The 55,555-nt window shown below is 62.7% G+C and carries 58 protein-coding genes, 1 tRNA gene and 1 pseudogene (1 of these 60 cut by a window edge); 21 read left to right on the forward strand and 39 right to left on the reverse strand.

The window, feature by feature from the left end:
* Positions 1–692: 692 nt before the first annotated feature.
* From phnN to rsgA, 9 genes are all read right to left on the reverse strand, one after another.
* Positions 693–1,307 (reverse strand): phosphonate metabolism protein/1,5-bisphosphokinase (PRPP-forming) PhnN, encoded by a 615-nt coding sequence (gene phnN, locus GGQ67_RS13495; RefSeq protein WP_183900676.1) that lies wholly within the window; start codon positions 1,305–1,307, stop codon positions 693–695.
* Positions 1,304–2,458: an alpha-D-ribose 1-methylphosphonate 5-triphosphate diphosphatase gene (locus GGQ67_RS13500; RefSeq protein ID WP_183900677.1), complete on the reverse strand. Its 1,155-nt coding sequence runs from the start codon at positions 2,456–2,458 to the stop codon at positions 1,304–1,306. The genes phnN and GGQ67_RS13500 overlap by 4 nt, the downstream gene beginning before the upstream one ends.
* A gap of 12 nt (positions 2,459–2,470) precedes the next feature.
* Positions 2,471–3,166 (reverse strand): DUF1045 domain-containing protein, encoded by a 696-nt coding sequence (locus tag GGQ67_RS13505; RefSeq protein WP_183900678.1) that lies wholly within the window; start codon positions 3,164–3,166, stop codon positions 2,471–2,473.
* A 120-nt stretch (positions 3,167–3,286) separates the two neighbouring features.
* Positions 3,287–4,633 (reverse strand): phosphonate ABC transporter, permease protein PhnE, encoded by a 1,347-nt coding sequence (gene phnE / locus GGQ67_RS13510; protein WP_183900679.1) that lies wholly within the window; start codon positions 4,631–4,633, stop codon positions 3,287–3,289.
* Positions 4,633–5,613 carry a phosphonate ABC transporter, permease protein PhnE gene (gene phnE / locus GGQ67_RS13515; protein ID WP_183900680.1) on the reverse strand — a complete coding sequence of 327 codons (981 nt, stop codon included), beginning with the start codon at positions 5,611–5,613 and terminating at the stop codon, positions 4,633–4,635. Before phnE (GGQ67_RS13515) ends, phnE (GGQ67_RS13510) begins: the two co-directional genes overlap by 1 nt.
* A gap of 70 nt (positions 5,614–5,683) precedes the next feature.
* On the reverse strand, positions 5,684–6,595 hold the full coding sequence (phnD, locus tag GGQ67_RS13520) for a phosphonate ABC transporter substrate-binding protein (protein WP_183900681.1): 912 nt from the start codon (positions 6,593–6,595) through the stop codon (positions 5,684–5,686).
* 101 nt (positions 6,596–6,696) lie between these two features.
* Positions 6,697–7,539: a phosphonate ABC transporter ATP-binding protein gene (phnC, locus tag GGQ67_RS13525; protein WP_183900682.1), complete on the reverse strand. Its 843-nt coding sequence runs from the start codon at positions 7,537–7,539 to the stop codon at positions 6,697–6,699.
* A 206-nt stretch (positions 7,540–7,745) separates the two neighbouring features.
* Positions 7,746–8,333 carry an NYN domain-containing protein gene (locus tag GGQ67_RS13530; protein WP_183900683.1) on the reverse strand — a complete coding sequence of 196 codons (588 nt, stop codon included), beginning with the start codon at positions 8,331–8,333 and terminating at the stop codon, positions 7,746–7,748.
* A 136-nt stretch (positions 8,334–8,469) separates the two neighbouring features.
* On the reverse strand, positions 8,470–9,489 hold the full coding sequence (rsgA, locus tag GGQ67_RS13535; RefSeq protein WP_183900684.1) for a ribosome small subunit-dependent GTPase A: 1,020 nt from the start codon (positions 9,487–9,489) through the stop codon (positions 8,470–8,472).
* Between the two features lie 255 nt (positions 9,490–9,744).
* Between rsgA and GGQ67_RS13540 the strand changes: the two genes are divergently transcribed.
* Positions 9,745–10,668: a DMT family transporter gene (locus tag GGQ67_RS13540; RefSeq protein WP_183900685.1), complete on the forward strand. Its 924-nt coding sequence runs from the start codon at positions 9,745–9,747 to the stop codon at positions 10,666–10,668.
* 62 nt (positions 10,669–10,730) lie between these two features.
* Here GGQ67_RS13540 and GGQ67_RS13545 read toward each other — a convergent pair whose 3' ends face one another.
* The 7 genes from GGQ67_RS13545 to phnG all read right to left on the reverse strand — a co-directional run bounded on the left by GGQ67_RS13545 (position 10,731) and on the right by phnG (position 16,191).
* Complete coding sequence (locus GGQ67_RS13545) at positions 10,731–11,348, reverse strand: DapH/DapD/GlmU-related protein (protein ID WP_183900686.1); 618 nt, start codon at positions 11,346–11,348, stop codon at positions 10,731–10,733.
* Entirely contained in the window at positions 11,345–12,055 is a 711-nt protein-coding gene (gene phnL / locus GGQ67_RS13550; protein WP_112981688.1) for a phosphonate C-P lyase system protein PhnL, read from the reverse strand. Before phnL ends, GGQ67_RS13545 begins: the two co-directional genes overlap by 4 nt.
* Before the next feature lie 69 nt (positions 12,056–12,124).
* Positions 12,125–12,901 carry a phosphonate C-P lyase system protein PhnK gene (phnK, locus tag GGQ67_RS13555; RefSeq protein ID WP_183900687.1) on the reverse strand — a complete coding sequence of 259 codons (777 nt, stop codon included), beginning with the start codon at positions 12,899–12,901 and terminating at the stop codon, positions 12,125–12,127.
* Between the two features lie 190 nt (positions 12,902–13,091).
* On the reverse strand, positions 13,092–13,973 hold the full coding sequence (locus tag GGQ67_RS13560; RefSeq protein WP_183900688.1) for an alpha-D-ribose 1-methylphosphonate 5-phosphate C-P-lyase PhnJ: 882 nt from the start codon (positions 13,971–13,973) through the stop codon (positions 13,092–13,094).
* A complete protein-coding gene (locus tag GGQ67_RS13565; protein ID WP_183900689.1) occupies positions 13,970–15,079 on the reverse strand; it encodes a carbon-phosphorus lyase complex subunit in 1,110 nt (369 codons plus the stop codon). The genes GGQ67_RS13560 and GGQ67_RS13565 overlap by 4 nt, the downstream gene beginning before the upstream one ends.
* Before the next feature lie 3 nt (positions 15,080–15,082).
* On the reverse strand, positions 15,083–15,706 hold the full coding sequence (phnH, locus tag GGQ67_RS13570; RefSeq protein WP_183900690.1) for a phosphonate C-P lyase system protein PhnH: 624 nt from the start codon (positions 15,704–15,706) through the stop codon (positions 15,083–15,085).
* Entirely contained in the window at positions 15,706–16,191 is a 486-nt protein-coding gene (phnG, locus tag GGQ67_RS13575) for a phosphonate C-P lyase system protein PhnG (protein ID WP_183900691.1), read from the reverse strand. The genes phnH and phnG overlap by 1 nt, the downstream gene beginning before the upstream one ends.
* Positions 16,192–16,307: 116 nt before the next feature.
* On the opposite strand from phnG, the gene phnF reads away from it, so the two are divergent.
* Positions 16,308–17,039, forward strand: a complete 732-nt coding sequence (gene phnF, locus GGQ67_RS13580; RefSeq protein ID WP_183900692.1) for a phosphonate metabolism transcriptional regulator PhnF — start codon at positions 16,308–16,310, stop codon at positions 17,037–17,039.
* Positions 17,040–17,042: 3 nt separating this feature from the next.
* Here the strand turns inward: phnF and GGQ67_RS13585 are convergent, their stop codons facing one another.
* From GGQ67_RS13585 to mepA, 8 genes and pseudogenes are all read right to left on the reverse strand, one after another.
* Positions 17,043–17,366: a helix-turn-helix domain-containing protein gene (locus GGQ67_RS13585; RefSeq protein WP_112428009.1), complete on the reverse strand. Its 324-nt coding sequence runs from the start codon at positions 17,364–17,366 to the stop codon at positions 17,043–17,045.
* A pseudogene (locus GGQ67_RS13590) lies at positions 17,350–17,715 on the reverse strand (type II toxin-antitoxin system RelE/ParE family toxin). Before GGQ67_RS13590 ends, GGQ67_RS13585 begins: the two are co-directional and overlap by 17 nt.
* Before the next feature lie 98 nt (positions 17,716–17,813).
* On the reverse strand, positions 17,814–18,449 hold the full coding sequence (locus GGQ67_RS13595) for a 2,3-bisphosphoglycerate-dependent phosphoglycerate mutase (RefSeq protein WP_183900693.1): 636 nt from the start codon (positions 18,447–18,449) through the stop codon (positions 17,814–17,816).
* Positions 18,450–18,470: 21 nt separating this feature from the next.
* Positions 18,471–19,295: a 4-hydroxy-tetrahydrodipicolinate reductase gene (gene dapB, locus GGQ67_RS13600; protein WP_183900694.1), complete on the reverse strand. Its 825-nt coding sequence runs from the start codon at positions 19,293–19,295 to the stop codon at positions 18,471–18,473.
* 23 nt (positions 19,296–19,318) lie between these two features.
* Entirely contained in the window at positions 19,319–21,106 is a 1,788-nt protein-coding gene (locus tag GGQ67_RS13605) for an ABC transporter ATP-binding protein (protein ID WP_183900695.1), read from the reverse strand.
* A gap of 93 nt (positions 21,107–21,199) precedes the next feature.
* On the reverse strand, positions 21,200–22,231 hold the full coding sequence (locus tag GGQ67_RS13610) for a glucokinase (protein WP_183900696.1): 1,032 nt from the start codon (positions 22,229–22,231) through the stop codon (positions 21,200–21,202).
* Positions 22,232–22,264: 33 nt separating this feature from the next.
* On the reverse strand, positions 22,265–22,648 hold the full coding sequence (locus GGQ67_RS13615; RefSeq protein WP_183900697.1) for a methylglyoxal synthase: 384 nt from the start codon (positions 22,646–22,648) through the stop codon (positions 22,265–22,267).
* Positions 22,649–22,759: 111 nt separating this feature from the next.
* Positions 22,760–23,833: a penicillin-insensitive murein endopeptidase gene (gene mepA / locus GGQ67_RS13620; RefSeq protein WP_183900698.1), complete on the reverse strand. Its 1,074-nt coding sequence runs from the start codon at positions 23,831–23,833 to the stop codon at positions 22,760–22,762.
* Positions 23,834–24,075: 242 nt separating this feature from the next.
* Between mepA and GGQ67_RS13625 the strand changes: the two genes are divergently transcribed.
* From GGQ67_RS13625 to GGQ67_RS13675, 11 genes are all read left to right on the forward strand, one after another.
* Positions 24,076–25,914, forward strand: a complete 1,839-nt coding sequence (locus GGQ67_RS13625; RefSeq protein WP_183900832.1) for an extracellular solute-binding protein — start codon at positions 24,076–24,078, stop codon at positions 25,912–25,914.
* Between the two features lie 158 nt (positions 25,915–26,072).
* The gene (locus tag GGQ67_RS13630; RefSeq protein ID WP_183900699.1) at positions 26,073–27,164 is read left to right on the forward strand and encodes a microcin C ABC transporter permease YejB; all 1,092 of its coding nucleotides are present in this window, start codon (positions 26,073–26,075) and stop codon (positions 27,162–27,164) included.
* Positions 27,164–28,312 carry an ABC transporter permease gene (locus GGQ67_RS13635; RefSeq protein ID WP_183900700.1) on the forward strand — a complete coding sequence of 383 codons (1,149 nt, stop codon included), beginning with the start codon at positions 27,164–27,166 and terminating at the stop codon, positions 28,310–28,312. The genes GGQ67_RS13630 and GGQ67_RS13635 overlap by 1 nt, the downstream gene beginning before the upstream one ends.
* A gap of 70 nt (positions 28,313–28,382) precedes the next feature.
* The gene (locus tag GGQ67_RS13640; RefSeq protein WP_183900701.1) at positions 28,383–28,679 is read left to right on the forward strand and encodes a hypothetical protein; all 297 of its coding nucleotides are present in this window, start codon (positions 28,383–28,385) and stop codon (positions 28,677–28,679) included.
* Positions 28,676–29,161 (forward strand): type II toxin-antitoxin system VapC family toxin, encoded by a 486-nt coding sequence (locus GGQ67_RS13645; RefSeq protein ID WP_183900702.1) that lies wholly within the window; start codon positions 28,676–28,678, stop codon positions 29,159–29,161. Before GGQ67_RS13640 ends, GGQ67_RS13645 begins: the two co-directional genes overlap by 4 nt.
* Complete coding sequence (locus tag GGQ67_RS13650) at positions 29,161–30,789, forward strand: ABC transporter ATP-binding protein (RefSeq protein ID WP_183900703.1); 1,629 nt, start codon at positions 29,161–29,163, stop codon at positions 30,787–30,789. Before GGQ67_RS13645 ends, GGQ67_RS13650 begins: the two co-directional genes overlap by 1 nt.
* A gap of 21 nt (positions 30,790–30,810) precedes the next feature.
* The gene (locus tag GGQ67_RS13655; protein WP_183900704.1) at positions 30,811–31,764 is read left to right on the forward strand and encodes a 2-hydroxyacid dehydrogenase; all 954 of its coding nucleotides are present in this window, start codon (positions 30,811–30,813) and stop codon (positions 31,762–31,764) included.
* A gap of 103 nt (positions 31,765–31,867) precedes the next feature.
* A complete protein-coding gene (locus tag GGQ67_RS13660; RefSeq protein WP_183900705.1) occupies positions 31,868–32,209 on the forward strand; it encodes a hypothetical protein in 342 nt (113 codons plus the stop codon).
* Positions 32,210–32,400: 191 nt separating this feature from the next.
* Positions 32,401–33,705, forward strand: coding sequence for a nicotinate phosphoribosyltransferase (pncB, locus tag GGQ67_RS13665; RefSeq protein ID WP_183900706.1), 1,305 nt, complete (start codon positions 32,401–32,403; stop codon positions 33,703–33,705).
* A gap of 343 nt (positions 33,706–34,048) precedes the next feature.
* Complete coding sequence (locus GGQ67_RS13670; protein ID WP_183900707.1) at positions 34,049–34,864, forward strand: competence protein CoiA; 816 nt, start codon at positions 34,049–34,051, stop codon at positions 34,862–34,864.
* 333 nt (positions 34,865–35,197) lie between these two features.
* On the forward strand, positions 35,198–36,412 hold the full coding sequence (locus GGQ67_RS13675) for a tyrosine-type recombinase/integrase (protein WP_183900708.1): 1,215 nt from the start codon (positions 35,198–35,200) through the stop codon (positions 36,410–36,412).
* Positions 36,413–36,453: 41 nt separating this feature from the next.
* Here the strand turns inward: GGQ67_RS13675 and GGQ67_RS13680 are convergent, their stop codons facing one another.
* Positions 36,454–36,912 carry a hypothetical protein gene (locus GGQ67_RS13680; protein ID WP_183900709.1) on the reverse strand — a complete coding sequence of 153 codons (459 nt, stop codon included), beginning with the start codon at positions 36,910–36,912 and terminating at the stop codon, positions 36,454–36,456.
* 100 nt (positions 36,913–37,012) lie between these two features.
* Between GGQ67_RS13680 and GGQ67_RS13685 the strand changes: the two genes are divergently transcribed.
* On the forward strand, positions 37,013–37,249 hold the full coding sequence (locus GGQ67_RS13685; protein WP_183900710.1) for a hypothetical protein: 237 nt from the start codon (positions 37,013–37,015) through the stop codon (positions 37,247–37,249).
* Between the two features lie 87 nt (positions 37,250–37,336).
* Complete coding sequence (locus tag GGQ67_RS13690; protein WP_183900711.1) at positions 37,337–38,170, forward strand: DUF3800 domain-containing protein; 834 nt, start codon at positions 37,337–37,339, stop codon at positions 38,168–38,170.
* 236 nt (positions 38,171–38,406) lie between these two features.
* Here GGQ67_RS13690 and GGQ67_RS13695 read toward each other — a convergent pair whose 3' ends face one another.
* The 6 genes from GGQ67_RS13695 to GGQ67_RS13720 form a co-directional block, all read right to left on the reverse strand.
* Positions 38,407–38,547, reverse strand: coding sequence for a hypothetical protein (locus GGQ67_RS13695; protein WP_183900712.1), 141 nt, complete (start codon positions 38,545–38,547; stop codon positions 38,407–38,409).
* A gap of 61 nt (positions 38,548–38,608) precedes the next feature.
* Positions 38,609–38,860 (reverse strand): hypothetical protein, encoded by a 252-nt coding sequence (locus GGQ67_RS13700; protein WP_183900713.1) that lies wholly within the window; start codon positions 38,858–38,860, stop codon positions 38,609–38,611.
* Positions 38,861–38,896: 36 nt separating this feature from the next.
* The gene (locus GGQ67_RS13705; RefSeq protein WP_183900714.1) at positions 38,897–40,432 is read right to left on the reverse strand and encodes a hypothetical protein; all 1,536 of its coding nucleotides are present in this window, start codon (positions 40,430–40,432) and stop codon (positions 38,897–38,899) included.
* Positions 40,429–41,772: a hypothetical protein gene (locus tag GGQ67_RS13710; protein ID WP_183900715.1), complete on the reverse strand. Its 1,344-nt coding sequence runs from the start codon at positions 41,770–41,772 to the stop codon at positions 40,429–40,431. The genes GGQ67_RS13705 and GGQ67_RS13710 overlap by 4 nt, the downstream gene beginning before the upstream one ends.
* Positions 41,773–41,782: 10 nt before the next feature.
* Positions 41,783–42,220, reverse strand: a complete 438-nt coding sequence (locus GGQ67_RS13715; RefSeq protein WP_183900716.1) for a hypothetical protein — start codon at positions 42,218–42,220, stop codon at positions 41,783–41,785.
* Entirely contained in the window at positions 42,217–42,717 is a 501-nt protein-coding gene (locus GGQ67_RS13720) for a hypothetical protein (protein WP_183900717.1), read from the reverse strand. The genes GGQ67_RS13715 and GGQ67_RS13720 overlap by 4 nt, the downstream gene beginning before the upstream one ends.
* Before the next feature lie 560 nt (positions 42,718–43,277).
* On the opposite strand from GGQ67_RS13720, the gene GGQ67_RS13725 reads away from it, so the two are divergent.
* Positions 43,278–43,952 (forward strand): recombinase family protein, encoded by a 675-nt coding sequence (locus GGQ67_RS13725; RefSeq protein WP_183900718.1) that lies wholly within the window; start codon positions 43,278–43,280, stop codon positions 43,950–43,952.
* An 81-nt stretch (positions 43,953–44,033) separates the two neighbouring features.
* Here GGQ67_RS13725 and GGQ67_RS13730 read toward each other — a convergent pair whose 3' ends face one another.
* From GGQ67_RS13730 to GGQ67_RS13765, 8 genes are all read right to left on the reverse strand, one after another.
* The gene (locus tag GGQ67_RS13730; protein WP_183900719.1) at positions 44,034–44,267 is read right to left on the reverse strand and encodes a hypothetical protein; all 234 of its coding nucleotides are present in this window, start codon (positions 44,265–44,267) and stop codon (positions 44,034–44,036) included.
* A gap of 133 nt (positions 44,268–44,400) precedes the next feature.
* Positions 44,401–44,736 carry a hypothetical protein gene (locus GGQ67_RS13735; protein ID WP_183900720.1) on the reverse strand — a complete coding sequence of 112 codons (336 nt, stop codon included), beginning with the start codon at positions 44,734–44,736 and terminating at the stop codon, positions 44,401–44,403.
* Positions 44,733–45,335, reverse strand: coding sequence for a hypothetical protein (locus tag GGQ67_RS13740; RefSeq protein ID WP_183900721.1), 603 nt, complete (start codon positions 45,333–45,335; stop codon positions 44,733–44,735). Before GGQ67_RS13740 ends, GGQ67_RS13735 begins: the two co-directional genes overlap by 4 nt.
* Before the next feature lie 375 nt (positions 45,336–45,710).
* Entirely contained in the window at positions 45,711–48,383 is a 2,673-nt protein-coding gene (locus GGQ67_RS13745; protein ID WP_183900722.1) for an AAA family ATPase, read from the reverse strand.
* A gap of 64 nt (positions 48,384–48,447) precedes the next feature.
* Positions 48,448–48,720, reverse strand: coding sequence for a hypothetical protein (locus GGQ67_RS13750; protein ID WP_183900723.1), 273 nt, complete (start codon positions 48,718–48,720; stop codon positions 48,448–48,450).
* Positions 48,721–48,731: 11 nt separating this feature from the next.
* Positions 48,732–49,358, reverse strand: coding sequence for a hypothetical protein (locus GGQ67_RS13755; protein ID WP_183900724.1), 627 nt, complete (start codon positions 49,356–49,358; stop codon positions 48,732–48,734).
* A complete protein-coding gene (locus tag GGQ67_RS13760; RefSeq protein WP_006725176.1) occupies positions 49,355–49,630 on the reverse strand; it encodes a helix-turn-helix transcriptional regulator in 276 nt (91 codons plus the stop codon). Before GGQ67_RS13760 ends, GGQ67_RS13755 begins: the two co-directional genes overlap by 4 nt.
* A 408-nt stretch (positions 49,631–50,038) precedes the next feature.
* Positions 50,039–50,128, reverse strand: a tRNA-Ser gene (locus GGQ67_RS13765).
* A gap of 225 nt (positions 50,129–50,353) precedes the next feature.
* On the opposite strand from GGQ67_RS13765, the gene GGQ67_RS13770 reads away from it, so the two are divergent.
* The 5 genes from GGQ67_RS13770 to GGQ67_RS13790 form a co-directional block, all read left to right on the forward strand.
* Positions 50,354–50,671, forward strand: a complete 318-nt coding sequence (locus tag GGQ67_RS13770) for a hypothetical protein (protein ID WP_183900725.1) — start codon at positions 50,354–50,356, stop codon at positions 50,669–50,671.
* A 370-nt stretch (positions 50,672–51,041) separates the two neighbouring features.
* Positions 51,042–52,034: a BMP family lipoprotein gene (locus GGQ67_RS13775; protein ID WP_183900726.1), complete on the forward strand. Its 993-nt coding sequence runs from the start codon at positions 51,042–51,044 to the stop codon at positions 52,032–52,034.
* 71 nt (positions 52,035–52,105) lie between these two features.
* Positions 52,106–53,617, forward strand: coding sequence for an ATP-binding cassette domain-containing protein (locus GGQ67_RS13780; protein WP_183900727.1), 1,512 nt, complete (start codon positions 52,106–52,108; stop codon positions 53,615–53,617).
* Between the two features lie 7 nt (positions 53,618–53,624).
* Positions 53,625–54,728: an ABC transporter permease gene (locus GGQ67_RS13785; protein ID WP_183900728.1), complete on the forward strand. Its 1,104-nt coding sequence runs from the start codon at positions 53,625–53,627 to the stop codon at positions 54,726–54,728.
* Between the two features lie 11 nt (positions 54,729–54,739).
* Positions 54,740–55,555 carry the 5' portion of an ABC transporter permease gene (locus GGQ67_RS13790; protein ID WP_183900729.1) on the forward strand. The gene runs 156 nt beyond the window's last position, so 816 of the gene's 972 nt are visible here — the first part of the coding sequence; the start codon lies at positions 54,740–54,742; its stop codon lies beyond the right edge, outside the window.

The raw sequence follows: 55,555 nt of genomic DNA on the forward strand, positions 1-55,555 counted from the left end.
CCCGCAAACTCGTCATTCTCGCCAACACAATCCTCACCCGACAGACCGAATGGACGCCGAAATATGTGAAAGGATGAGACATGGTTGCTCCCCGCAGGGGAGAAGAGACCTGTGGCCGGGCGCTCGCCTCGATCTCTCCCGTTGCGAAAATTCGAGGTTGGGCAAAGCGGGTGCGCCCAGCCTCTTCTCCCCAGCGGGGAGAAGTGCCGGAGCGACAGCGAGGCGATGAGGGGGCCACGGGCGCAAACTTTGCGACGCTAGCAATACGAACACCACAAAACCCCGCGCCGGAGAACTCTCCGCGACGGCATGAAAAGCTGGGAATGGGCAAGCGGTGGTCGGTGTAAAATAGAAGTGTCAGGCAATATCGCCTGCCCGATCGCATCGAGGCTTCCGGATATCCAGGCCGACAGGAGCGTCTCTCGACCTTTCGCTTCCGAATGGATGAGAGGTCCTGACGACCGCAACATCCACCTTTCAACAACCATCACCGGACGCCGGGCTTGCGCCCTGATGTGTCAGATCCGGTTCGCGACCCGGCTCCCTGTCCAATGACGCCATCAGTATCGGCTGGACAGTTTCAGCGGGGATGGATGGGAACGGTGAAATCCGCAAGCGGCTGATATCGCTGCGACATTTCTTGCCACAAACGATTATTATCCCCGCGACGTGGGCCTATCGCCCGCATCGTTTCAGCCGATCTCCTGGAGGAAGCCCTCGAGGACTTCAACCATGCGGCGTTCGCCCTGTTCCAGGGAGCCGCTATTGTCGAGATCGACGACGTCGTAATCGCCGCGCACGGTGAGCGGGCCGCGGGCCAGGCGGGCCATGATGTCCTCGTGGGTCTCGCGGCCGCGGGCCTCGAGGCGGCTCGCCAGCACGTCGGCGCGGGCGGTGACGTTGATCACCTTCAGGCGCGGGAAGACGGCGTGGAAATGGTGCAGGGCCGAGCGCGAGCCGTTGGCGATGACGAGGCTTCCAGCTGACAGCGACACCGAGACTTCCGAGGGAATGCCGTATTTCAGGCCGTGGGCTTCCCACCAGACGGAAAAGCTGCCGGCCTGCTCCATCGAGGCGAAGCCCTGGGGCGAGACGGCGAGATGATCTTCGCCGCCGGCATCGTGATCACGGGTGATGACGCGGCGGACGAAATGGACGTCCTGCCGGCCCCGGAAATGCCGGGCGGCTGCCGCCATCAGCGTGTCCTTGCCGGCGCCGGAGGGACCGACCACGACCACCATGATGCCGTGCTCGGTGCCGGGAACGACGTGGGGCTCGTGCGAGGGATGCGTTTCGTGCGCGGTCATGCGACCCGGCGCCCTTCGCGCCAGACGGAGCGGCTGACCGGAACGCCCTCGTCGCGGAAGACGCGGACGAGATCGGCGCGCAGGCCGGTTGCGATGCGGCCGCGATCGTTGAGGCTGACCGTGCGAGCCGGCGTCGACGTGACCATGGCGATCGCCTTCGGCAGCGAGATGCTCTCGACTTCGTCGGCGATCAGGAAGGGTGCGTAGAGCAGGCTGAGCGGCACGTAATCGGAGGAGAGAACGTCGAGCACGCCGCGCTCGGCGAGATCGCGGGCGGCGATGTTGCCGGAGTGCGACTTGCCGCGCACGATATTGGGCGCGCCCATCAGGACGCTCATGCCGTTTTCATGCGAGGCCTTGGCGGCGTCGAAGCTGGTCGGGAATTCGGCGAGACGCACGCCGTTTTCGATCGCCTCGTCGACATGGGCGAGCGTGGCGTCGTCATGGCTGGCGACGGTGATGCCGCGCTCGGCGCAGACTTTCGAAATCGCGACGCGGTGCGGCGTCGAGTTGCGCTCGGATTCGGACACGCGGCGATCGACGAACCGGGCGAACTCGGCATCGGTGAGGCCGCGCTTCTTCTGGTAGTAGAAGATGTACTGGTCCATGGTCTGGAACTGGCGCTGGCCCGGCGCATGGTCCATCAGCGAGACGAGGCGGACATAGGGGTCGTTTTCGAAATCGGCGAAGTGCTGCAGCACGTTGTCGGCGGAGACTTCGCAGCGCAGGTGGATGAGGTGCTCGGCGCGCAGGCGGCCCTCCTTCTCGGCCTTCTGGATGGCATCGGCCATGTCGCGCATTTCGCCATGCTCGAAGCCGCCATCCTCGTCGGCGCCCATGCGCAGGCAATCGAAGACGGTGGTGATGCCCGACGTGACGATCTGGGCGTCATGCGCCTGGATCGCCGCCGTCTTGTTCCAGCGCAGGCCGGGCCGCGGCGAATAGTGGCCCTCGAGATGGTCGGTGTGCAGCTCGACCAGGCCGGGGATCAGGTAATCGCCTTCGAAATCCTCGCCGAGGCGGGAGCTGCCGCTTGCGATATCCTCGATCTTGCCGTCGCGAACGAGGACCGATCCTTCGACGATTTCATCCTCGAGGACGATGCGGGCGTTGGAGAAGACGGTTTCTTTGGTATTGGCAACGGGGGTCATTGTGTCGGACTTTCAACGGTCTGCGGCGGCAAGCGGCCACCAGGAATGGGCGGTAAACGGCGCGCCGCGCGTCTCTTCGACGAAAACGGCAAGGCCGGAGATCAAAAGCGGCCGGCCGGTGAAGGCGGCGAAACGCTCGGCGAGAATGGTCTTCATCACCTCGGCACGCTCTTCCGGCACCTGGCCAGAGAGCGTCATGTGGAACCCGAAGTCATCCATCACGTAAGGGTAGCCCCAGCGCGACAGATTGGCCCTCTGGCTTTCGCCGAGCTTTTCCGGATTGCGCCGGGCGATATCGGCTTCCGACAGCGCCGCGCGGAAAGGCTCGAACGACTTTACCACGGAGGCCGCGAATTGCTGAAGCGGCGGATGCAGGGAGCCCGGGACGAGGGCGAAGAACCGGCCGAGCTGGCCGAGCACGAGCTCGGGTATCTCGAAGGCCGGCGTACGGTCCGCGAAATCCTCGACGGCCTGCAACAGGTCCTTTTCGGTGACCGAGGAGGCGAGATGAAACGGCGCCTTGATGGTGGCGTGGAAGGCATAGCGGCGCGGGTCGGCGGTGAGCTCGAACTGTTCGGCGGCCGGGAGCTCAGGATAATCGGGAGCCGGGTAAGTTTCGCCGGTGAAGGCATCGCGACCGAGCCAATGGGCTGCCGCCACGTTCAAGGGATCACCCTTCGGCGGCGTGAAATAGAGTGCGTATCGCAAGGCGCGTATCCCGGAAATGAATGTGAGTGCGGGAGGCAGTGTGCCGTGATTTGACCGCCCACCGCAAGCTTGCTTCCGGCTAAAAGATTTCCGTGACAGAATGATGATGATTGCGACCCGTCAATGGGTCTTTTTGCCCATCACGCGCGAGCGCACCGCATTCGAGATGTTGTCGAAGACGAAGACGACGATGAGGATGAGGAGCACCATGTAGGCCACCTTGTCCCAATCGGAATTGGTCTTCATCGATTCCAGCAGTTTCAGGCCGATGCCGCCGGCGCCGACGGCGCCGATGACGGTGGCCGAGCGGGTGTTGGATTCCCAGAAATACAGCGACTGCGAGATGAAGATCGGCAGCACCTGCGGCACCACGCCGAAGCGCTGGACGACCGCAGGGGAAGCGCCGACCGATTTCACGCCCTCGCGCTGCTTGTCGTCGACGTTTTCCAGCGCCTCGGCATAAACCTTGCCCAGCGCGCCGGTGTCGGTGAAGAAGATGGCGGCGATGCCGGGGATGGGCCCGGGGCCGAAGGCGCGGGTGAAGAACAGCGCCCAGATCAGCATGTCGATGGAGCGCAGGAAATCGAAGAGGCGCTTGGTCACCCAGTTCGCCGAGCGGTTGAGCGTGATGTTGCGCGCGGCGATGAAGGCCAGCGGAAAGGCGAAGAGCGTGCCGAGCAGCGTACCGACGAATGCCATGACCAGCGTCTGCATCAGCTTCGACAGGATATCGCCGTGCTGCCAGCTGGCATTGTTCAGGAAATTGTCGAGCGCGAGCGAGGCATTGGACATGTTGGGATCGATGCGATCGCCCGACAGCATGAGGCCGGCGACCTCGACGAAGCTCCTGCCCCAGAAGGGCGATTGCGTGTCGAAGAAGAAATTGGCCCAGCCGAGGAAGCGGCGCTGCACATAGACCTGCGTCGTGCGGATTTCCGCCTGGCCCTCGAAGCCGAAGGAGACGGTGACCTTGCTGTCGTCCTGCTTCATGGCTGCCGGCGCGCCCGGCGGCAGGATGGCGCGATCCTTCGATATCTCGACCGGATAAAGCTTGCCACCGAGATAGACGTCGACGCGCGTGGGCGTCACCTCCAGGCGGTCGGCATCGCTGCCGTAGGTGACGGTATAGCCGCCCGCGGCTGTCGGCAGCATCCAGTCGATGACCGCATCCCTCGGATACTGGCCGCGGCTGTTCCATTGCGGCGTGACCTTGCCATCGACGAAGCGCAGGCGCGGCTGGGCGCGCCAGGAATACCAATCCTGGATGTAGATCGAGGCGCGGTCCCAGTTGCCGTTGACGAAGGTCGGGATGACCTTGAAGAAATTGAACGAGAGCGCGAGGTAGACGATGACGAGGCCGGCGACGAGGGCGAGGCCAAAGCGCTGCATGAAGCTGCGATGGAAGACTTCGGGATAGGTCTCCAGCAGGCGCTGGCGATCGGCGGCATTGACTGTGAGCGACGACATCAGGCTGCTCCCCGGCCGAATTCGAAGGACTGCTTGCCGATCATGCGGCGGCGGAGCCAAGCGGAGAACTGGTCGACGCAGACGACGGTGACGAGAAGCATGATGATGATGGCATAGGTCTTGGCGGCGTGATCGCGGCCGATCGACAGGCTGAAGACCTCGCCGATGCCGCCGCCGCCGACGGCGCCGATGATGGTGGAGGCGCGCACGTTGATCTCGAGACGCAACAGCGCGTAGGAGACGAAATTCGGCATGACCTGCGGCAGGATGGCGAAGCGGACGCGCTCGAGCCAGCTGGCGCCGGATGCGCGCAGGCCCTCGTCCGGCTTCATGTCGGCATTCTCGACCACTTCGAAAAACAGCTTTCCAAGCGCGCCGGTGGTATGGATCGAGACCGCGATGATGGCCGAGATCGGACCGATCGACAGGATGGCGGCGAGCAGACCGGCGATGACGATCTCGGGAAAGGCGCGCAGGATTTCCATGATGCGGCGCACGACCCAGCGGGTCAAACCGGCGCCGACGAGATTGGTCGAGGCGAAGAAGCAGAGCAGGAAGGCGGCGGATGCGCCGATGATGGTCGAGACGATGGCGACGTTGATGGTGATCGCCAGCTGGTAGAAGAAATTCGGGATGTAGAAGCTGTCGGTGATGTAGATGCGGTCGCTGACGTAATCGTACTTGATCGAGCCATCGGCATAGGGCGACGGCAGGTCGAACATGGCGCGGAAGATTTCCAGCGGGCTGTCCGGCACGAACTGCTTCATGAAGTCGAGGAGATAGGGAAGGCGCTCGAAGAACTTGCCGGAATTGGCGCTGTTGGCGAAATCGAGCGAGGCGCCGAGGACGATCAGGAACACGACGATCGAGATCACGGTGTAGATACGCCGTGTCCGGACCTGGCTCTGGTAGTGATCGAGAATTGTGCGGGAGCCTTGCTGCAGTCCGCCCAGGTGGTCGGGTTCGGCCACGTGCGCCATTATGAGCATCCTTGTTGAGCGAACGGCGGCACCATGATGATGCCGCCGCGACTTTACTCAGTGGTTCGGATCAACCGCCGATAACCGACTTACGAGCGTCGATGATCGTCTGGTAGAAGGACTGGTCGACCGGCGACCAATCGACATAACCGCCGCCGGTGAAGCTGTCGAAGCAGCCCTTGTCGGTCTTCGGCAGGTCGGCGAAGTAGGCGGTGACCTTCTTCTGGATGTCGGCCGGCAGCTTGTTGGACACCATCAGCGGGCCGTTCGGGATCAGCGGCGACTTCCAGACCTGGACGATATCGTCCATGTCGAGCAGGCCCTTGCTGACCATGATGCGCAGGTTGCCGGAGGTGTAGCCCTGGGCCCAGTCGCCGGTGGCGGAGCCGAAGGTGGTGCCGACGTCGAACTTCTTGTCGAGGACGCCGAGAACGAGGTTCTCATGGCCGCCGCCGAAGCCGGTCTCGGAGAAATACTGCTTGACCGGCATGCCGATGTCCTTCGGCAGCGAGACGTTCGGGACGAGGTAGCCCGAGGTCGAATCCGGATCGGCGAAGCCGAGCTTCTTGCCCTTGGCGTCGGCGAGCGTCTTGATGCCGGAATCCTTGCGGGCGACCATGATCGAGTAGTAGCCGGTCGAGCCGTCTTCCTGCTTGGTGGTCAGAACCGGCGTAACGGCGTTCGGATCCTTGAGGTAGATCGAGGCGTAGGAGGAAGCGCCCATGACCGCGAGGTCGATGGTGCCGCCGAGCAGGCCCTGGATGACGCCGTTGTAGTTCGGCGACGGGAAGATCTGGACTTCCGACACGCCGGTGGCGGCAACGAGGCCCGGACGTACGCACTCGGTGCGGCGAACCTGGTCGGCTTCGTTTTCACCGCCGTCGAGGCCGATACGCAGGACCTTGACGTCCTGGGCGTAGGCCTGGCCTGCAACGGTGGCGATGGCGATCGTGGCCATCAGGATCTTGCGGAACGCAGACATGGTAGTCTCCTTTGGTGACATTTTCAGTGACGCTGAGATAAGTGACTGCTGAGATGGTGGGGATCGTCGCTTTCCGGCTTTTTCCCCCGGCCGGAAACTTGTCAGCGCATGACGGCGGAGGCGGCCATCACGCGCGATACGGCGTCCTGCTTGCCCTTGATGTTATCGAGGCTGGTGGACGTCATGGTTTCGTCGATGCCGGCGCCGTTCTTGTCGGTGCCGTAGATCTCGTTGACGGCATCGGCCGTCAGTTCGGACGGCTTGCCGTCGAAGACGACGCGGCCGCCGGCCATGCCGACGATGCGCTCGCAATAGCTGCGCGCGGTGTCGAGCGTGTGCAGGTTGGTGATGACGGTGATGCCCTCGCGCTCGTTGATATCGCGCAGCGCGTCCATGACGATCTTGGCGTTCAGCGGGTCGAGCGAGGCGATCGGCTCGTCGGCGAGCAGCATCTTCGGCGCCTGCATGAGGGCGCGGGCGATCGCCACGCGCTGCTGCTGGCCGCCCGACAGCGTGCCGGCCATCTGCAGCGCCGTCTGCTCGATGCCGAGGCGCTCGAGGGCGGCGATCGCCTGCACGCGTTCCTCGCGGGTGAAGATGCCGAGCAGGCTCAGCGCCGTGGAGCGGTGGTTGAGGCGGCCGAGGATGACGTTGGTCATCACATCGAGACGCGGCACGAGATTGAACTGCTGGAAGATCATGGCGCAATCGCGCTGCCAGTTGCGCAGCCCCTGGCCGCGCAGGCCCGACACCTCGGTGCCGTTGAAATGGATGGAGCCCGACGTCGGCTCCTGCAGGCGGTTGATCATGCGCAGAAGCGTGGACTTGCCGGCGCCGGAACGGCCGATGATACCGACCATCTGGCCCTGAGGGATGTCAAGCGTCACGCTGTCAACGGCGGTCTTCTTGCCGAATTGACGGGTGACATTCTTCAGCTCGAACATCATGCTCTTCCTCATAGTCCAGACGCGATATGAGGGAGTGCATTAGGCTTGATGGATGAACGGTGAATGTCAGTTTTATGTAACTGCTGTCACAATTGGGGCTGCTGTGGATTCATTTGTGACAGCGCCGTTCACCTTATTGTGACAGACATCAGCGGCAAAAAGGCCGGGTGAACTGAAGGAAATCGCCTGGATTGGCAACAGCCCTATTGAGCCGGCCAAGCTACTCGACGTTCGATATCAGCGTGACACAGCATTTCGTTGGATGCGGCCCGGTTGGGAAACCCAACCAGGACAATCTGCAAGCCTGCGATACGCGCGTATTTCATTGCTGGTATGCAATCGGTGTCGCCGGTCAGCAGTACCAGCCTATCGACAGCCTTCGATGCGCAGAAAGTAGCGATATCCAGGCCGATGCGCATATCGACGCCTTTCTGTTCGAAATCCGCCTTGAAGTCGTTATCCGTCACCGCCTGTCCGGCCGGCAGGATCTTTTTCGGTTTGAAGCCGCGAAACTTCAGTACGCCCAGCCTGACAGCAAAGAGATCTTTCGCAGCAAGCTCTCGCAGCCAGGCATCCGAGCCTGCGAAGGTCTTAGGTTCCGCTGACACCGGCAGTTTGATCGTTCCGCTGTACGGCGCACAATCGTAATAGAAAAACCGGAAAGCGTCTTCATCCGGCTCAACGCAAGCCTTGGCTATCTTCTCAATGTAATCGGGATTGTAGTTCATTCCGGCGTTTCGCGCCAAAACGCGAACATGGCCGCCATCGATCAACACCGCAACGTTCTTCAAATAAAAGACCCCCTCGGCTCGTCGCCTTGGGGGTCTCAAGATACGTGCCCGCCTACGGGCGTACGGATATAGAATGATAATGCTACAGCGACGCCATTAGTCAATTGAAATCGTCCGTAACAACGCCTCCCGCCCCTCAGCGGCGCTTCTGCAGCACCTTGTTGCCCTTCGGCCCGGTCATCTTCGGGGTGTTCTTGTCGTTCTCGTCGCGCAGCACCCGCCAGCGGGCGAGGCGCTCGGGCGCCAGCGTGCCGGATTTGACGGCGGCCTGGACGGCGCAGCCGGGTTCGTGATCGTGGGTGCAGTCGCGGAAGCGGCAGTGTTCGGCAAGCTCGGTGATCTCGGAGAAGACCTGCTCGATCCCCTCCTGCACATCGCTGACGTGGAGCGTGCGCATGCCCGGCGTGTCGATGACCCAGCCGCCGCCTTCCATGGCGTGCAGCGAGCGGGCGGTGGTGGTGTGGCGGCCCTTGGCGTCGCGTTCGCGAATGCCGCCGGTGGCCTGCGAGCCCTCACCGCTCAGCCCCGCCAGCGCATTGACCAGCGTCGACTTGCCGACGCCGGACGAGCCGATCAACGCCAGCGTCTGGCCGAAGCCGCTCCATGGACCGAGTGTTGAAGCGGCATCCTCGCTCTTGGCGTTGAGGACTACTACCGCGAGATCGCGCTGCAGGGCTTTCGCCTGCGCTTCGTATTCCGCGACATCGGGGGCGAGGTCGGCCTTGGTCAAGACGATGACGGGCGTGGTCTCCGCCTGATTGGCGAGCGCCATGTAGCGCTCGAGGCGGGCGACGTTGAAATCGGCGTTGCAGGAGGTGACGATCAGAAGCGTGTCGACATTGGCGGCGCCGAGCTGCTGGCCCTGTCGCCCTTCGACCCGGCGCTGCAAAAGCGTGCGGCGCTCCAGCCGGCGCACCAGCCTGTCGTCGTCGGGATCGACCAGGACCCAGTCGCCGACGGCGAATTCGGAGGTGTTGAGCTGATGCGAGATCGTGAGCCGGATCAGGCCATCCAGCGAGGTGACGCTCAGGCGGCTGCGATGCACTTCGGCGATGCGGCGGGGTATCAAGCCATGATCGTCATCCGTCAGCTGATCGGAAAAGAATTCAGACCAGCCGAGCGAGGCGAGGAATGTCGCTTCGTGATCGGTCGTCAAAGGCTCACCGGGGACTGCGGCTTATGGGTCAAGGTCGGCTCCGTGTGGGACGTCTGGTGCGGCGGACATTAACGGAAGCTTCGCCGGGAAGATACGGGGTTTGAGCGTGCAATACCTCGAAGCGGCTTGCGACGGATGATCCCGGGGCGGAAGGCCCCCGACGAAGATCGGTGCATCTCTCGCAATTCCCATCTGACGACCTTGATTTCCGCCGAGACTTTCCCGAAAGCTGCGAAAGCCCCCAAGGAAAATTTCATGTTCGTCTCGGAAGCCTTCGCCATCGGTTCGGCCACCTGCATCGCGCTCAGCTCGATGTTCATCAACGAGCTCAACGGCCGCGTGCCGCTGATGCAGCTGGCGCGCTGGCAGCTGACCGCGGCCTTCGTGATGACGGCGCTGGCGGCGACCGTCGTCGGCGGCTGGGCGACGCTCGGGGCGTGGCAGCTCGGGTCGCTCCTCGCCTCCAGCGTGTTCGGGATCGTGATTGCCAGCACCACCTATTTCGCGGCGATCTATACCGCCGGGCCGCGCGTGACGGCGCTTTTGTTTTCGCTGGCCTCGCCTTTCGCGCTGGTGCTCGGATATGTCGCGCTGGGCGAGACGATCGACCTGCGGCAGGGGTTCGGGGTCGTGCTCATTCTCTGCGGCATCGTGATTGCCATCGGCTTTCGCCGGCGCCGCCCGGCGCCGATGATCCCGCTTGCCGATGGCGAGCCGATCGCGGAGCCGGCACCGTCCACGCCGCCCGTGTCGATGCTCGGCATAACGCTCGGGGTCGTCACCGCGCTCGGGCAGGCGCTGGGCAGCCTGACGGCGCGGCCGGCCATGGCTGGTGGTGTCGAGCCGTTCACGGCGATGGCGGTGCGCTCGGGGCTGGCGGTTCTCTGCTTCTGGGCGCTTCTGGCGCTGCCCCGGGTGCGGGCGCAGGCGAACAGCTTTCGGATGCGGGATTTCCGCCTTGCGGCCACCGCCGCCTTCTTCGGCACGGCGCTCGGGATGTCGCTTCTGATGGCGGCCCTGAAGACCGGCAATGTCGGGATCGTTTCGACGCTGTCTTCGATGACGCCTGTCGTCATCCTGCCGATGGTGTGGCTGCGCAGCGGGCAGATGCCGCGCGCGCATGCCTGGGGTGGCGCGGCACTTGCCATCGCCGGCACGGCGCTGATGAGCCTCAGCTAAGCCTCCGACGCGACTGGTGATCCATCCGCGCCGGAGAGGTCTGATGCGGTCGGATAGGAGGCTCAGGCCTCGTATCGCGCCAGGAAGTCCTCGGCGCTCAGCGCGCGGAAATCGGCGAGCGCCACGCGCAGCCGGTCGTGCTCCCAATCCCACCAGGCTAGCTTGTCCATGCGCTCGCCGATCTCTTTCGGAAAGCGCTCGCGGATCAGCTTGGCGGGGACGCCGCCGACGATGGTGTAGGGCGCGACATCCTTGGAGACGACCGCGCCGGCGCCGATGACGGCGCCATTGCCGACGTTGACGCCGGGCAGGAGCGTGGCGCCGTGGCCGATCCAGACATCATGGCCGATCGTGACGCGGTTGGAGCGGCGCCATTCGAAGAACTCCGTCTCCATATCCGCATCCGGCCAGTAATCGGCGGCGCGGTAGGTGAAGTGGTGCAGCGTGGCGCGCCAGGTCGGGTGGTTGGTGGCGTTGATGCGCACGGAGGCGGCGATGTTGACGAACTTGCCGATCGTGGCGCACCAGATGGCGCCATCCTGCATGACGTAGGAGTAATCGCCGAGTTCGACCTCGTCGATGCGGCAGCGCTCCGACAGCTCGGTATAGCGGCCGAGCGTCGAATTGTTCACCGAGGCGGTCTCGTGGATATAGGGCTCGAGGCCAATCTTGCGGCTCATGCTGCGATCGGCCTCCGTGGCGAGAATTTCTGCACGTCGAGAATGCGGTCGGCGACGGCCTCGCGCACTTCCTCGTCGTGAAAGATGCCGAGCAGGCCGACGCCCTTGGCCTTCTTCTCGGCGATCATCTCGACGACGACGGCGCGGTTCTTGGCATCGAGCGAGGCGGTCGGCTCGTCGAGCAGCAGGATCGTATGGTCGGTGATGAAGCCCCGGGCGATGTTGACGCGCTGCTGCTCGCCGCCGGAGAAGGTGGCGGGGGGGAGCTGCCAGAGCGCTTCCGGCAGGTTGAGCTTCGCGAGCAGCTCGGCTGCCTTTTCGCGCGCGACATCCGCCTTCGTGCCACGGGCGACCAGCGGCTCGGCGACGACATCGATGGCCGCGACGCGCGGCACGGTGCGCAGGAACTGGCTGACGTAACCCAGCGTCTGGCGGCGCACCTCGATGATGGTGCGCGGATCGGTGGTGGCGAGATCGACGATGCGATCCTGGTGCTTCACCAGGATCTGGCCGCTATCGACCGCGTAGTTGCCGTAGATCATCTTCAACAGCGAGCTCTTGCCGATGCCCGAGGGGCCGCCGAGCACGACGCATTCGCCCGAGGCGACGGAGAAGGAGACATCCGAGACGACAGGCAGCTTGATGCCGTCGCGCAGATGCATGGTGAAGCTCTTGGAGACTTCCGAAACAACGAGTGGCGTTGCCATGATTGACTTTCCCTGGTTTCGCTGGTGGCGATCCGCAATCCTTAGCCGGCTTACGGATCGCGCTTTCGATTAGACCTGCAGGATCGAGGAGACGAGGAGCTGGGTGTAGGGCTCGCGGGGATCGTCGAGCACCCGGTCGGTCAGGCCGTGCTCGATGACGTGGCCGTCCTTCATCACCATCATCCGGTGCGACAGCAGGCGGGCGACGGCGAGATCGTGGGTGACGATGATGGCGGCGAGGCCGAGATCGTTGACGAGGCCGCGAACGAGATCGAGCAGGCGGGCCTGGACGGAGACGTCGAGACCACCGGTCGGCTCATCCATGAAGACGAGGCGCGGGCCGGTGACAAGGTTGCGGGCGATCTGCAGGCGCTGGCGCATGCCGCCGGAGAAGGCGCGCGGCTGGTCGTCGATGCGGCTCTCGTCGATCTCGACACGGCTCAGCCAATCGACCGCGGTCGCGCGGATATTGCCGTAGTGCCGATCGCCGATCGCCATCAAGCGCTCGCCGACATTGGCGCCGGCCGACACCGTCATGCGTAGACCGTCAGCCGGATTCTGATGCACGAAGCCCCAGTCGGTGCGCATCAGGAAACGGCGCTCGGCCTCGCTCATGTGGTAGAGGTCTCGGTACTGGCCGTCGCGCATGTGATACTCGACGCTTCCCGTGGTCGGCATCAGGCGGGTGGAGATGCAGTTGAGCAACGTGGTCTTGCCGGAGCCGGATTCACCGACGATCGCCAGCACCTCGCCGGGCCAGAGCTCGAAGGAGACGTTCTTGCAGCCGGTGCGGTTGCCGTAGAATTTCGAGACGTCGTTGACTTTGAGAAGGGGGGTGTCGGTCATCACAATGTCTTCCGTTGGAACGTGCGGCTAAAGTCCCCCTCTGGCCTGCCGGCTAGAGGGGACGAGACAACGGTCTCGTCCCGTCCTTCGGACCCCGCCACAAGGGGGGAGAGGACTCGCGGCGAGCGCCGAGGAAGCCCCTCCCCCTTGTGGGGAGGGGTTGGGGAGGGGTCTTTGTGGTTGATCGAATTCACTCCGCAGCCTCCCTGCCCTGCGCCAGCATTTCGCCGGCATGGCCATGCTCCCGCCGGTCCTCGCAGTGATCCGTGTCGGAGCAGACGAACATCCGGCCGCCCTTGTCGTCCAGGATCACCTCGTCGAGATAGACGTCCTCGGCGCCGCAGAGCGCGCAGGGCTTGCCGAAGCGCTGGATCTCGAAAGGGTGATCCTCGAAATCGAGGCTGACGACTTCGGTGTAGGGCGGGACGGCGTAGATGCGTTTTTCGCGGCCGGCGCCAAAGAGCTGCAGCGCATCCGACATGTGCATTTTCGGATTGTCGAATTTCGGCGTCGGCGACGGGTCCATGACGTAGCGGCCGGCGACCTTGACCGGGTAGGCGTAGGTCTTGGAGATGCGGCCGTTATGGGCGATGTCCTCGTAAAGCTTGACGTGCATGAGGCCGTATTCCTCGAGCGCGTGCATCTTGCGGGTCTCGGTCTCGCGCGGCTCGAGGAAGCGCAGCGGCTCGGGGATCGGCACCTGATAGACCAGCACCTGGCCCGCCCCGAGCTTTTCTTCCGGGATGCGGTGGCGGGTCTGGATGATGGTGGCATCCTTCGTGTGGGTGGTGACCGCGACATTGGCTACCTTCTGGAAGAAGGCGCGGATGGAGACGGCGTTGGTGGTGTCGTCGGCGCCCTGGTCGATGACCTTCAGCACGTCATCCGGGCCGATGATCGAGGCCGTGACCTGTACGCCGCCGGTGCCCCAGCCGTAGGGCATCGGCATTTCGCGCGAGGCGAAGGGCACCTGATAGCCGGGGATGGCGATCGCCTTCAGGATGGCGCGGCGGATCATCCGCTTGGTCTGTTCGTCGAGATAGGCGAAGTTGTACGTGGCGAGATCGCTCATTCGGCTGCCTCCTTGAGATCGTCATCGCCACCGTTGCGGGCGGCGTCGAAGTCGTTGCGCATGCGGCGGACGAGATCGAGCTCGGCCTGGAAATCGACGTAGTGCGGCAGCTTCAGATGCTCGACGAAGCCGGTCGACTGGACGTTATCGGCATGCGAGATGACGAATTCCTCGTCCTGCGCGGGCGCGGTGATATCCTCGCCGAGCTCGCCGGCGCGCAGCGCACGATCGACCAGCGACATGGACATGGCCTTGCGCTCGCTCTGGCCGAAGACCAGACCGTAACCACGGGTGAACTGCGGCGGCACCTTGGAGGAGCCCTTGAACTGGTTGACCATCTGGCATTCGGTGACCTGGATGGAACCGAGCGAAACCGCGAAGCCGAGCTCGGGCACATCGAACTCCACCTCGACCTCGCCGATGCGGATTTCGCCGGTGAAGGGGTGGTTGCGGCCATAGCCACGCTGGGTGGAATAGCCGAGCGCCAAGAGGAAGCCCTCGTCGCCACGGGCGAGCGCCTGCAGGCGCAGGTCGCGGCTCATCGGGAATTCCATCGGCTCGCGGGTGAGATCGCCGATCTCGTGATCCTCGGGCATTTCGCCATCGCCCTCGATCAGGCCTTCATGGGCGAGGATTTCGGAGACGCGCATGACGCGGCCGGTTTCGGCCTCGCGCAGCACCGGCTCTTCGATCGGGCCATCCTCAAGCAGCGACGGGTCGAGCAGACGGTGCGTGTAATCGAAGGTGGGGCCGAGCAGCTGGCCGCCGGGCAGGTCCTTGTAGGTAGCCGACACGCGGCGCTCGATCTTCATTTGAGCCGTGTCGATCGGCTGCGAATAGCCGAAGCGCGGCAATGTCGTGCGGTAGGCGCGCAACAGGAAGATCGCCTCGATCATATCACCGCGCGACTGACGCACGGCGAGTGCCGCCAGCGTGCGGTCGTAGAGCGAGGCTTCGGCCATGACGCGGTCGACGGCGAGCGTCAACTGCGCGACGATCTGCTCGATGCCGATGGCGGGGAGCGCGCGATCACCGCGACGGCGATCGGCGAGCAGGCGGTGGGCATTCGAAATGGCGGCCTCGCCACCTTTGACGGCAACATACATGGGTCACATCTCCGTTGCGGTGATCTTGGTGGTGCGCGGCAGGCAAAGGAAACGGCTGCCGGAGGTGAGCACGATGTCGACGCCGCGCGGGAAGAGCGCGCGATTTTCCGTCCACAGATGCAGGAAGCGTTCTGGCAACCCAAGCGGCGCGACGTCGGTGACGGTCTTGATGCCGGGGCCCATCAAAGCGAGACGGCGACCACCTTCGAGATCGGGCAGTTCGATGACGAGCGTCGTCGAACGATCGGGATATTCCTGCGTGCCGGAGGCAAACAGGCCGAAGGAGGAGAGCGTGGCGCTCTCATCGACAAAGGCGAAGCGGGCTTCGGCCTTTTCGGGCGTCACCGATGCGCCGGTGTGGAAGCCGAGCCATTGCGGCGTGGCGGACTTGGCCAAGGCCGGAGAGAGCCAGACGGGGGTGTCGTGATCGCACAGCGTCAGCGCGATGGCGCCGGCGGCGATACCGAGCGGAGCCGGCGGCTCGGCATCGGGCGACACGGTCTGGATGGTGCCGGGACGGGCCATGGCATCCATCATCAGCTTGAAGACGCTCTGGGCGTGGAACACCGGCTCGGCGAAGCCGCCGGAGAGAGCATCAGCGTTATGCGTTTCGGTCTTGAGGGGCATCAGTCGTCTCCGCGAACCATGGTGAAGAAATCGACGCGGGTGGCCGCGGTCTCGTCGGCCTTCTTGTTATCGGCATCGGCGACGCGCGCGGCGATCGGCGCAAGCAGGGTGGTTTCGATGGCGTCGCGAGTGGCCGGCTCCTGCCAGAGCGCATCGAAGATCGCCGAGAGGCGGGCCTTTTCGCGATCGGCGCCGAGCGCCTGGGCATGGCCGATGGTGCCGGAAGCGAGGCGGATGGTGGCGCGGGTGACGGTGACCTCGCCGAGATTGAAGGCAGCACCGCCGCCGCCCATGCGGCCGCGCACCATGACGAGGCCGGTTTCGGGGCCGCGCACGGCTTGTGCTGCCGGCTTTTCCACCAATGCCTGCCAGGCCGCTTCCAGCTCCCGCCGCTCGGCGCGGGCGAGCAGATCGACGGTGCGCTTGCGCGCCCGGTCGCCCTCACTCAGCTCGGTCTTGCCTACCTTCTTTTCCGCCAAGGTCATCGCCACATCCTTTAAATGTCTATTGATATAGACAACCATACAAGCTATACCTAGACCTAAATCGCCGAGGTGACAAGCGTGTGACATTTCGGGGACGCGTAAGATAAAGGGCTAAAATGGCTGGGCAGGTTCAGAGACAGACGGGCGTGGCGCTGTGGCGGCAGATCGCCGACCGGATTCGCCAGGCGATCAGCGCCGGCGCCTACGACGAAACGGGCATGGTACCGCCAGAGATGACGCTCGCCGTGCAGTTCGGCGTCAATCGCCATACGGTGCGCAGCGCGCTGGCGGCCCTGGCTCAGGAAGGGATCGTGCGCGCCGTGCAGGGCCGCGGCACGCTGATCGAGCGCAAGGAACGGCTGAACTTCCCGATCAGCAAGCGGACGCGCTTCAACAGCGGCATCGGCGAGCAGGCGCGCGAGACGCGCGGGCTGCTGCTCGATCATGGCGAGGAGCAGGCAAACGACGAGGTGGCGCGCTGGCTGAAGCTTGCGCCGGGTACGAAGGTGATCCGGCTGGAGACGGTGCGCAAGGCGGATGGACGGCCGGTCTCGAGCGCGACCTCATGGTTTCCGGCGGCGCGTTTCGCGGGCATGCCGGACGCCTACGAGACGACGGAATCGATCACCCGCGCCTTCGCCGAACTCGGCCTATCCGACTATATCCGCGCCACCACCGAAATCACCGCCGCCCACGCCGAGGCCGCCGACCTCTCGGCACTGGAGCTGACGCCGGGCGCGATCGTGCTGATCACCAAGGCGATGAATACCGATCTCGACGGCGTGCCGGTGCAATATTCGGTAACGCGGTTCGCGGCCGACCGGGTGCAGTTCACGATCGAGAATTGAGGACTATCCTAGGACCTCAAGCCCATGCTTCTCGACGACCGAGAGTAGTTTCAGCGCCAGACCGCTCGGCCGCTTGGCGCCGCTCTCCCATTTCTGGACGGTGGATTCGCTGGTGTTTAGGTAGCGGGCAAAGACCGGCTGACTGACATTGTTGCGCTCGCGCAGCGCCTTGATCTCCTGCGGAGCGAGTTCCGGCGGCGCGGTCAGACATGCCTCGTCGAAACCACGCAGCGTCGCCTTATCGATGCCACCGACCTTGAACAGCGCCTCCGCGGAGGAATGGATGGCCTCGAAGGCATCGGACTTGAACTTACGCCGGGTCGTCATTGCATATCTCCCTGAATTGGCCGACACGCAGCAACTCTTCAACCTGACGGTCGTTCAATGCCGCTTAAGCCTTCGCAAGCTGGCGAAAGGCCACCAGTTCATCATCCTCGATATTCGCCCGATCCTGCTTGGCGAACAAGTATTCGTAGACCCAGAATTGACCGGCCTTTGTCAGAATGATCGAACGGTGCCTGTTGTCGTCGAGGCGCTTCTTGAAAACCCCGCCTCCGAGATTGTCCGCCTGACCTTGCGCCACCTGACGGATCGCGCGGCACAGATCCGCGTCCGGAATGCGCGCCTTCCGTGCCGCCCTGGCAAACCACGATGTTTTGAAGACGCGCTCGCTCACCAAGAAAAAGTAGCACCAAGTGCTACCGAATTCAAGATTTAGAAATGCAAAAGGCGCGACCGCCAAGGTCGCGCCTTTTGCAGAATATTCGATGGAGCTCAGTGCGCGCCGGACATGTCGCCGAGGACTTCCTTGGAAGCGACGGTCGAGTCGGCGTTGAGCTTGTAGACCATGGGAACGCCGGTCGCGAGGTTGACGCCGAGGATCTGTTCCTTGGTGAGCTTGTCGAGCACCATCACCAGCGAGCGCAGCGAGTTGCCGTGGGCGGCGACGAGCACGGTTTCGCCGCGCAGCACGCGGGGCAGGATTTCCGTCAGGTAATAGGGCCAGACGCGGGCGCCAGTGTCGCGCAGGCTTTCGCCACCCGGAGGGGGAACGTCGTAGGAGCGGCGCCAGATGTGGACCTGCTCTTCGCCCCACTTGGCACGGGCGTCGTCCTTGTTGAGGCCGGAGAGATCGCCGTAGTCGCGCTCGTTCAGCGCCTGGTCCTTGATCGTCTCAAGCCCGGTCTGGCCGACGTTCTCAAGGATGATCTTCAGCGTGTCCTGGGCGCGCTTCAGGTCGGAGGTGAAGGCGATGTCGAACTTGATGCCGTAATCCGCGAGCGCCTTGCCGCCGGTGTTGGCTTCCTGAACGCCGAGCTCGGTGAGCTCCGGGTTCTTCCAGCCGGTGAAAAGGTTCTTCAGGTTCCAATCGCTCTGGCCGTGGCGAACGAGGACGAGGGTACCACTCATGAGAAATGCCTCCGAAAAAGATCAGTTTTGGGAAAGCCCGAGAACATCGAGCATGGAATAGAGACCGGGCTTCCTGTCGCGCGCCCAGAGCGCCGCCTTGACGGCGCCGCGCGCGAAGATGGAGCGGTCGCCGGCGCTGTGGGCCATGGAGACGCGCTCGCCCTCGCCGGCGAAGATGACGGAATGTTCGCCGATGACGGAGCCGCCGCGAAGCGTGGCAAAGCCGATCGTGCCCGCTTCGCGCGGTCCGGTGTGGCCGTCGCGGACGCGCACGGAGTGGGTTGAAAGATCGATGCCACGGCCCTTGGCGGCGGCTTCACCGAGCAGCAGGGCGGTGCCCGAGGGGGCATCGACCTTGCGCTTGTGGTGCATTTCGAGGACCTCGATGTCCCAATCGGCGGGATCGAGCGCGCGCGCGGCCTGTTCGACCAGAACGCTGAGCAGATTGACGCCGAGGCCCATATTGCCAGACTTGACGATGCGGGCATGGCGGCTGGCGGCCGAGATCTTCCGTTCGTCCTCGACCGAGCAGCCTGTCGTGCCGATGATGTGGACGATGCGGGCCTGGGCGGCGAGCGCGGCGAATTCATTGGTGGTCGCCGGCGTGGTGAAATCGAGCACGCCATCGGCGTGCAAGAACGCGGCCAGCGGATCGTCGCCGATCAGGATGCCGTTGGGGCCGAGGCCCGCGATCTCGCCAGCATCCTTGCCGATGAAGGGCGAGCCCGGGCGGCCGACGGCTGCGTGCAGTACGACGCCTTCGATCTCGTGCACCATGCGGATGAGCGCCTGTCCCATGCGGCCCGCTGCACCAACCACCACCAGTTTCATCGCAGCATCGCTCATGTCAGGCGTCCATCATTCACGTATCAGAAAGTCTCGGAGGCCGCGGGCCTCTGAAGATTGTTGAGGCGAGCGTAAAGACCGTCGCTACGCTTCGCAAGCGTCTCGTGATTGCCCTCTTCGACGACGCGGCCCTGCTGCATGACGACGATCTTGTCGGCGCGGACGACAGTGGAGAGGCGGTGGGCGATGACGACGACGGTGCGGCCGGTCATGGCTTCGTCGAGCGCCTTCTGGACGGCGGCTTCCGATTCGGTATCGAGCGCGGAGGTCGCTTCGTCGAGAAGCAGGATCGGCGCGTTGCGCACCAGCGCGCGGGCGATCGACAGGCGCTGGCGCTGGCCGCCCGAGAGCGTCACGCCGTTTTCGCCGACCGGCGTGTCGTAGCCTTCCGGCTGGGCGACGATGAAATCGTGGGCATAGGCCAGACGCGCGGCTTCCTCGATCTCGGCATCGCTGGCATCGGGACGGCCGTAGCGGATGTTGTCGCGGATCGAGCCTTCGAAGAGATAGGGCTGCTGCGAGACATAGGCCAGCTGCTCGCGCAGCGACTTCTTGGTCACATGGGCGATGTCCTGGCCGTCGATCAGGATCTGGCCGGCCTTCGGATCGTAGAAGCGCGGGATGAGATTGATGATCGTCGACTTGCCGGCGCCGGAGGGGCCGACGAGCGCGGTGGTCTTTCCGCCTTCGGCGACCATGTCGACGCCATCGAGCACATTGTCGTTGCCATAGGCGAAGGCGACGTGCCTCAGCTCGATGCGGGCCTCGGTGACGACCAGGGGCTTGGCATCCGGCAGGTCGCGCTGGCGCGGCTCCATGTCGAGCAGTTCGTAGATCATCCGCGCGTTGACGGCGGCGCGCTCCATCTGCACCTGCAGCTTGGCAAGGCGGCGGGCGGGATCGTAGGCCAGGAGCAGCGCGGTGACGAAGGAAAAGAAGGCGCCGGGCGGCACGTTCTGATAGATCGAGCGGTAGGCGGCATAGGCAAGAACGCTGGCGACGGCGAAACCGGCGAAGCTTTCGGTCATCGGCGCGTTGCGCTCCGACAGCCTTGCGATCTTGTTGGCGCGTCCCTCGGCGGCGACGATGATCTTGTTGACCTTCTCCTCGAGCTGGCCCTCCATCGTGAAGGCCTTGACGATGGAGATGCCCTGGATGGTCTCCTGCATGGCGCCGAGCACGTGGCTGTTGAGGTCGATCGCTTCCTTGGTGGCCTGGCGCAGGCGCTTGGAAAGGTAGCGCAGCGCCAGAAGCAGCGGCGGCGCCAGGATCAGGACGGCGAGGCTGAGCAGCGGGTCCTGATAGACCATGACGCCGAGGAGCGCCACGAAGGTCAGGAGATCGCGGGCGGTGGAGGTGATCGTCAGGTTGAGGACATCGCGGATGCCGCCGACATTCTGGCTGACCTGGGCGGCGATGCGGGCCGAGCGCGCCTCGTTGAAATAGCCGACCGACAGCGTCATCAGATGCACGTAGAGACGGCTCTGGTAACGGGCGACGATGTTGTTGCCGATCTTCGACAGCGCCACCGCCTGGCCATAGCTGGCGAAGCCGCGCACGACGAAGGCGATGAAGATCGCCAGACAGATGATCCACACGACATCGGCACGCCGGTTGGCGAAGGCCTCGTCGATGATCGAGCGCATGATCCAGGCGGTAAAGGCCGTCGACAGCGCGACGAGGACAAGACAGCCGATGGCGACGACGTAGCCCCAGATGTGCTCGCGGCCGTTTTCAGCGATGATGCGCTTCAGAACGGCGGTGACCGTACCGCTGTCAACGGGTCGCTGCTGGGGATCGGATGAACGCAATAAAGACTTCCTGTCTCGTGGTCATGCGAGCCGCAAGTGCGGCCCGCGCTCGAGCGGCTCTATAAAGAGTTGACGCCCGTTTGGCTAGATCGGCTATCGACCCCAGCGCCGGCCATCGGTCGACACGCCGAACGTATCGGGCCGGCGGGCGTAGGAGGAGAGGCCTGAAAGCGCCGCCAGCGGATGGGTGACGACATAGGTCGGGATGGTCGAGAGAAGTGCCGTATGCGGCGCCTTGTCCTCGAAACCGGCGCGAAACTCGGGCTTGCGCAGCGCACCCAGGATCTTCTGGCTGATGCCGCCGGAGAGGAAGACGCCGCCACGGGCCATGAAGATCATCGCCATGTCGCCGGCAACGCGGCCGAGATAGGTCGAAAACAGCGAGATGGTCTCGACGGCGACCGGGTCGCTTTCGGCCAACGCATGCGAGGTGATGTCGGCCGGATCGCTGTATCTGGGCGCGATGCCATCGGCGGCGCAGATGGCGCGGTAGAGATTGACGATGCCTCGGCCGGAGAGGATCTGCTCGGCGGACACGCGGCCCTCGATGGTCTCGACATGGGGGAAGATTTCGAGATCGCGCTTGCTGCGCGGCCCGAGATCGACGTGGCCGCCCTCGCCCGGAACCGGGATCCAGGCGCCGCGCGCATGCACGAGGCCGCCGACGCCGAGGCCGGTGCCCGGCCCGAGCACGACGCGGGAGGCGACCATGTCCTCATGGGCGTCGGGATTGCCGAGACGCTCGCGGTGCTCCGGCGCCAGATCGGAGATGGCGAGCGCCTGCGCCTCGAAATCGTTGACGACGAGAACATCCTCGAGCCCAAGATTTTCGATCATGGTCCTGGGGCGAACGACCCAGTCGCAATTGGTCAGCGGGATCTCGTCGTCGCTGATCGGGCCGGCGACCGCGAGGATCGCCGAACGCGGCTTGACCGCGCTCTTTTCCAGGATGGTGGCGCGGATGGCGTCGTCGATGGTCTCGAAATCGGCGGTGCGCACGTTCGGGAAATTGACCTGTTCGGCATCCGCCGTCTCGATGATGGCGAAACGGGCGTTGGTTCCGCCGATATCGCCGATCAGGATCGGGAAGGGCATGGAGGCGTCGCTGGTATCGAGCTGGTGCATGGCAGGTTCCGTTGTTGCGCGTCGGCGCGCCGCTTAGGCGTGAAGATTGGCGATCAGCCTGTCGGCCGTGGCCTCGTTGAGCGCCATTGGGATATCATAGACGATCGCGAGACGCATCAAGGCCTTGACGTCGACATCGTGCGGCATGGGTGTCAGCGGGTCGACGAAAAAGATCAGGGCATCGACCTCGCCGGTGGCGATGAGCGCGCCGATCTGCTGGTCGCCACCGAGCGGGCCGCTCTTCAAGCGTGTGACATCGAGCGCGGGAGCGGCGTCGAGAACGCGGCCGCCCGTGGTTCCCGTCGCGAAGATCGTCCAGTGCGTCCTGAGCGTTTCCTCGTTGCGGCGGGCGAACTCCGCCATTTCGTCCTTCTTCTGGTCATGCGCGATGAGCGCAAGGCACTTGCGGCCGGCCATCAGAAGCTCCCCCCTCATATTCACTGGCATAATTCAATCGATTTGACCGCTTCTATACGAAGCGATCAGGGTTTTAAAGTGCGGGATAGCGGTGTTTCACCGCGCCGCGTGTCATTGCGCGGCGGGCTTGTCATCAGGGACGGGGCCGAGATCGGGCAGCTCTTCGTCGCTGGCCGCCGCCGGCTGCGCGGCGGGGGCAACGCCGAGCGCCTCGGCGGCCGAGGCGCCGCCATAGGTCGCCGCGCGCATCGAGGAGACGGCCGGGGCGTCGAGAACAGCCTGGCAGGCCTTGGGCAGATCGGAGACCATGACCTCGCGCGGCTTGACCGGCTTGGCATCCGGCTTCGGCGGCTTGGGCTTTGCCCAGGGCGCTGGGGTGAACCACCAGGCGAGCGACTGGTCACAGCCGTCTCCCGCCGCGACCGGGGCCTGCGGCTTGCAATTGGCCGCGCCCGGCGGGCATTTGAGCCGGACGTGGAAGTGGGCGTCGTGGCCGTATTCCGGGCGCAGCTTGCCGAGATTGGTGCGGTCGCCCGTCCAGGTGTCGCACATCTTCTTCTTGATCGCCGGATTGACGAAGATGCGCTGCACCTCGGGGTAGCTCGCGGCCCGCACCAACAGGCGCGCCTGGGCCGCGCTCCAGACATTGGGATCGATCGTCAGAAACGCGTCCTTCTTCAGCATCGAGGTGAAGGGCAGTGCCTCGCGCTGGTCCGTGGTCATGCGGTAGGATGGCATCGGCTTCAGCCAGATATCGGCGTCGAGGCCGATCTGGTGCGAGGCGTGGCCATTGAACATCGGCCCGCCGCGCGGCTGGGAGATATCGCCGATCAGAAGACCCGGCCAGCCGTCATATCTGGCGGCGTCGCGCGACAGCTGTTCGATGAAGGACAGCATGGCCGGATTGCCCCAGCGGCGGTTGCGCGACAGGCGCATGGCCTGCCAGGTCGGACCATCGGTCGGCAGCGCTTCGGCGCCGGTCATGCAGCCCTTGGCGTAGAAGCCGAAAGGTTGCGGGCCGCCTTGCGTGGGAAGCTGAACGCCGCCGAAGATCGCCTTGGCGCTGCCGGGGCTCGGCTGTTTCTGCTGGGCGGCGGCATCGCCGGCGACGAGGCTGACGCCAATCAAGCCAGCCAATGCCAGTTTACCGATGGAGGAGAGCGCCTGCGCGATACGGAGAGCCATGCCGTGTCCTGAACTGCTGCCCGATTGGGTCGAGTGATTTGTATTAGACTTATCGTGAAAAGCGATTCTGGTGAATCGATGTTTTTCACGGCCGCCGTGGGCCTTGCGTCGGACGCGTCGCGGCGGCTTGTTGCTCCCTTGCGCTCACATTTGCGCGAAGCCGGATAAAAAAGGTGGCGTCACCTGTTTTTCGCCTGCATTTCGCCTATCCTCGGACGAAGCGAAACAATTGGGGCTGGCGAATGGCGCGTGCGTGGTCGAGACTTGGTTTGGTGTTTTCCCTACTGGGCGCTGCCGCCCTGCCCTTGCAGGCCGTGGCCCAGGAGCCGACTTTCAAGATCGGCAGCTCCGTCATCGGCGAGCTGAAATACAAGCCGGGCTTCAAGTATTTCGACTACGTCAATCCGGATGCGCCGAAGGGCGGCAATCTCAGACTATCGGCATCGGGCACCTACGACACGTTCAACCCGCTGCTGTCCAAGGGCCAAGCCGCCGTTGGGCTGACGCTGCCCTTCGAGACGCTGATGAAACCCGCAAAAGACGAGCCGCTTGCCTCCTACGGGCTGCTGGCGGAGGGGCTTTCCTACCCCGACGACGTCTCGAGCGCGACGTTCAGGCTGCGCGCCGAGGCCAAGTGGGCGGATGGAAAGCCCGTCACGCCCGAGGACGTGATCTTCAGCTTCGACAAGGTGAAGGAGCTCAACCCGCTCGCTTCCAACTACTACGCGCACGTGGTGAAGGCCGAGAAATCGGGCGAGCGCGACGTTACCTTCACCTTCAACGAGAAGAACAACAAGGAACTGCCCGATATACTGGGGCAGCTGGTCGTGGTGCCGAAGCACTGGTGGGAAGGCACCGGGCCCGACGGCAAGCCGCGCGATATCGCCAAGACGACGCTTGAACCCGTGATGGGCTCCGGCCCCTACAAGATCGCCGCCTTCTCGGCGGGCGCCACGATCCGCTACGAGCTGCGCGACGACTACTGGGGCAAGGATCTCAACGTCAATGTCGGCCAGAACAACTTCGGCTCGATCACCTACACCTATTACGGCGACCGGGACGTCGAGTTCGAGGCCTTCAGGGCCGGCAACAGCGACTTCTGGCAGGAGACGCTCGCGGCGCGCTGGGCTACCGGCTACGACTTTCCCGCCGTCAAGGAAGGGCGCGTGAAGAAGGAGGACGTGCCGAATGCGCTGCGCGCCACCGGCATCATGCAGGCGATGGTCACCAACACGCGGCGCGACGTCTTCAAGGACGAGAAGGTGCGCGAGGCGCTGAACTACGGCTTCGACTTCGAGGAGCTCAACCGCACCGTCGCCTTCAACAGCTACAAGCGCATCGACAGCTATTTCTGGAACACCGAGCTTGCGTCGTCCGGCCTGCCTCAGGGGCGCGAACTGGAGATCCTCAACGGTCTCAAGGACAAGCTTTCGCCCGACGTCTTCACCAAGGCCTATTCGAACCCTGTTGGCGGCGACCCGCAGAAGAGTCGCGACAACCTGCGCACGGCGATCAAGCTGCTCAAGGAGGCCGGCTGGGAGATCAAGGGCAACCGTATGGTCAATACCGCGACGGGCAAGCCGATGAGCTTCGAGATCCTGCTGTCGAGCCCGGTATTCGAGCGCTGGGCGGTGCCCTACGCCAACAACCTGAAGAAGATCGGCATCGATGCGCGCGTGCGCACCGTGGACGCCTCGCAATATACCAACCGGGTGCGCAGCTTCGACTACGACGTGATCTGGAACGTTTGGGCGCAGACGATGAACCCCGGCAACGAACAGGCCGATTTCTGGGGCTCGGGCTCCGCCAACCAGCAGGGCTCGCGCAACTATGCCGGCATTTCCGACCCCGCGGTCGACGCGCTGATCCGCATGGTGATCTTCGCGCCCAACCGCGACGAGCAGGTGGCGGCGATCAAGGCGCTCGACCGCGTGCTGATGGCGGGACACTATGTGGTGCCGCTGTTTTATCGCGATACGCAGTCGATCACCTACTGGAACACGATCACCCGGCCGGCCGACTACCCGGCCTACTCGACCGGTTTTCCGGATGTCTGGTGGTCGTCTTCCGCGCAAAAGTGAGCGGGCTTGCATTGGCCAGGCGGCTGGGCTCCAAATGGGCCAACCGAATCACTTCGGACGATGATCAGCGCCGGGACGAAACGGCAAAGGAAGGCTTGACGATTGAGCGGCGATAGACTGGACAGCCCACGACAGAACTCCCCGGAGGCCGCTTACTGATGGGAGCCTATATCCTTCGCCGCCTGCTTCTGATGATCCCGACGATCGTCGGCATCATGGCCATCTCGTTCACCGTCATCCAGTTCGCGCCGGGCGGGCCCGTCGAGCAGGTGATCGCGCAGCTGACCGGCGATGCGCAGGGCGCTGACGCCCGCCTTTCGGGCGGCGGCGGCGACCTGATGGGCTCCGGAATGGATGACGGCGGCTCGAAATATCGCGGCGCGCAGGGGCTCGATCCGGAGCTGATCAAGAAGCTCGAGAAGCAGTTCGGCTTCGACAAGCCGCCGCTGACGCGCTTCGGCGAGATGATGTGGAACTATATCCGCTTCGATTTCGGCGAGAGCTTCTTCCGCAACACGTCCGTTCTCGATCTGATCAAGGAGAAGCTGCCGGTCTCGGCCTCGCTCGGCATCTGGATCATGATCTTCTCCTACGGCATCTCCATTCCGCTCGGCATCCGCAAGGCGGTGAAGGACGGCTCGACCTTCGACGTATGGACATCGGGCGTGATCATCATCGGCTATGCCGTTCCGAGCTTCCTGTTCGGTATCCTGCTGATCGTGCTTTTCGCTGGCGGGTCGTTCTACGACTGGTTTCCGCTGCGCGGTCTCGTCTCCGACAATTTCGACCAGCTTGCGTGGTGGCAGAAGCCGCTCGACTATTTCTGGCACCTGACGCTGCCGCTGATCTCGCTGTCGCTGGCGGCTTTCGCGACGACGACGCTGCTCACCAAGAACTCCTTCATCGAGGAGATCAAGAAGCAGTATGTGGTGACGGCGCGGGCCAAGGGGCTGAACGAGCGCAAGGTGCTCTACGGCCACGTATTCCGCAACGCCATGCTGATCATCATCGCCGGCTTTCCCGGCGCCTTCATCTCCGCCTTCTTCACCGGCTCGCTGCTGATCGAGAACATCTTCTCGCTCGATGGACTGGGGCGGCTCGGCTATCTCTCGGTGGTCAACCGCGACTATCCGATCGTGTTCGCGACGCTCTACATCTTCTCGCTGCTCGGCCTCTTCGTCAGCCTGATCTCCGACCTGATCTACACCTGGATCGATCCGCGCATCGACTTCGAGCGGAGGGACGTGTGATGGACACCGCCGCAAAGCCCGCGACCGCCACGCCCGTGAAGCCGCCGCGCAAGGGGCTGCTCTCGCCGACCAATGTCAGGCGTTGGAAGAACTTCAAGGCCAACCGGCGCGGTTTCTGGTCGCTCTGGCTGTTTCTGCTTCTCTTCGGGCTCAGCCTGTTCGCCGAATTCATCGCCAACGATCGGCCGATCATTGCCTCCTACAAGGGCGAGATCCTGTTTCCCGTGCTGGTCAATTATCCGGAGGAGAAGTTCGGCGGCTTCCTGGCCGAGACCGACTACCGCTCCGACGTGATCGCCGACGAGATCAAGGCCAATGGCTGGATGATCTGGCCGCCGATCCGCTATTCCTACCGCTCGGTCAACTCCAACATCCCGCATTCGGCGCCGACCGCGCCCTTCTGGATGATGGGCGCCGAGGAGCGATGCTCCGGCTACCCGCAAGGCGTCAACGACCCCAACTGCACCTGGAACAACCTCAACTGGCTGGGAACCGACGACCAGGCGCGCGACGTGCTTGCCCGCGTGATCTACGGCTTCCGCATCTCGGTGCTGTTCGGGCTCATCCTGACGATCTGCTCAGCCATCGTCGGCGTCAGCGCTGGCGCGATCCAGGGTTACTTCGGCGGCTGGACCGATCTTCTGCTGCAGCGCTTCATCGAGATCTGGTCGTCGATGCCGGTGCTCTACATTCTCCTCATCATCGCCGCGATCCTGCCGCCGGGCTTCTTCGTGCTGCTCGGGATCATGCTTCTGTTCTCGTGGGTCGGCTTCGTCGGCGTGGTGCGCGCGGAGTTCCTGCGAGCGCGCAATTTCGAATATGTCAGGGCGGCGCGGGCGCTCGGCGTCAGCAACCGCACGATCATGTGGCGGCACCTTCTGCCGAACGCCATGGTGGCGACGCTGACCTTCCTGCCCTTCATTCTCTCCGGCTCGATCACGACGCTGACCTCGCTCGACTTCCTCGGCTTCGGCATGCCGCCGGGCTCGCCCTCGCTCGGCGAAATGATCGCCCAGGGCAAGGCAAACCTGCAGGCGCCGTGGCTGGGGCTGACGGCGTTCTTCGCGATGTCGATCATGCTGTCGCTGCTAATCTTCATCGGCGAGGCGGTGCGCGACGCATTCGATCCGAGAAAGACCTTCGGATGAGGGCGGCCTCGTCATGGCAGGGGTTTGCGGGTAGAGTTGGCTTTTACGCAACTTTTGGAGCGTGACCGTCATGAACAAGATCGTGCGTGATCATTATCCTGTCGCCAACCTTCCCGAGGATTTGAGGGAGGGATTCGCCGACGATGCAACAGTGCGTGTTGTCGTCGAGGTCGATGGAAAAACCAGCCTCGATCGCAACCTTTACCCTGGCCTAAGCGAGTCCCAAGACGAACCTCGAAAGCCGATGACCGCAGCCGAGCTTATCGAAAGAATTCGGGAATATCAGAGGCACCACCCAGAAGGCGTCACTACGGAAGAGGCCGTTGCGCGCATCCGGGCTTTGCGTGACGAATGGGACGATGAATGAACCCGCCGTCACATCTATATTTGGATACGAATATCTTCATCGACCTATTCGAAGGTGGCCCCGCGACCCGACAGCTCGAGACCCTGCTTATGTTGGCGCGGGACAAACAATCAGAACCTTATTTTTCCACCAGCGAACTTACGTATTCCGAACTGATCGTGAAACCCTATAAGGCGAAAGATGATGAAGCCTTGGCGGTTTACGATGACATGCTGAAAACCAGCGAATGGCTAAGCGTTTTGCCGGTGGACCGGACAATTCTTCGCTATGCGGCAATGATGCGTGCAGGGAGCGGCAATCTGAAGCTGCCTGACGCGATTCATGTCGCGACGGCCTTGCAAATCGGCTGCTCGCATTTTCTGAGCGCCGATCTGGGCATCCGCGGGCCGTACAGCTTGCCCGAAGATGCGACCGCTGCTCCTCTTGTTGTTCTCCGCCCCGACGACGCCACCCTGACCTCCCTGATCGAGAGCCTGTCCTGATGTCCGAACCCTTGCTGTCCGTGCGCAATCTTTCCGTCGCCTTCCACCAGGGTGGCGCGAGTTCCGTGGCTGTCGATGGCATTTCCTTCGACGTCAACAAGGGCGAGGTGTTGGCGCTGGTGGGAGAGTCCGGTTCGGGGAAGTCGGTATCGGCCAATTCGATCCTGCGGCTGCTGCCCTACCCCTCGGCCAGCCATCCCTCCGGCGAAATCCTGTTCAAAGGCAAGGATCTGCTCAAGGCATCCGATAAGGTGCTGCGCGAGGTGCGCGGCAACGACATCACGATGATCTTCCAGGAGCCGATGACCTCGCTCAACCCGCTGCACAATATCGAGAAGCAGATCGCCGAGATCTTGGAGTTGCACCAGGGGATCAAGGGACAGGCGGCGCGCACGCGGGTGCTCGAGCTGCTCAACCAGGTGGGTATCCGCGAGCCGGAAAAGCGGCTGAAGGCCTATCCCCACGAACTCTCGGGCGGGCAGCGGCAGCGCGTGATGATCGCCATGGCGCTCGCCAACCGGCCGGAACTGCTGATCGCCGACGAGCCGACGACGGCGCTCGACGTCACCGTGCAGGCGCAGATCCTCGAACTCTTGCGGCAGCTCAAGGGTCAGCACGGCATGTCGATGCTGTTCATCACCCACGATCTCGGCATCGTGCGCAAGTTCGCCGACCGGGTCTGCGTGATGACCAAGGGCAAGATCGTCGAGACCGGGACGGTCGAGGAGGTCTTCACCAATCCGCAGCACCAGTATACCCGCCATCTGCTGGCCTCCGAGCCGCGCGGCGAGCCGCCGCTCGCCGACAGCTCCAAGCCGATCGTGATGCAGGGATCGGACATCAAGGTCTGGTTCCCGATCAAGGCGGGGCTGATGCGCAAGGTGGTGGATCATGTGAAGGCCGTGGACGGGATCGATCTTTCGCTGCGCGCCGGGCAGACGCTGGGCGTTGTCGGCGAATCCGGCTCCGGCAAGACGACGCTCGGGCTGGCGCTTACCCGGCTGATCTCCTCGCAGGGGCGGATCAGCTTCGTCGGCAAGGATATAGCCAGCTATTCATTCACCGAGATGCGGCCGCTGCGCAACCAGCTGCAGGTGGTGTTCCAGGACCCCTACGGCTCGCTCAGCCCGCGCATGTCGGTGGGCGACATCATCGCCGAGGGGCTGCAGGTGCATGAGCGCGGACTTTCCTACGAGGAGCGCGACCGGCGCGTCTGCTGGGCGCTGGAGGAAGTGGGGCTCGATCCCACCACCCGCTGGCGCTATCCGCACGAATTCTCCGGCGGCCAGCGGCAGCGCATCGCCATTGCCCGCGCCATGGTGCTGAAGCCGCGCTTCGTGATGCTCGACGAGCCGACATCGGCGCTCGATATGAGCGTGCAGGCGCAGGTGGTCGATCTCCTGCGCGACCTGCAGCAGAAGCACGATCTCGCCTATCTCTTCATCAGCCACGATCTCAAGGTGGTGAAGGCGCTGGCCAACGAGGTGATCGTGATGCGCTTCGGCAAGGTCGTCGAACAGGGGCCATCGGCCGATATCTTCAGCGCGCCGAAGGACGATTACACCAAGGCGCTGATGGCGGCGGCCTTCAACATCGAGGCGCGGCCAACGCCCTCAGTGCAACACTAGCGACATCAGAGCCCGGACACCATGCCAGCCCCCATTCTCGTCGATCTCAAGTTCAATCCCGATACCGTCGAACGCATCCTGAAGACCGCCTTTCTCGATCGCGGGAGCGTCAATGTCGCCGATCCCGAGACAAGGAGCCGGGATCTTTCCGGTCTCGACTACGCGCTTCTGTGGAAGCCGGACGCGGATCTGTTTTCGCGGGCGCCGAACCTGAAGGTGATCTTTTCCGGCGGCGCCGGCGTCGACAGCTTCATGAACCTGCCCGGCCTACCCGACGTGCCGATCGTCCGCTTCGTCGACCACAGCCTGACGACGCGGATGAGCGAATGGGTTGTCATGCAGTGCCTGATGCATCAACGCGGGCAGAGCGAGCACGACCGGCTGCAGCGCCGGCGCGAATGGGGCCGCGACGTGGCGCCGGAGGCATCGGAACTGACCGTCGGCGTCATGGGGCTGGGCGTGCTCGGCCAGGATGCGGTCAAGAAGCTGAAAATCATGGGCTTCAACGTCATCGGCTGGTCGCGCACGGCCAAGCAGATCGATGGCATCGAGACCTTCGACGCGGGCGGGCTCGATGCCTTTCTGTCGAAGACCGACATCCTCGTCGGCCTGCTGCCGCTGACGCCGGAGACGACGAAGTTCTACAACACCGCGCTGTTTTCCAGGCTGCGCCAGGGCGGCGCGCTGCAAAAGCCTGTGTTCATCAATGCCGGGCGCGGCAGGAGCCAGGTCGAAGCCGATATCGTCTCGGCGATCGAGACCGGGATGCTCGGCGGCGCTTCGCTCGATGTCTTCGAGGTAGAGCCGCTGCCGTCGGACAGCCCGCTCTGGGACCTGCCAAACGTGTTCATCACGCCGCATGATGCGGCGAGTTCGGAGGAGAACGCGCTGTTTCGGCATGTGGAGCGGCAGATCGCCCGCTTCGAGCGCGGCGAACCGCTGCAATATGTGGTCGATCGCGGCCGCGGCTACTGAGGCGGAAAGCGCCCCCCGGGAACCATCGTGCCGGGTAGCCGTTTGTTTCCAGTGGTTTTGGAGCATGCCCGGCAGGCATGCGACATCTGGCAAGGAGGCACGCATGGCGCAGCAGATGCGAAGAGAATGGGTAAAGACCGATGGCGCGCTGCATGAAGAGCAGCAGATCGATCCCGTCAAGGCAAAGCAGGGCCATACCGGCCGGCGTATCCTGACGCTTCTGGTCGTGGCGCTGGTTCTCGCCTTTCTGGTCTGGATTCCGGTGGAAATCTGGGGCCAGCGTCAGGCAACCGACGTGGCGCCGCAGCAGCCCGGCCAGCAGCTTCAATCCGAGCAGCCGGCACCCGCCAAGCCCTCGCCTTCGCTGCAGAACGGCACCGCCGTTCCGACGGAGACGCCCGCGACCCCGGGCAGCCAGCCGCCAGCCCCGGCGACCGCGCAGTAGGCCCGCGCACTGGAAACGTACGAATGGAAGGCACCCTCCGCAAAACCATGCGGTGCTTTTGTCCGCGCGTGTCCGTCCGCGCGGGCATTTGTTCTGGACATTGCCGGCCGAGTTTTCGATAAGAAACAGCACAGGCCGGTTGTCCTGCGCCGGTTTCGGCGCCCGCACCCGGATTGGATAGGGTGGATTCGATGGCGAAGACAGATATTGCACGGCGCGTTTACAACCACGCTTGGAAACTCGATCCCATCGTCCGCAGCCTGATCGACACGGACTTCTACAAGCTGTTGATGCTGCAGATGATCTGGAAGCTCTATCCAGAGGTCAACGCCACATTCACCGTCATCAACCGCACCAAGCGCGTGCTGCTCGCCGAGGAGATCGACGAAGGGGAACTGCGCGCACAGCTCGACCATGCGCGCACGCTCAGGCTCTCCAAGAAAGAGATGATCTGGCTGGCAGGTAACAGCTTCTACGGCCGCGCGCAGATCTTCGAGCCCGAATTCCTGGCCTGGCTGTCGCATTTCCAGCTGCCGGAATACGAGCTTTCGAAGCGCGACGGGCAGTACCGGCTCGATTTCCACGGCTCCTGGAAGGAGACCACGATGTGGGAGATCCCGGCGCTCGCGATCATCAACGAGCTGCGCTCGCGCTCGGCGTTGCGCGCGCTGGGGCCTTTCACGCTCGACGTGCTCTATGCCCGCGCCAAGGCGCGTATGTGGGAGAAGGTCGAGCGGCTGCGGGAATTGCCGGGCCTGCGCATCTCCGACTTCGGCACGCGGCGGCGACACAGCTTCCTCTGGCAGCGCTGGTGCGTCGAGGCCTTGAAGGAAGGCATCGGCCCGGGCTTCACCGGCACCAGCAACGTTCTGCTCGCCATGGACAACGATCTCGAGGCCGTCGGCACCAACGCGCATGAGCTGCCCATGGTGGCGGCCGCCTTGGCCGAGACCGACGAGGAGCTGCGCAACGCGCCCTACAAGGTGCTTCGCGACTGGAACACGCTTTACGGCGGCAACCTTCTGATCGTGCTTCCCGATGCCTTCGGCACGGCGGCCTTCCTGCGCGACGCGCCGGAATGGGTGGCCGACTGGACCGGCTTTCGCCCCGACAGCGCGCCGCCTATCGAGGGCGGCGAGAAGATCATCGAGTGGTGGAAGAAGATGGGGCGCGATCCCCGGCAGAAGATGCTGATCTTCTCCGACGGGATGGATGTCGATGCGATCATCGACACCTACAAGCATTTCGAGGGCCGCGTGCGCATGAGCTTCGGCTGGGGCACCAACCTCACCAACGACTTCGCCGGCTGCGCGCCGACCGAGATCTCCGGCCTCAACCCGATCTCGATCGTCTGCAAGGTGAGCGACGCCAACGGCCGCCCGGCCGTCAAGCTCTCCGACAACCCGCAAAAGGCCACTGGCGAACCGGAAGAGGTGCAGCGCTACCTCAAATTCTTCGGCACCGAGGATCTGGTCGAGCAGGCCGTGCTCGTCTGAGACGCGTTTTTACGGCGGATGTATATGGAACGAGGGAACGGCCACGTGATCTCGTGACAGCGACGTGACGTCAATCTGCCGCCCGACCCCGTTCTTAAGTTAACGGCGGTCGCGTTCCGAGGCTGCGTTTACAGGATATTGGCGCGGATGCAAGGCGGCAGGCCGCGCATGCAGATTATGTCTCCAGCAAAATAGATTGCCTACGTCAGTCTTACTGCACCCAGTAGTTATCGCTTCTCTACCGCTTGCGATGCCGATCGCGCACGCAATCAGTCGACTTGAACAGTTTCCCCGTTTGTTAAACGCTTCAAACGTTGCTACGAATCAAGGGGAGAGCAGCAAGATGTTAATTGCCGATTTGAACGGAGAACGAATTGATGCGGCGAGAGCAAAGCGTGGCCCTGACTATCGCTGCCCTGCGTGTTGTGAAATCGTCGTTCTCAAGCAGGGACGAAAAGTTATTGAGCATTTTGCTCACAAGCCGCCAATAAGTTGCTCGTCGGCCAATGGCGAAACAAGAGCCCATTTGGAAGCAAAGGCCTTAGTACATTCGGCTCTTATCGGACGAGGCTTAAAGGCTGAAATTGAATTTTCTGTCAGCACATTTCGCGGAGACCGTCGTTCCGATGTAATGGCGTGGTCTCCAAAGAACGTTTCCATCGCGTTCGAACTACAACACACCGCTATTGACCTAGATGAAATCGAAGCTCGTGCTTCGTCTTATGGCCATGCAGGCATTGCGCAAATCTGGATACCGTTTCTGAAAAGCTCAGTCTGGAAAGATGGCGAGCCATGTCGTGAAGGTTGGTTTGTAGAACGATATTCTCCACGGCCGTTTGAACGTTGGGTTCACGGCTTCGGCGGCAAACACGGCATGTGGATGTACGATCCTGCCAAGAAAGAGTTCTGGCTCGGCCGAATGGCTGGCCACCAAACCTATGTCGAGGAAAAATCTTGGTATTCTGAAGGCGGCGAAGAAAACTATGGGGGTGGGTTTCATCGTTGGTCAAAGCGATACAAAGAACTCACATTAACAGGACCCCACAAGGCCGATGAGCTCTTAATTAAGATTGAAACGCGTAAGAAGTTCAATGGGGAAGGGTTCTCATGGCCGGCTGGACTAATAGCGCGATTGATACCCAGACAAATCACCCGTTAGTCACTCGCATCAGCTCTATAGTGATCGGATTGTCGAGTTTATTCAAAGTCGCTACCCCCAGCTTTGGGACGCAAGCAGGCCTTTTCCATATAATAATTGTGTCCATGTGGGACTTTGACTAGCCGATCGCACACCAATGCGGATTCGGATATAGCCGCATCGATTTCCGAGGAAATGGCGGACAAGGTGTCCGTCATACTGCCGTTCCACAGTGCCCCAGGCCGTAGCATTTAGTCGTTTTATTCCAGAAATTTAGGCTTTTACCCGTATCGACATGTGTCATGCTGCCCCATAGAATTGCAGTCGTCTGTTAGGGTAACTGTTGGGGTAGATATGGCTCTCGCATTGAACAAACTGAGCGCCCGCGGCGTGACTGCAATCACCAAGCCGGGCCGGCATGGTGACGGCGGCGGGCTATACCTGGTTGTCGACAAGAGCGGCGCGAAGCGTTGGGTTTTCCTATATCGCCGCGACGGAACGCTTCGAGAGATGGGCCTGGGCGGCCTGAAGTCCGTCACGCTTGCTCGGGCTCGGGAACTTGCCAGCGAGGCGCGGACGAACCTTCAGGCGGGCGTTGATCCCATCGCAGCGAAGAACAGCACGCCGGTCATAGTTCCCACGTTTGGGGAGGAAGCGGACGATTTCATCGATGCGATGGCGCCGCAGTTCAGGAATGCCAAGCATCTCGACCAATGGAAGATGACGCTGAAGGTCTACGCCGAGCCGCTGCGGTCGAAACGGGTTGACGAGATCACGACGGCCGATGTGCTGGAGGTGCTGAAACCGATCTGGCTCACCAAGCCAGAGACGGCCGCTCGGCTGCGCGGGCGCATTGAACGGGTGCTGGACGCGGCCAAGGCAAAAGGCCATCGCTCCGAGCCAAACCCGGCCCTCTGGCGCGGGCATCTTGCGAACCTGCTCCCGAAGCGCAAGAAGCTGTCACGGGGCCACCATGCCGCTATGCCGTATGAAGACGTTCCGGCGTTCATCGCGGATCTGCGGGAGCGCGAGGCAATGGCGGCGCGAGCCCTTGAATTCACTATCCTGACGGCAGCGAGAACCGGCGAGACATTCGGCGCAACGTGGCGAGAGATCGACCTGAAGGCAGCGCTATGGACCGTTCCCGCCGAGCGGATGAAGGCAGGGCGGGAACATCGCGTTCCGCTGACGCCTCGGGCCGTCGAGATCCTGACCGAGCTTTCCGGGCTTGGTGCCGAGCCTGACGCCTATGTGTTCCCAGGCCAGAAGGAAGGGCGCCCGCTGTCGATCATGGCAATGGACATGATCCTGCGACGCATGAAAGTCGATGTCACAGTTCACGGGTTCCGTTCGTCTTTCCGCGATTGGAGCGGCAACGAGACGGCGTTTCCTCGCGATGTGGCGGAAGCTGCGCTGGCCCACGTCGTCGGCGACCAGACCGAGCGCGCTTATCGCCGTAGCGATGCGCTGGAGAAGCGACGGAAGCTCATGGTCGCGTGGGCGAATTACTGCGAGCCAAAGAAGCCCGGCAATGTAGTCGAGATGAAGCGGGCAAAGCAGGCTTCGTGAGGCGAGAACTGAAGCGGGAGGGGCGTATGTGGCCGTTTCGGTCAAAGATGCAGAAGAAGCTGGACGCATTGCAGGAACTCGTGAACGCCCGGCGTCGTGTCTTGGCCGCCGCGGCAGAGATCTTCGATCGTGCTAGTGTTGAGTTTGAGCGTCTCGAACAGTCGCTTAGCGACGAAGAATGGAAGGCTTTCATTCTCGCGCAAGGTCAGTACGGGTTCTCGTTTAACGCGCTTCACGATGATATTTCGAGGGCGGAGGAAAGCATCCAAGAACTTCGCGCCGCCGATTTTGTAAGCGGGCGAGAGCCTATGCAGATAGCGGGCGTATTCGTCGAGACAGAAAGGCGGCTTGTCCGAACTGAACAAACATGCCGTAATCTTGGCGCTGCATGCGGGCGGATGGTAGAAATTACCGGATTTCAAGACTAGAGGCTGTTGTTCAGCGGCGGGGGCGACATGAAATGCAACATGAGCGGAGAGCGTCAGGATGTCGCCGCGCAACGCTCTGGCTTGCGCGCCTCGGCCATTCGAGTGATAGAGAGGCCGGCGGCGACATCAACGAATAACCGGGCCATATGCGGCGGCCCACGAGTGACCGCCCATGCATGCTTTCAAGGGAGCCCGGAGCCTATCCGAGTTCGCCGGCCGCAAAATCCACGTCGAATGTCTGAAATGCGAGATCCGGCACCGTTACGATGGCAACGCCATGCTTGCCCGTGTCGGCGGTGATGTGGTTATGCCGGATCTGCTCAATCGAATAGCGCGCGGCAACGGCTGCACCCTGAACGATGCGCCGACGCCAAACGGGATCAGGTGCCGGATGCACTATTGCTTGTAAGTCCAGCCTAGCCGCATGATCTTGTGCGGTGTGGATTAGCTTGGGCGAAGTTGCTTTTCGTGAACCGTTCCGGCTTAGATCGTGCCGATGAACGAATCAAAGCGCCTGCCACTCTACAACCTGTACTTGGACGACTCAGGGACGAGACACCCCGATCGGAGATTTGTGACCAGCCCTAAGGGTGACTGGTTTGCCCTCGGCGGGATATTGATCAAGGAAGAAGCAGAAAGCGAGGCGCGGAAGCTACATGCCGACTTCTGCGGAAGGTGGAATATTGACTACCCACTACACTCCGTCAAAATCAGGCACAAAAGCGAAGAATTCGCCTGGTTAAAAACGATTTCTAAGAGTGATGCTGACGCGTTTTACCAGGACCTACAGTCGCTGATAGTTTCGGTGCCGGTGTTGGGGCATGCGTGTGTTATTGATCGGCCTGGATATCACGGTCGCTATTTCGAGATGTACGGTAGAAGGCGTTGGCACTTATGCAAAACAGCCTTCTCTATCGTTTGTGAACGTGTGGCGAAATTGGCCGTTCGCGATAATCGGCGGGTTCGGGTCTTTGTCGAGGAAACCGATAGGGACGCGGATAAACGTATCTCGGCCTACTTCAAAGAGCTGCGTGCAGAGGGCCTGCCTTTCGGTAAGGACACGTCTTCGAAGTATGGCCCACTAGATGCATTGGATTTGAGGCACAGGTTGCTCGACCAAGCGTTCAAGCGGAAGTCATCCCCAATGATGCAGCTGGCAGATCTCTATCTCTACCCAATGTGCAGAGGGCGCTATGACGCCGGCTACGGCCCGACCCTCGTATTGAGAGATCATGCAAAGCTTGTGGACTGCACCATTGAGCAAGGCGAGATTGAGTATCTGGGGATTAAGTACAGTTGTTTTGACGAACAAAACAAAAAGGGCCCCTGAGGACCCTTTTTGGCAGCCCCCAAATCGGAGACCTCCTAGGCAAAGCCTGTCACCTAAATAACGCGTGACCTGTTAATGTCAAGTTAACCGTTGCGGCCGGTTCGAGAAAGATTAACCCGGTAGTTTTTGCATTGTGAGGGCGAGGCAGGCGGCAACGGCCGCACTTCCAACGACGCGCCGACTCCAAGCGGGAGCAGGTGCGCGATGCACTACCGGCACCAATGAATGGTGCGGGATCAGCTCAGAAAGGTGGCGAGCTTCTCAGCCATCGCAATTAGACCCATGATGCCGAGCACGCCGATAACCAAACTTGCTGCGACATCGCAAGCGGAATAGATCCGCTCGCCGATAAGCTGCCTGTCTTGTTTCTGCGGCATGAGTTCATCCCTTCTTGCAGGTCTCGACCTTACGGCAATGACGGCCGCCCCGGCAATGGCTTCAGCTTTCAGCTTTCAAACCGGCTGCAATGCGGTCGGCGTCAATGTTCCGGCCGCCGTCAAAACCCTCGATCAGATGGCAGGCCGACCATGATCCGGGCGAGAAGTAGGCGACTTCGCGCTTCCAAACCCCGCTTTGCACGAGAAACACCAGCGCTCCATTCGGCCTCATCTTCGCATAATCTGCCTTCACGTTCACGTAGCGCGAACCCGTGTGGAGGATGAAGCCCATTTGCGAGGTGTCTTTGAGCATGCCACGCGATACCATAACTACGGATGCGGCGGAAGCTCACCGGCTCCCGACGTACTGAGAGCCGGCAGCGGCCGATTTGACGAAGGCGTTGCGGTTTGCATCGATCGCGGACTGAACAGCGTTCGGCCGGGCCTGCGTTGCGGCTTTGCTTCCGCCCGCCATTATGATGTCCACCAATTCCTGAACGAAACCGTCCTGCATGCGCTCGGCTCCCTTGCGAGCCACGTACCCCACTGCCGGGGCAGCGACAGCGCCGACAGGGCCGCCGACTTGGTAGCCAACGCCGGAAGACAGGGCGCCGCTGACAATCCCGGTCGGGGAGAGTTTGCCCACAAGCCGAAGTGCGTTCTGGTCGGGCGTGCCAGTGATGGCCTGCATCAGCGCCGCTTGCTCGTCAGGCGTAAAGCCGCGCGTGGCGCTCCTGTTGTTCCGCAGGGCCTTCATTGCCTGGTGCGAAGCGTTCTCGCGATTGGCGCCTGATCCGGCAGCGGCAGCATTCAATTCGCCGCGGGCTGCGGCCTCGGTGACGACATTCGCTTTCGACATGCGGGACCAGAGATCGCGCGCTGTCTTCAGGGCTTCGGCTCCGGCCGTCGCGTCACCGCTCAGAATTTCGCCCGCTTGCGTATTGCCCACAAGGTCATCGATCCGATTGACGATCGCGGAAACGGCCGCGTTGTTGCTCTTGTTGCCGGGGATGAAACCGCCGCTGGCAACTTTTCGCAGCGTGTCGAGCCCTTTCAGCGTCACGTTCTGGCCTTGAAGATCCTGGAGCCGTCGAAGGACGGCAGCGGCTCCGGGCTGCAATGCCGGGTCGAAGCCAGTATCTGTGAGCGTCTGAACAATTTCGGACTGAAGTCTTCCCGTTGCTTGGGGCGTAAAGATCACGCCGGCATTGTCTGCGGCGTCATAGGCCTGCCGGGCTACCGTCGATAGTTCGTCCATAGTCGGGATCTGCGGCTTTGCATTGAATGCCCCGGCGACCTTGCGAGCGCCCGTCGCGACCGCTTCGCCGGCTGCGTTGCCCGCGCCGCCGAAAATCGCGCCCATCAAAGCGCCTTCGCCGATGTCCTGATCATGGCCGGAAGCGTTCAGCGCGCCATAGCCAGCACCCTCGACTGCGGCGAGCCCGGAGCGGGCAACGGTGCCGGTGACGCCCGGAACCGCCGCCGCGATGCGGGGCAAGGATGCGCCAGCGCTCGCGGCCATTACAGGGGTAGCGATAGCCCCGCCGATCTCGGCAACGGTCGTTGCGGAGCCGCCACGCATTTGAGCCTCTGCGCTCTTCTGCTGCTCTTCCTCGGTGCTGGTGCCGTTCGCCCATCCGGCGAGCTTGTCCGCATAGCCGAAGGTTGCGCCATTCGCGATCGAGCGCGCCACATCATCGGCGGCAACGGCCGCTTTCTGATACCAAGGCTTCGCGTCGAACTCGGCTTGCACGTTCTCAGCGGTTCGCGGCTGCGGTGCGGTCTCCAGCGTGAAGCCGTCGGGCAGGGGCGGAAGCTGCTGCGGCTGCGGCTGCGGTTCCGCTTCGAGCTGAAAGCCGGCGGGAAGGGGCGGCAGATTGCTCATTGGGCAGGCTCCCAATTTCCGTTGCGCAGGACCAGGCGCTGGCCTGTCTGCGGGTTCGTCGCGTAGACCGGCGCGGCGGCTTCAGCGGGCGCCGCCGGAGCGGTTTGCTCGGTCGGCATGGCCGATACGCTCAGATCCACGCCAGCGCGCTCGGCATTGATGATTGCGTCAGGTGGCAGGCCAAGGCGGATAGCTGCCAGGGCGCGGGCGCGAGATGCCTTCTTCTGGTCGAGCAATTCGGGGCTGTCGAACGGCTGCGGGAGATAGACCCGGCCGTATTCCGACTGCTCTTCCTTGGTGATGGCGGCGCCAGTGTCTTTGCGCAGGATCGCCTGTAGGAACTCAAGACCGGCCTGCTCGGCAAGCTGATATTCCTTGCTCTTGATCGCGTTGCCGCCGGCCTGTTCCGTCGCGCTGCCGATGCGGCCGGTGATCTGCGTCAGGGCCTCGCCGTACTGGTCGAGCTTCGGGATCGCACCGGAGGCGCGCGTGAAATAGACGCTAGCCTTCGACTGCCCCTCGGTGAGCGCCTTGCCGCCCTGCTGAACCACGGTGCCATCCGGCAAAGTGACTGACATCGACGGCCCGCTATCTTTCGGCAATGGCTGCGCTCCGGTGCGGATAGCCGCACCAGGCGAGAGAAACGCGCCGGTCTTGCCATCCGGGCCAACGCCCTGAACCGGTGCGCGCTGACCAAGGAAATCGTCCAGCAGCATGTCGTCCGTCAACACGCCGGCCTCAATCAGCCGCTGCCGCTCCGCTGCTGCTTGCTCAGTCTCGCTCATCAACTTTGGAGCACCGGCGGCGGGACCGATGCCGGGCATCTCCAGAAGCCCCATCACGTCTTGAGCGACCTCCGGGCGGATCTGACCAGGATCGAGCGGGCCGAGTAGCGTTGTGATCGCCTTCGTCTGATTGTCGCGGAGATTGTTGCCGCCGCTCACCGCGGCCTCGCTGTCCACCTTGTATCGAGCGTTTACGTCGGGAATGCCGAGCCGCTCTTTTGCTGCGGCCTCGATCATCTCGCGCTCAGAGAGCACGCGGGCATTGTCGCGAACGTTGTTTTCCGTCGCTGCCTGATAGCCGCGATCGACATTGTAGGTGAAGCCCTCCGGCGTCTGACCATAGCCCTGAACGCCCGTCAGAGACGAACGCTTCGAAGCGGTCGGATCTTCGGGATTGTCAAAAAGCCAAGCCAACTGGTTCATCTTGGCCCGGCGCTCATCTGCCAGGGCATAGTTCGCCACGTCGGCGGCTTCCGGTGGCTGAAAGAGGCCGGCGAGGTTTGCAGCCGCAGTGCCAAACGCCTCGTTGTTAAAATAGCGGTTCGATTTGATCATGGCGAAATCCTCAGTGGATGGCCGGGCGGTCTTCATAGACCGCTGACAGGGTGGTTTTGGCGATGACAAAGGCGAGATCGGCTTGCGGGCCGGTGGCGATTGCGTTGCGCAAATAGACGCCCCGCAGATCGGCCTCCAGCATCGCGACGGCGGCGAGAAGCCAAGGCCGACGGGCTGCGTCTGCTGTCGTCAGCGCCGCGTTCGCGCAGCCCAAGCAAAAGAAAATCTCTTCAGGGGTGAGGCGGCCGGCTGTCAGCTCGGTTACGCGCGGCGCAACAGCAAAGAGCCGCTGCGAAGCTTCAGCGATCAAGCCGGCGTCGAGTGAGCCGAAGCCCACGGCGTGGACCAGGTGATGCAAGGCGTGGGCGCAAGGGATCAGCACCGAGCCGGCCATTGCCGTGTCGAGATGCTTGATTGTCTCGGAGAGGTGAGCATTTCCATCGGTCATGAGAATATCCCGTAGGTTGGCTCAGTTGACGCCTCAAGCAGCGCGTCAATCGTGCCGTGTTGGCGATCGTACCGACGCTGGGCCATGTCCTGCCGATGCTCGGCAATCCGCGCATGATTGATCAGGATTTTCACACGGCTTCGATCGTCCTCAAAACACGGCAGGCTGACGTCCTCGCGGTCAAACGCCTGGACCAGACGCGCCGCCGCAAGAAACCCATCGCCCAAATGCTCGCGGTCGATCTTTCCCATGCGTTCAGTGTCGGTCCCCCAACGCAAAGCGTGTGCGAGCGCATCGAAGCAGCTGGCGAACAATTCATTTGTGAAGCGGGTGTCGGGCAACTCCCAGCGCTCCCGCCTGGGGTCGGCGAAGTGCAGAATATCGCCAAGCGCCATCTGGATTTCGAAAACCCAATTCGAATGACCGCCCGCGCGCCGCAGATGTGTTGCCGCTGCCTTGGCCCTTTCGTTGGCCGCTGCCGTTGCGATGCCGTCCATGGATCTGCCCACTGTGCTGTTGTCGTTGCGACAATGTGGGCCGGATTGCCGAGCCGATATATACGGCTGAAAAGCGCGCTTTTCGGCGAGAAATTTGGAGAGTAGCGGGCAGATGGTCATAGCGGCATCGCATGTCACGAACGGTCGCGCCGCTTGGAAGCTGGCGAGGTTGTTCGATTGACGAGAGAGCCCGGAGGCCCGGCGATGCGGCTGCCTGAAGTCCGCTGTTTACTGACAAGCCGAATATAGCACGGTGAGGCCTGGGAGACCAGCGTGACGGCAGCGGATGGCGGGGTGAAAAGTTCCAGCGAACCGCGAGTTTCTCCGGGCGGGGCATTCCCATTCCCGGCGGCGTTTCGGGGTATACCGGAGGGGGATCGGGGGTGGCCGGGTGGCACCCTCCGGGCGGGGGCAGCGACGGCGCGGACGCTTCGACCTGTTGCGCTCGATGACCGTGCCGCGTGAAAGAACGTCCGTTGACAGGGCCGCAGATAGTGTTACATTAATGGCAACGAACGTAGACGAAAACGTAACACACTCCGACAAGGACAGGAACGGCAATGGCAAACGGCAAGTTCATCGCTTACTATCGCGTCTCGACCGCTCGCCAGGGTGCCAGCGGCCTCGGCCTTGAAGCGCAGCAAGAAGCGGTCCGCGCCTACCTGAACGGCGGCAACTGGTCGCTGGTCGCTGAAGTGACAGAAGTCGAGAGCGGCAAGCGCAACGATCGCCCGAAGCTCGCCGAAGCGCTCCGGCTCTGCAAGCTGCACGGCGCGACCCTGATCATTGCCAAGCTCGACCGTCTGGCCCGTAACGTCGCGTTTATCTCGAACCTGATGGAAAGCGGCGTGGACTTTACCGCCGTTGACTTTCCGAAGGCGAACCGCCTGACAGTCCACATTCTCGCCGCCGTGGCCGAGCATGAGCGCGAAATGATCTCGCAGCGCACGAAGGCCGCTCTTCAGGCCGCAAAGGCGCGTGGCAAGCGTCTAGGCGGTGATCGCGGCAACTTCGCCGATGTTCGGGCGCTCGGTCCTGCCGTAAGCGTTGCAGCCCGCAGCAAGAAGGCCGATGACCGCGCCGCGCTGGTCGCGCCGATCATCCAAGAGCTACAGGCCTCCGGCGCTTCTCTGCGCACCGTGGCGGCGGAATTGAATGCTCGCGGTATCCCGACGCCTCGCGGCGGCGAGTGGAGCGCGGTGCAGGTCAAGCGGGTGGCCGAGCGCGCTGCCTGACGCCTGAGAGCCCTAAAGCCCGAAACGACAACGCCCCGGCTTATGACCGGGGCGAACTGTTTGTGCGGCTTCGTAATGGGATCAGGCGCAAAGCGAGAGGCACAGGCGGCGGAGCACTGGATTGCGGGTATATTTGGCGATCACGGCCAACTCGTCTTTGTTCAGCCTCGTCTCTTCGCTGTCGCCGGCAACGATGGAAGCGCGGAGATCGGCAGCGACCCGCCACGCGATTTGCACCTCGTTTTCGTCAACGTTGCGAGCCGGCAGCCGGCTTGCGTCGTGGGTCGGGGCTTTGGCGGCATTGAAATCGATCACATTTGACATTTTGAGGCTCCCAGGCGCTGCGTTTCGATGCTCAAAGCCTACGCCATATCGCCACTAAGTCAATGATTTTGTTGTCTTATTAGTCTTGCTGATGAAGAGACAAACGATTCAAAATCGGCCGGATTTAGCCGAAAACGTCGGGTTTCTCGTCGTCCTGCTCCAGCGCGCCCGCTTCGACTGCCCGGAGTACCGCCTGTTTCTCGGTTTCGAGCCGATTGGTGAAGTCGCGGAGTTCCTGCATCGACATTTGACTTAGATCCTTCTCAGGCTCGCTGTTCTTCTGATCGAAGAAGCCGCCCGCTCTGAGGATGCTTGTTCCTGCCGTGCTCCGGGCCGGTGCCGGCGCCTTTGGGTCTCTACAGACGCTCACCAGGGCCTCAACGGCCGCGATTACGCCCTCGGTCTGGAGCAGGTGCTTTGCCCGCTCCATTGCTTCTCTACGTTCGCTTGCTGCGCTCACCCGAATACTCCTTGATCCTGATTGGCCCGCTCTTGCTCTGCGAGCCGGCGGTAATGGTCTCGTGCTTCCTCCAGCGCCGCGGCCTGCCGTTGCAGTTCGGCGAGTTCTGCGGACACTGGCCTGTCATCGGACTTCTCAAGGCTGGCGCGGATCTCTGCGGCTCGCTTGCGATCGTCCCGACGCCTTGCGCGCTCCGCTGCCGGTCCTGGTGCATGGGTCTTCGCCCGCTGGTCGTAGCGCTGCCGTTCTACCGGGCTCATGGCTGCCAGCCGTTTCGCCTTCGCCTTGCGATCCCGTTCGATCTTTTTCAACTTCGCCTGTAACTTGGCCTCGGCATCTGGGGCCTTCCCGTTGGGCCACTGCGTCAGGTTCCATTGATCACCTTTAGGGGTGGCCCCGCCATGAACCCGGCAGCGGTCATGACCGGCCAAGGCCAGGTTTTGGCAGGGGCGGTGATCCTCGGTCGATTTCGTGCGAGCGCCGCAAAGCTCTCGAAAGGGTCGGACTTCTCGATTGTATCGCGTCAGGGCTTCGGCGCCTGCCTTTGGCAGTCCGGACTTGTCCCACGCCTGCTGTCGCTCGGAGCGCTTCTTAGGCATGCCTCACCCCCTTAGCGGAATAGTGCGCCCATGAGGTGTGCCAATTTGAGCGCTCAAGACCAGGGGCGCCCCGATTGCTCCGGCTGCGTTCGCCGACAGATTGTCCGACCTCGCGACCCCAAAAGCCCAAGGGGTGGAGGCGGCAGCGCGGCTGGCGCGCAGCGCAGCCTCTCCCCCGTAGGGGTGCAATTTTGCGCAAACAATTTTGCGCACCTGAGAACCCCTGAGAAACAAGGAGTTTTGCGCAATTCTGCGCAATTTCGCGCACCCCAATTTCGCGCAAAGCTCTGCGCAATGATTTCAATGGCTTAGCGGGATTTGCGCAAGATTGCGCGCAGAGTTTTGCGCAAGTTCTGCGCACCTTGTTCGCCCGTCTCATTCGAATACTCCGGCATCTGTTGAAGGCTTCGCGGACACTTTGTCGTGAACGACGATGTAGCCGTATTGCTTCTGGCGCTGATCGTTCTTGCCAATCACATCGAACCTGATCGCTCCACGCGCCTCCAGGCGATGCAGCGCGTTGGTGATGTCGTCCATAGAGAACGCAGCCAGGATGTCAGCGGCTCGTCGCTCAAGCACCCTCGGAGCAAACAGGCCGCTGCGGGGCTTGTCCGACATCGGCACGCCGGGCATTTCGAGCAGGGCCGAGACAACCGCGCTTTCTGCGGCGTCGTTCAGGCTCGGAATGGCACCGGATGCGCTTGCATCACGAAGGACCGCGGGAGCGCTGCCGGCGAGCACGTCGAACGCGCCACGGTTCCAGCGCAGCTTCAGCCCGGCGCCCTTCGCCCCATAGTTCAGCTTCATGTTGGTGAGCTGCCGGATATCGCCGCTCTTGGCCTTGCCCGGATACTGGAGATAGAGGCGGGAGCGAGAGGCGTTATTCCAGCCCGTCGAACCGGAGGTGCCATCGCCGGAACTTTTGCCGGCAGCGGACGGGTGGCCGAGCGCGATCACCGAGCCGCCAATCGATCGCCCCAAGCCGCCAAGGAAGCGCTTCACGAAGTCGTTGACCAGAACGCGATCAATCTCTGAGCCCGCGTAGATATCGGCGATCGTATCGAGGATCAGCACATCGGCATCGAAGGCAATCGCATCCTCGCGGATCTGGTGCCAGAATGCCGTCTTTGCGAGCGTCTGGCTTTTCCGGTCAAAGGTCGCAATGAAGTTGTCCTGAAAGTTTCTCGACACCAGGCGCAAGTTGCCAAGCTCGGAGAGGCTGACGCCGAGCGAGCGGTTGATATCGATCTGCCGACGGTGGAGCTCGGCCGCGCTATCTTCGCAGAAAATGCACATCACGCGGGCCGGGCGAGTGATCTGGCCTAGCCAGCTTCGGCCCGTCGCCGCTGCCGTCGCGTACTGGTGCGCCAGCAGCGTTTTGCCGATGCCGCCATCTCCATAGAGCAAGGTGACTTCGCCGCGGGGTATCCAGCCCTCAACCTCCCACTCGCGGGGAAGCGGCTCGATGCCCTGCCAATCCCGGCTAGGGTCGATCCATCCCAACGGCGGCAATTCAGATACGGCCTTCGGCGCGCGCTCGACGGCCTGGGGCTCCGCGTGGAAGCCCTCGGCAATCAGTTCCTCGACCTTGGCAACGGACAGGCCGCTGTCGCTCAAGGTGGTCCAACGATCGACCAGGCTTGTGAACGTGGCGGGATTGGAGATCCGCAGAGAAGCCAGCAGCCCGCCGTTGTCGCGGATGTCGTCCGCGTCCCACGATCCCGGCTCCCGCTTGCCGAAGCCTTGCCAATCGACAAACTCAAAGACGCGGGCAATCTCCAAATCGCCGGCCTTGTAGCCCATGGCCTGCGCGACCGTGAGAGATGCGCTTTTCCAATCGGTCGAGCCCGCATAGGTCGGGAAGCTGTCGGAGCCGAGCCGGCGGCAAAGCCATGTGACGGCCTGCGCGGGAGTAGGGCGCCGGGCGCTGTCCTCGGCAACCTCGTAAACCTCGCCCTCTCCGGGCTGATATTCCGGCGAGCCGCCGAAGTGAATTTCGCCCTCGTCATCGATCTCGCCAAACTCGCAAATCAGGCTGATGGGGCTATGCGCCCGGCGTGTTCCCCAATCATAGATGCCATCAGGGTAGATCGTGAGATCTTCCTCAAGCTCGCGGTCCAGGTGATCGGCGCCGATCCGCAATTCGCCTTCGTCGTTGCCGACGTTCAGGCCGAGCCCAAGCACATCAGGCAGCCAATCCCTTTTGCGCTCCAGCGCAGCGCGTGTGATCGGGTCGCGCACCTTTGCCGAGACCGCGCCGGGCTTGCGGGAGGGTTTCACGTTGACCGCATAGCCGAGAGCTTCGGCCTTCTCCCTGATGCGGGCGAAGATGGCCGAAACGCCCTGTTCATCGATCGAGGGGAGATCGGGCAGATTGTGTTCGGTGAGCGTGTTCATCTGCGGAACGCCGCTTTCGTGCATACCGCTGACAACGACTTGCTGCCCCGTCGCCAGGAACTCCAGCTGATGCCGATGGCCGCCGGCCTCGAAGGTCATGACCTCCTTGTAAAGTTCATCCTCGGTTCGGGCGAAATAGACGGCGCTGGTCGAGTTGGATCGCTCACGGCGCGGCATACCCTTCGCCGACAAGCCGAAGCGCTCGGCCAAGACGTTGCGGATCTCAGCGGCAAGCCGGCGAGCCTGCACATCGTGCGGCGCCGTTGACGACGGGTCCACCTTGATATCGCTATCGAACGCGACAAGGCCAAAGCCGGTACGAATGCCGATCCCGGTGCCGGCCGGCAAGGTCTTCCACGTTCCAAGATCGATCGGCGGGGCCTTCGTCCAGTTCCAGGCGTTGCGCCAGTTCGTGCCGTTCCACTCGCCGGGAACCTTGCCGTTCGCGGGGCGAGATTGCCCACTGACATAGGAGCCGCAAGGAGGGAGCGGCAGCATCAGGTTGCCATATCCGCGAGCGCTGAGCGCTCTGGCGCGCTGGTGCACCGGAAGCAACTCCGGCGCGGGCGAATGCTGCGAATTGCCTTCCTGTTCGCCCTGGTCGGCAGGTGAAAGCGAATTGTTTTCAAGAGATTTCGATGCTATATTCATGTTCGTCATCCATCTGCATTGAGGCCCGTTCCAGTTCGCGCTGGACGGGCCTTTTTCGTAGGTTTCAGGGATCGTTGTTGACGGCGAGATAGATTGCGCTGGTCTTCACGCGGACGGGCGAAGCTGTCGCCTCGACCCCGTCAATGAACCTCACAAGGCTCGCCACGGTGACGACGACGGGGCCGCCGGCCTGAAGCTGCCGGCCGACTAGACGGCCTTCGCCGATGCGGTTTCGCACCCAATCGGGGCTTCGCGCCATGATCTGCGCGACCTCGCGGACGCTGACAAAGGCTCGATCGCGCCAAGGGATGTAGATTTCGGCTGCTGACTTGGTCATCTCTTTTCTCCTTATTTCGGAGAAGGCAGACTGCGCGGAGCCGCCGCGCCAATAAACGAGATATGCCGAGAGGATTTGCGGCGAGCCGCCTCGGCAGCCCGTTCGGTCTCCAGATCGGCAGCGATAACCCGCAGTTCCTCGGCAACAACGAATAGCGTGTCCCAAAGGAAGCGGCGGAGCTTCGGGCAGCCGCCGCGCGCGCGCACCGCTGCGGAGGCTTTGCGCAGCCAGGCTTTCAGGTTCTTTTCGACGCGATCCTTCGTCGCGGGGGCGCCAAGGAACTGAGCCGCCTGCTTGGCCGCTGCCGAGTGGGACTTTCCTTCGGTGGTAAAGAGGGAGAATGCGGCCGCATAGATGATGCGCGTGTTGTAATCGACTTGCGGCCTGCCGCGCTGCGGTTTGCCTTCACCCTCCAGCAGCGGCACCCAAACCGGCGCGATCTCCACGCAGGCTTGATCAATCGCATACTCGACCAGCGACGGATCGCCGATTAGCTTGACGCCTCGATGCTTCAGGTACTCGGCCGCGACGGCGCGGAGAACGTCTGCCCGGATGTCGTCCCATATGTGTTGCTCATACGGGGGGAGATTGTCGAAGCGCTCTTTGGCGCGCTTGAACACGGTATCGGCGGCGGTCATGCTGGCACCGCCTTTGCGCCACGCTCGCGCAGTGCGCCGGCGGGGATCGCTTCGAGCGAAGCGAGATATTCGATCACCGAGCTTGTCTTGATCCCGGTACGGCCGCCGATCTTCACGAAGACCAACTGCCCGGCAGCTTGCATCCGGTAGAGATTGCTTCGGCTCACCCCGCCCAAGAGGGCAGCGGCATCATTGAGCCGGAGAATTGGGCGGTCCTGCCACGGTATATCGGAACCGGCCTTGATTGCACGCGTGTTTGCTGTCGTCGTCATCTGGACGCCTCGCGAAAAGCGGGCTCCAGGCCCGCGCTATTTTTTTGGAAGTGTTTCCATCGCGGTTCTTTCAGGTCATCCGGTTCTACAAATCATATGCGACGTTATTGGAGAGGATGGGGCAGTTTTGGCCTGCTGTAAAGGCTCAAAATTCCACCTAACCCATTCAAAACGTAAGACATTTCATACTTGAGAGTACCATAACTCACTGGCCTGATTGAGATAATCCGGCTTCTCTCCGGACGGAAAAAATCTGCATCTTTTCCATCACTCGCCTGGAGCGACGGTATCGGTATCGCCGAGACCAGACAGGCCAAACCGGGCCATCCTAACGGCATGCACATGTTAGGGTAAGCGTTGGGGCGAAGCCTCAAAGCGTCAAAATTCGTCAATGATTTCAATGGGGAGTGGCGGACAAGGTGGGATTCGAACCCACGGTACGCTTTCACGTACACACGCGTTCCAGGCGTGCGCCTTAAACCACTCGGCCACCTGTCCTGCTGCTTGATTTGGACCCTTGGGCGCAAATCGTTGGAACGGCGCGATATATACCGAGGAATTTTCAGGGATCAACCTAAATCTAACAGTTTTTTGACTTCTTCCAGCAAAAGTGCCGGAAAGCGGTCCATTGCGGTTCCGGCAGCGGGGCATTAGTGTCCGATGTCGTGGAGAGTGGGCGCAACTGGCCGGGTGAAACCCGGCGGATCGGTGGCGGAGAGAGTAATGCGTTTCCTTTTGCGTTTGGCGAGCCTGATCGCGCTGGCGGTGGCGGTGATTGCCGGGACGATCGACAGCATACAGTCGGTGGCGGCATCGTCGGTGGTCATCACGCCGATGGGCGATGCCTGGCAGGACATGAACGCATCGTCCTTCGAGGCGCTGCAATCGACCGTCGCCTACTATATCCATCCGCGCGTCTACACGCTGGGCTTCCAGTGGCTGATGATGCAGCCGGCTTTCGCGGTATTCCTCGTGCTGTCGCTGATCCTGTGGATGGCGGGGTACAAGAAGCCGCCGGTGGCGGGGCGTTTCGCGGCATAGGCGACGGCGTGATCGAGGCGTCCATTGCCCGCTTTTTTGCTACCTGACGTGGCGGCGACCACCGTTAAGCGGGAATGCGCGCACGATATCCAGGGCGGACCCAGCGCGACCACCAGCGAATGGCGACGTCTCGCGTGGCTAGAAAAATCGCATTCTGGCGTTGATTTTGCGCAAAAAAAGATTGCCGTGGCCGGTTTTTACGCAGTGTCGTCAAATTTTTACCAGTCGAAAAATTTCCCGTGAGTTTTTTTTCACGCCATGCAAGGATGCGGCAAGCCAGCCTCCGGGGGGAGGTCGGCGGTTCCGCAGACATGCCTGAAAACGGGCTTGCGGGAGGACCCCTAACAAATAGCAACAACAGGGCTGCACAATGAAAAAATCCCTTCTCGCTCTCCTCGCCGTGGCTGCCATGTCCACGACGGCGCTTGCTGCCGACGTCAAGCCGGCACTGGTCTACGGCACCGGCGGAAAGTTCGACAAGTCATTCAACGAAGCCGCCTACAATGGCGCCGAGCAGTTCAAGAAGGAAACCGGTATCGCCTACCGCGATTTCGAGCCGACCGGCGACACCCAGGGCGAACAGGCCATCCGCAATTTCGCAAGCCGCGGCTTCAACCCCGTTGTCGCCGTCTCGTTTGCCTGGACCTCGGCGATCGAGAAGGTCGCTGCTGAATTCCCCGACACCAAGTTCATCATCGTCGACGCCGTGGTCGACAAGCCGAACGTCCGCTCGGTCGTCTACAAGGAAGAAGAAGGCTCCTTCCTGGTCGGCGTTCTCGCCGGCATGGCATCCAAGACCGGCAAGGTCGGCTTCGTCGGCGGCATGGACATTCCGCTGATCCGCAAGTTCGAGTGCGGCTACGCGCAGGGCGCGCGCGCCGCCAATGCCAAGGTCGAGGTGTTCCAGAACATGACCGGCACGACGGGTGCGGCCTGGAACGACCCGGTTCGCGGCGGTGAACTCACCAAGAACCAGATCGACCAGGGTGCCGACGTGATCTACGCGGCAGCCGGCGCCACCGGTCTCGGCGTGCTGCAGACCGCCGCCGACAACAAGAAGTTCTCGATCGGCGTCGACAGCAACCAGAACTACCTGCATCCGGGCTCGGTGCTGACCTCGATGGTCAAGCGCGTCGACCTCGCCGTCTACAACGCCTACACCGACACCAAGAACGACAAGTTCAGTGCCGGCGTGCAGTCGCTCGGCGTCAAGGAAGACGGTGTGTCGGCCGCCATCGACGACAACAACAAGGCGCTGATCACGCCTGAAATGCTGGCCGCCGTCGAAAAGGCCAAGGCTGATATCATCGCGGGAACCGTCAAGGTTCACGATTACACCTCGGACAACTCCTGCCCGAAGTGATCCGCGCCTGAAATTGGGCGTATGGCGGACGTGATTTCCGCCATACGCCCTTTTCGTATCTGGAGCCTGCTGTGACTGACACGCCCGCTATCGAACTTGTGGGCATCGACAAGAAATTCGGTGCCGTCCACGCCAACAAAGACATCAACCTCACGGTCGCCAAGGGGTCCATCCACGGCATCATCGGGGAAAACGGAGCCGGAAAATCGACGCTGATGTCGATCATCTACGGCTTCTACCACGCCGACCAGGGCGAGATCCGGGTCAACGGCCAGGCCGTGACGATCAAGGACAGCCAGACGGCGATCTCGACGGGAATCGGCATGGTGCACCAGCACTTCATGCTGGTCGACAATTTCACGGTGCTCGAGAACATCATGCTCGGCGCCGAGGGCGGAGCGCTGCTCGCAAGAGGCGTGGCATCGGCGCGCGCCGAGCTGAAGCGGCTGGAAAAGGAATACGGCCTCGAGGTCAACCCGGATGCGCTGATCGAGCAGCTCCCCGTCGGCCTGCAGCAGCGCGTCGAAATCCTGAAGGCCATGTATCGCGGCGCCGAGATCCTGATCCTCGACGAGCCCACGGGCGTGCTGACGCCGGCCGAGGCCGACCACCTGTTCCGCATCCTGAAAGTGCTGCGCGACCAGGGCAAGACGGTCATTCTCATCACCCACAAGCTGCGCGAGATCATGGCGATCACCGATACGGTGTCGGTGATGCGCCGTGGCGAGATGGTCGCCACCCGCAAGACGGCGGAGACGACGGTCGAGGAACTGGCTGAGCTGATGGTCGGCCGCCGCGTGCTTCTGCGCGTGCAGAAGGGCGAGGCCAATCCCGGCAAGGTCATCCTGTCGGTGCGCAATCTGACTGTGAAGGACGACCGTGGCGTCGTGATGGTCGACAACGTGTCGTTCGACGTGCGCGCCGGCGAAATCGTCGGCGTGGCCGGTGTTGCCGGCAACGGGCAGTCGGAGCTCTTGGAAGCGATCGCGGGCATCCGCAAGCCGCATTCGGGCGAGATCCTGCTCGATGGCGAGACGATCGACAAGGCCGATCCGGCGCGGCTGCGCGAACTCGGCCTCGCGCATATCCCCGAGGACCGCCACCACATGGGCCTGGTGCTGAAGTTCGAGGAATACGAGAACTCGGTGCTCGGCTATCACCGCAACCCCGAATACAGCAAGGGCCCGCTGCTCGATCTCGAAGCGATCCGCAAGGACGCGATGGAAAAGATCGAGAAATACGACATCCGGCCGCCGAACCCGCGGCTGAAGACCGCGAACTTCTCCGGCGGCAACCAGCAGAAGATCGTCGTCGCCCGCGAAATCGAGCGCGACCCGACGGCGCTGATCATCGGCCAGCCGACGCGCGGCGTCGACATCGGCGCCATCGAATTCATTCACCGCCGGATCATCGAGATGCGCGACGCGGGCAAGGCGATCCTGCTCGTCTCCGTCGAGCTCGACGAAATCCGCGCCCTTTCAGACCGTATCCTTGTCATGTTCGCCGGCCATGTCGTCGGCGAGAAGACGCCCGATGCCGGTGAACAGACCCTCGGCCTGATGATGGCCGGCATTGCCGCGTGAGGCCTTGATGAGCACTGCTTCCATTCCCCTTCCCCGCTGGATCAACTACGGCCTCATTCCGATCCTGAACCTTGTCACCGCCTTCCTGATATCAGGCTTCGTCGTCTGGCTGATCGGCGAAAGCCCGCTCGGCGCGCTGCAGCTCTTGATCGAAGGCGCGCTCGGGAGCGGCGAAGGCATCGGCTTTACGCTGTACTACGCCACCAGCTTCATCTTCACCGGCCTTTCGGTGGCGGTCGCCATCCATGCCGGGCTGTTCAACATCGGCTCCGAGGGCCAGGCCTATCTCGGCGGTCTCGGCTGCGCGCTGGTGGCGCTGTCGCTCGACAAGTTCGTGCCGTGGTACGTGACCATGCCGGTCGCGGTGATCGGCGCCGGCCTGTTCGGCGCCGCCTGGGCCTTCATCCCCGCGTGGCTGCAGGCCAAGCGCGGCAGCCATATCGTCATCACCACGATCATGTTCAACTATATTGGCGCGGCGCTGATGGTCTATCTGCTCGTGCACGTGCTGATCGTGCCGGGCAAGATGGCGCCGGAAACCCGCACCTTCCTCGAAGGCGGACAGTTGCCGAAGCTCGGCTGGATCATGGACATGTTCGGCGCCAAGCTGGGGGCTGCGCCCTTCAACGTCTCCTTCATCATCGCGCTGGTGGCGGCCTGGTTCGTCTGGCTGCTGATCTGGCGCACCAAGCTCGGCTTCGAAATGCGCACGCTCGGCGTCAGCCCGAGTGCCGCAGCTTACGCCGGCATTCCCTACGCGCGCATCGTCATCATCGCCATGCTGCTTTCGGGCGCGCTGGCCGGCATGATGGCGCTCAACCCTGTCATGGGCTCGTCGGCCCGCCTGCAGGTCGAGTTCGTCGGCGGCGCCGGCTTCGTCGGCATCGCGGTGTCGCTGATGGGGCGCAACCATCCCGTCGGCATCGTGCTCTCGGCGATCCTGTTCGGCATCCTCTACCAGGGTGGCGACTGGATCTCGTTCGAGATGCCCAACATCACCCGCGAGATGATCCTCGTGATCCAGGGTCTGGTGATCCTGTTTGCCGGCGCGCTCGAATACATGTACCGGCCGGCGATGGTGCGCCTCTACCAACAGTTCAAGCGGGCGTAAGGAGCGCGACGATGGAATATTACGACATCTTCATCAGCGTTCTGAGCTCCACGATCCGCCTGTCGATCCCGCTGATCTTCACGGCGCTGGCAGGCCTGTTTTCCGAGCGCGCCGGCGTGTTCGACATCGGGCTCGAGGGCAAGATGCTGGGCTCGGCCTTCGCCGCCGCCTGCGTCGCCTACCTCACCGGCTCGCCGTGGCTGGGGCTCGGCGCCGGCATCGTCTGCTCGGTCGCATTGAGCTTCGTGCACGGCTTCGCCTCGATCACCAACCGCGGCAACCAGATCATCTCCGGCGTCGCGATCAACTTCTTCGTGGCCGGGATCACCATCGTTCTCGGCCAGGCCTGGTTCGGCCAGGGCGGACGCACGCCACAGCTCGCGGGCGACGCCCGCTTCACGCCGATCACGCTTCCGGGCGTCGACATCATGCGCGAGGTGCCCTTGATCGGGCCGCTCTATGCCAACGTCATCTCCGGCAACAACGTGCTGACCTACCTCGCCTTCCTGGCGGTGCCGCTCTCGTGGTGGATCCTCTACCGCACGCGCTTCGGTCTTCGTTTGCGCGCCGTCGGCGAGAATCCTGGTGCCGTCGATACCGCCGGCATCTCGGTGACGTGGCTGCGCTACCGCGCCGTCGTCTGCGCCGGCATTCTCTGCGGCTTCGCCGGCACCTATCTGGCGATCGCGCAATCGGCGGCGTTCATCAAGGACATGTCAGCCGGCAAGGGCTATATCGCGCTCGCCGCGCTCGTCTTCGCCAAGTGGAAGCCGGTGCCTGTCATGTTCGCCTGCCTGCTGTTCGGCTTCCTCGACGCGCTCGGCAAT

Origin of the sequence: Rhizobium metallidurans (assembly GCF_014196505.1) — a bacterium.
Lineage (GTDB): Bacteria > Pseudomonadota > Alphaproteobacteria > Rhizobiales > Rhizobiaceae > Rhizobium > Rhizobium metallidurans.

Coding starts and splice junctions, on each gene's coding strand:
- phnN (WP_183900676.1), bottom strand. CDS start 1,307: ATGACCGCGCACGAAACGCATCCCTCGCACGAGCCCCACGTCGTTCCC.
- GGQ67_RS13500 (WP_183900677.1), bottom strand. CDS start 2,458: ATGACCCCCGTTGCCAATACCAAAGAAACCGTCTTCTCCAACGCCCGC.
- phnE (WP_183900679.1), bottom strand. CDS start 4,633: ATGTCGTCGCTCACAGTCAATGCCGCCGATCGCCAGCGCCTGCTGGAG.
- phnE (WP_183900680.1), bottom strand. CDS start 5,613: ATGGCGCACGTGGCCGAACCCGACCACCTGGGCGGACTGCAGCAAGGC.
- phnD (WP_183900681.1), bottom strand. CDS start 6,595: ATGTCTGCGTTCCGCAAGATCCTGATGGCCACGATCGCCATCGCCACC.
- phnC (WP_183900682.1), bottom strand. CDS start 7,539: ATGTTCGAGCTGAAGAATGTCACCCGTCAATTCGGCAAGAAGACCGCC.
- GGQ67_RS13540 (WP_183900685.1), top strand. CDS start 9,745: ATGTTCGTCTCGGAAGCCTTCGCCATCGGTTCGGCCACCTGCATCGCG.
- GGQ67_RS13545 (WP_183900686.1), bottom strand. CDS start 11,348: ATGAGCCGCAAGATTGGCCTCGAGCCCTATATCCACGAGACCGCCTCG.
- phnL (WP_112981688.1), bottom strand. CDS start 12,055: ATGGCAACGCCACTCGTTGTTTCGGAAGTCTCCAAGAGCTTCACCATG.
- phnK (WP_183900687.1), bottom strand. CDS start 12,901: ATGACCGACACCCCCCTTCTCAAAGTCAACGACGTCTCGAAATTCTAC.
- GGQ67_RS13560 (WP_183900688.1), bottom strand. CDS start 13,973: ATGAGCGATCTCGCCACGTACAACTTCGCCTATCTCGACGAACAGACC.
- GGQ67_RS13565 (WP_183900689.1), bottom strand. CDS start 15,079: ATGTATGTTGCCGTCAAAGGTGGCGAGGCCGCCATTTCGAATGCCCAC.
- phnH (WP_183900690.1), bottom strand. CDS start 15,706: ATGCCCCTCAAGACCGAAACGCATAACGCTGATGCTCTCTCCGGCGGC.
- phnG (WP_183900691.1), bottom strand. CDS start 16,191: ATGACCTTGGCGGAAAAGAAGGTAGGCAAGACCGAGCTGAGTGAGGGC.
- phnF (WP_183900692.1), top strand. CDS start 16,308: ATGGCTGGGCAGGTTCAGAGACAGACGGGCGTGGCGCTGTGGCGGCAG.
- GGQ67_RS13585 (WP_112428009.1), bottom strand. CDS start 17,366: ATGACGACCCGGCGTAAGTTCAAGTCCGATGCCTTCGAGGCCATCCAT.
- GGQ67_RS13595 (WP_183900693.1), bottom strand. CDS start 18,449: ATGAGTGGTACCCTCGTCCTCGTTCGCCACGGCCAGAGCGATTGGAAC.
- dapB (WP_183900694.1), bottom strand. CDS start 19,295: ATGAGCGATGCTGCGATGAAACTGGTGGTGGTTGGTGCAGCGGGCCGC.
- GGQ67_RS13610 (WP_183900696.1), bottom strand. CDS start 22,231: ATGCACCAGCTCGATACCAGCGACGCCTCCATGCCCTTCCCGATCCTG.
- GGQ67_RS13615 (WP_183900697.1), bottom strand. CDS start 22,648: ATGGCCGGCCGCAAGTGCCTTGCGCTCATCGCGCATGACCAGAAGAAG.
- mepA (WP_183900698.1), bottom strand. CDS start 23,833: ATGGCTCTCCGTATCGCGCAGGCGCTCTCCTCCATCGGTAAACTGGCA.
- GGQ67_RS13625 (WP_183900832.1), top strand. CDS start 24,076: ATGGCGCGTGCGTGGTCGAGACTTGGTTTGGTGTTTTCCCTACTGGGC.
- GGQ67_RS13630 (WP_183900699.1), top strand. CDS start 26,073: ATGGGAGCCTATATCCTTCGCCGCCTGCTTCTGATGATCCCGACGATC.
- GGQ67_RS13635 (WP_183900700.1), top strand. CDS start 27,164: ATGGACACCGCCGCAAAGCCCGCGACCGCCACGCCCGTGAAGCCGCCG.
- GGQ67_RS13640 (WP_183900701.1), top strand. CDS start 28,383: ATGAACAAGATCGTGCGTGATCATTATCCTGTCGCCAACCTTCCCGAG.
- GGQ67_RS13645 (WP_183900702.1), top strand. CDS start 28,676: ATGAACCCGCCGTCACATCTATATTTGGATACGAATATCTTCATCGAC.
- GGQ67_RS13650 (WP_183900703.1), top strand. CDS start 29,161: ATGTCCGAACCCTTGCTGTCCGTGCGCAATCTTTCCGTCGCCTTCCAC.
- GGQ67_RS13655 (WP_183900704.1), top strand. CDS start 30,811: ATGCCAGCCCCCATTCTCGTCGATCTCAAGTTCAATCCCGATACCGTC.
- GGQ67_RS13660 (WP_183900705.1), top strand. CDS start 31,868: ATGGCGCAGCAGATGCGAAGAGAATGGGTAAAGACCGATGGCGCGCTG.
- pncB (WP_183900706.1), top strand. CDS start 32,401: ATGGCGAAGACAGATATTGCACGGCGCGTTTACAACCACGCTTGGAAA.
- GGQ67_RS13670 (WP_183900707.1), top strand. CDS start 34,049: ATGTTAATTGCCGATTTGAACGGAGAACGAATTGATGCGGCGAGAGCA.
- GGQ67_RS13675 (WP_183900708.1), top strand. CDS start 35,198: ATGGCTCTCGCATTGAACAAACTGAGCGCCCGCGGCGTGACTGCAATC.
- GGQ67_RS13685 (WP_183900710.1), top strand. CDS start 37,013: ATGCATGCTTTCAAGGGAGCCCGGAGCCTATCCGAGTTCGCCGGCCGC.
- GGQ67_RS13690 (WP_183900711.1), top strand. CDS start 37,337: ATGAACGAATCAAAGCGCCTGCCACTCTACAACCTGTACTTGGACGAC.
- GGQ67_RS13695 (WP_183900712.1), bottom strand. CDS start 38,547: ATGCCGCAGAAACAAGACAGGCAGCTTATCGGCGAGCGGATCTATTCC.
- GGQ67_RS13700 (WP_183900713.1), bottom strand. CDS start 38,860: ATGCTCAAAGACACCTCGCAAATGGGCTTCATCCTCCACACGGGTTCG.
- GGQ67_RS13705 (WP_183900714.1), bottom strand. CDS start 40,432: ATGAGCAATCTGCCGCCCCTTCCCGCCGGCTTTCAGCTCGAAGCGGAA.
- GGQ67_RS13710 (WP_183900715.1), bottom strand. CDS start 41,772: ATGATCAAATCGAACCGCTATTTTAACAACGAGGCGTTTGGCACTGCG.
- GGQ67_RS13715 (WP_183900716.1), bottom strand. CDS start 42,220: ATGACCGATGGAAATGCTCACCTCTCCGAGACAATCAAGCATCTCGAC.
- GGQ67_RS13720 (WP_183900717.1), bottom strand. CDS start 42,717: ATGGACGGCATCGCAACGGCAGCGGCCAACGAAAGGGCCAAGGCAGCG.
- GGQ67_RS13725 (WP_183900718.1), top strand. CDS start 43,278: ATGGCAAACGGCAAGTTCATCGCTTACTATCGCGTCTCGACCGCTCGC.
- GGQ67_RS13740 (WP_183900721.1), bottom strand. CDS start 45,335: ATGCCTAAGAAGCGCTCCGAGCGACAGCAGGCGTGGGACAAGTCCGGA.
- GGQ67_RS13745 (WP_183900722.1), bottom strand. CDS start 48,383: ATGAATATAGCATCGAAATCTCTTGAAAACAATTCGCTTTCACCTGCC.
- GGQ67_RS13750 (WP_183900723.1), bottom strand. CDS start 48,720: ATGACCAAGTCAGCAGCCGAAATCTACATCCCTTGGCGCGATCGAGCC.
- GGQ67_RS13755 (WP_183900724.1), bottom strand. CDS start 49,358: ATGACCGCCGCCGATACCGTGTTCAAGCGCGCCAAAGAGCGCTTCGAC.
- GGQ67_RS13760 (WP_006725176.1), bottom strand. CDS start 49,630: ATGACGACGACAGCAAACACGCGTGCAATCAAGGCCGGTTCCGATATA.
- GGQ67_RS13770 (WP_183900725.1), top strand. CDS start 50,354: ATGCGTTTCCTTTTGCGTTTGGCGAGCCTGATCGCGCTGGCGGTGGCG.
- GGQ67_RS13775 (WP_183900726.1), top strand. CDS start 51,042: ATGAAAAAATCCCTTCTCGCTCTCCTCGCCGTGGCTGCCATGTCCACG.
- GGQ67_RS13785 (WP_183900728.1), top strand. CDS start 53,625: ATGAGCACTGCTTCCATTCCCCTTCCCCGCTGGATCAACTACGGCCTC.